This is a genomic window from Streptomyces sp. NPDC033165 (genome assembly GCF_055577965.1).
The window spans coordinates 1-41,814 of the sequence record NZ_JBVIPK010000025.1; the positions used below are offsets into that span (position 1 = coordinate 1).

Sequence of the window (41,814 nt, forward strand, 5' to 3'; positions counted from 1 at the left end):
AAGGAGGAGGGGCGTGCGACGAAAAAAAAGAGACCACAGCCACAACAAGGACACAACACACCCCCCCCCCCCCCCCCCCCCCCCCCCCCCCCCCCCCCCCCCCCCCCGCTGTTCTGTGTGCCGATCCGGCGTGACCGCGTGCTGACGCAGAGCTGTCCCGGGGGCCTCCACGGGTGAGGCACGCCACGAGACCCACGTCACCTACGACCTCCGTTAGTGGATGCCGTCGATCCCGTACGGCGTAACCAACCGCCCAAATGGCTCATAAATTGGTGTTCCACGACGAAGAGTAGTAATGGCGGTCATTGCATCCCGTATCGGGCACCGCTAACCATGGATTCCGGCAAGCACCGAGTACGAGCCAGCGACGAGCGCCCACCGGCGGCCGCGGCCGAACAGCTCGGACCCTGCCGACGCGGCGCGAAGGCCGCGAAGCCCGTCCCCCATCAGGAAGAGCTCACGCATGCCCCGCATCTCCACCCTGCGCATCACCCGTACGCACAAGCTCGCCACCGCCGCGCTCGTCGCGGCCGGTTCCGTCTCCGCCATAGCCGCCACGAGCGCCCAGGGCGACACGCCGCCCACCGCGGCCCGCTCCTCCGTCGCCGTCGAGCCGGTCGCCGCCGCGGGCATCCCCACGGCGAAGGATGCCGCGGAGAAGAAGGCCGCTCAGGAGACCGCCGCCAAGAAGGAAGCCGCCGCCAAGAAGGCCGTGGCCGACCGCAAGGCCTCCGCGGAGAAGGCCGCCGCGAAGGAGCGCTCCGAGAAGCAGGCCGCCAACCGCTCCACCGAGCGCAAGGCCGCCACGCCGAAGAAGTACGCGAACAACCTCGACGGCTGGATCCGCGAGTCGCTCGACATCATGAAGAAGAAGAACATCCCCGGCTCCTACGAGGGGCTGCACCGCAACATCATGCGCGAGTCCAGCGGCAACCCGAACGCCGTCAACGACTGGGACATCAACGCGCAGAACGGCATTCCCTCCAAGGGCCTGCTCCAGGTGATCCAGCCCACCTTCGACGCCTACCACGTCAAGGGCACCCCGAAGAAGCTCACCGACCCGGTCGCCAACATCACCGCCGCCGCGAACTACGCCGCGGACCGTTACGGCTCGATCGACAACGTCGACTCCGCCTACTGAGCGACCGACTTCCGAGCACGCACAGGCCACGCCGCGATTATGTGACTAATCGCCGTCGTGCGTGCTCCGTATGGCCGAAGGGTAGTGCTGCGCGGACACCACCGGTCCGCGCGTGTCCGCGCGCGGAGGCTTCTGGAAAGGCCTGACGCACATGGCACAGCCCTTCTCACTGCCGGACTTCTATGTTCCGTATCCGGCACGGCTCAACCCCCATGTGGAGGCGGCACGCGCGCACACCCGCGAGTGGGCCCGCTCCATGGGGATGCTGGAGGGGTCCGGCATCTGGGAGGAGAAGGACCTGGAGGCGCACGACTACGCCCTCCTGTGCGCCTACACCCACCCCGACTGCTCGGCCGAGGCCCTGTCCCTGGTCACCGACTGGTATGTGTGGGTCTTCTTCTTCGACGACCACTTCCTGGAGCTGTTCAAGCGCACGCCCGACCGGGAGGGCGGCAAGCGGCATCTGGACCGGCTGCCCGCCTTCATGCCGATGGAACGGGGCGCGGCGACGCCGGACCCGGAGAACCCCGTCGAGGCGGGGCTCGCGGATCTGTGGGCCCGGACGGTCCCGGCGATGTCGGACGCCTGGCGGGCCCGGTTCGCGGAGGCGACGGAGAACCTCCTCAACGAGTCCCTGTGGGAGCTCGCCAACATCCACGAGGGACGCATCGCGAACCCCGTCGAGTACATCGAGATGCGCCGCAAGGTGGGCGGTGCGCCCTGGTCCGCCGGTCTGGTGGAGTACGCGGCGAACGCCGAGGTGCCCGCGTCGGTCGCCGACGCCCGCCCGCTGCGGGTGCTGCGGGACGCCTTCTCCGACGGGGTGCACCTGCGCAACGACCTCTTCTCCTACCAGCGTGAGGTGGAGGACGAGGGGGAGAACAGCAACGGCGTGCTGGTGCTGGAGAAGTTCCTCGGCTGCTCGACGCAGGAGGCCGCCGAGGCCGTCAACGACCTGCTGACCTCACGGCTCCAGCAGTTCGAGAACACCGCGCTGACCGAGCTCGGCCCGCTCTGCGCCGAGAAGGGCCTGGACCCGGCGCAGGCCGCCGCCGTGCTGGCGTACGTCAAGGGGCTCCAGGACTGGCAGTCCGGCGGCCACGAATGGCACATGCGCTCCAGCCGCTACATGAACGGCGGCGGCGCGGGTGAGGCCGTGGCCGGCTTCGGCATGTCCGCCGCCTCCATCCGGTTCACGCTCCGCTCGGAGACCGCCCGGGCCCGCAGCCACAGCCATGTGCCGTACCAGCACGTGGGGCCCTCGCTGCTGCCGGACTTCGACCTGCCGTTCGGGACGACGCTGAGCCCGCATCTGGAGGGGGCCCGGGTCCGGGTCGTCGACTGGGCACGGCGGATGGGCATCCTGGAGGCCCAGCCGGGCGTGCCGGGTTCGCACATCTGGGACGAGCGGCGGATCATCGCGATCGACCTGCCGCTGTGCGCGGCGGGCCTGCATCCGGACGCGACCCCGGACGAGCTGGACCTGTCCTCGGCGTGGCTGGCCTGGGGGACGTACGGGGACGACTGGTTCCCGGTCGTGCACGGGCGGGCCCGGGACCTGGCGGGCGCCCGCCTGGCCAACGAACGGCTGTCGCTGTTCATGCCGCTGGACGGCGAGGGGACGCCGGAGCCGGTGAACGCCCTGGAGCGGAGTCTGGGCGACCTGTGGCGCAGGACGGCCGCTCCGATGGACGAGGGCGGACGGCGCACTTTCCGGACCGCGATCGAGTCGATGACCGAGAGCTGGCTGTGGGAGCTGGCGAACCAGGCGCAGAACCGTATCCCCGATCCGGTGGACTACGTGGAGATGCGGCGGGCGACGTTCGGTTCGGACCTCACGATGAGCCTGTGCCGGCTCGGGCACGGCAGGAAGGTCCCCGACGAGGTCTACCGCAGCGGTCCGATGCGTTCCCTGGAGAACGCGGCGGCGGACTACGCGTGTCTGATGAACGACCTGTTCTCGTACCAGAAGGAGATCGAGTATGAGGGAGAGGTGCACAACGGCGTCCTGGTCGTGCAGAACTTCTTCGGCGTCGACTATCCGACGGGCGTGGCGATCGTGCACGACCTGATGAACTCGCGGCTGCGGCAGTTCCTGCATGTCGCCGAGGTCGAACTCCCGGTGCTGTACGACGACTTCGGCCTGGACGCCGAGGCGCGGGAGATCCTGGCGGGCTATGTGCAGGAGCTCAAGCACTGGATCGCGGGAATCCTGATCTGGCACCGGGGCTGCCGCCGCTACCGCGAGGAGGACCTGCGGCAGGGCCACGCCGCCCCCTGGCATCTGAGCGGTCCCACGGGGCTCGGCACTTCGGCGGCGCAGGTGACCCGGATGATGACCCAACTGGCGGGCAGCCCGGCGTAGTTCAGGGTCCGTGGCCGGCCGCGCGAGGAGCGCGGCGGGCCACGGAGCGCGGGGCACGGAAAAGGCCGCCCGGCATATGCGGGCGGCCTATGGAGATACGTTTCAGCCTTGCTGGAACAGCTCTGCGGGCAGGGGCTTGAGCAGGGTGTAGAGGTCGTCGGTGATCGGCCGGTCCCAGCTGGCGATGGTCACGAGGACACCGTCGCTCCGGTCGAACTGGACGCAGGCGATCCGGCTCTCCGAGAGCTTGATGCGGCGGACGATCAGCAGGTTGTCCCCCTGCATCACCGGAACGTCCTCGGAGCTGACGACCTCGATCGGCTCGTCGTTCTCCAGGGCGAGCAGCAGCTGCGCCACCTCGAAGGGGACCTGCCCCTCCTCGGTCTCCCGGGCGGGCGAACCGGCCGGGAGGTTGCCGATGATCATGGCCGGGCCGCGGCCGCCGTACAGGTCGTACCGGAGGAAGACGCCCTGGCAGCTGCCGTCGGGGGCGGGGAGCAGACCGGCGCCGAGGTTGCCGGGCCAGTCCCCCGGGTCCATGGCCAGGACGTCGAAGTCCGGGCCCGCGGGTGTTGCGGCGCTACGGCGGCGGAGGAAGGACATGCTGCCATGTTACGTGGACCGGCTCACGTCGCGGAGCCGGGCCCGGGCGGATCGCGCCCGGCTCGGCGGTGCCGGCAGCCGGCGGGGTGCCGGTGCCCTCCGGTGCGGCGCGCGCCCTGGGCGCCGCCCCTTGTTCAGCCTGCGGGCGGCTCGGCTCCCACCAGCCACATGGCGAAGAACTGGGCCCCTCCGCCGTAGGCGTGGCCGAGCGCCCTGGCGGCCCCTTCGACCTGGTGGTCCCCGGCCGCGCCCCGGACCTGGAGGGCCGCCTCGGCGAAGCGGATCATGCCGGACGCGCCGATGGGGTTGGTGGAGAGCACCCCGCCCGAGGGGTTCACCGGGAGGTCGCCGTCGATCTCGGTGACGCCCGCCTCGGTGAGCTTCCAGCCCTCGCCCTCGTCGGCGAAGCCGAGGTTCTCCAGCCACATCGGCTCGTACCAGGAGAACGGCACGTACATCTCGACGGCGTCGATCTCCCGGCGCGGGTCAGTGATCCCGGCCTGCCGGTAGACGTCGGCGGCGCAGTCCTTGCCCGCCTGCGGGGAGACGAAGTCCTTCCCCGCGAACAGGGTGGGTTCGCTGCGCATCGCTCCGCCGTGCACCCAGGCGGGCGGATGCGGGGAGCGGGCCGCGCCTGCGCGGTCGGTGAGGATCATCGCGCACGCCCCGTCGGAGGAGGGGCAGGTCTCGGAGTAGCGGACCGGGTCCCAGAGCATGGGCGAGGACTGGACCTTCTCCAGGGTGATGTCGTGGTCGTGGATGTGCGCGTAGGGGTTCTTGAGGGCGTTGCGGCGGTCCTTGTACGCGACGAGGGAGCCGACGGTGGCGGGGGCGCCGGTGCGGCGCATGTACGCGCGCACGTGCGGGGCGAAGAAGCCGCCCGCCCCGGCCAGCAGCGGCTGCTGGAAGGGCACGGGCAGGGAGAGGCCCCACATGGCGTTGGACTCGGACTGCTTCTCGAAGGCGAGGGTGAGGACGGTGCGGTGGACGCGGGCGGCGACGAGGCCCGCGGCGACCAGGGCGGTGGAGCCGCCGACCGAGCCCGCGGTGTGGACCCGGAGCATGGGTTTGCCGACCGCTCCGAGCGCGTCGGCGAGGTAGAGCTCCGGCATCATGACGCCCTCGAAGAAGTCGGGGGCCTTGCCGATCACGACGGCGTCGATGTCGCTCCAGGCCAGCCCGGCGTCCTCCAGGGCCCGGACGGCGGCCTCGCGGACGAGTCCGGCGATGGAGACGTCCTGCCGGGCGGCGACGTGTTTGGTCTGGCCGATGCCGACGACGGCCACGGGCTCCTTAGGCATCAGCGCTCTCCCCTTCCAGGACGGCGACCAGGTTCTGTTGCAGGCAGGGGCCTGAGGTGGCGTGGGCGAGCGCCCGGTCGGACTGGCCCCGGTGGATGCGGGCGGCGGCCTCTCCGAGCCGGATGAGGCCCGCGGCCATGATCGGGTTGGCGGCGAGCGCACCGCCGGACGGGTTGACGGCGACGTCGTCGCCGAGCCCGAGGACGCCTCGCAGGACGACCTCCTGCGAGGTGAACGGGGCGTGCAGCTCGGCCGTGTCGACGGGCCGCTCGAAGGCTCCGGCGTGCTGGGCTGCGAGCCGCGTGGAGGGGCTGTCGGTCAGGTCGCGGACGCCCAGGCTGTGGGCCTCGATGCGGTGGTCGATGCCCCGGATCCAGGCGGGCCGTCCGCACAGGGCGCGGGCGGTGTCGCCGGCGGCGAGGATCACGGCGGCGGCGCCGTCGCCGATGGGCGGGCAGTCGCCGGTGCGCAGGGGCCGCACCAGGTGGTCGCCCGCGGGGACGTCGCCGGTGAGCTGGGCGTACGGGTTGTCGGCGGCGGCGGAGCGGTTGCGGGCGGCGACCTCGGCGAGGGCGGGTTCGTCGGTGGCTCCGGCGTCGATGAGGGCCTGCGCCTGGAGGGCGGCGAGCGCGACGGAGTCCGGCCAGAGCGGGGCCACGTAGTACGGGTCGAGCTGGCGGGTGAGGACGTCGCGGACCTGGCCGGGCGAGGACTTGCCGTAGGCGTAGACGAGGGCCGTGTCCGCCTCGCCGGTCATGATCTTCACCCAGGCCTCGTACAGCGCCCAGGCCCCGTCCATCTCGACATGGGACTCGGAGATGGGCGGGTGGGCGCCGACGCCGTCGAGCGCCATGGTGAAGGAGAAGGCCCGCCCCGCGAGGTAGTCGGCCGAGCCGGAGCAGGTGAATCCGATCTCGTTGGCCTTGAGGTTGGTCGCGCCCAGCACCTCGTGGAGGACGGGCATCAGCAGGTCGACCTCGGAGAGCTCGTCGGTGCGCCGCCGGTGCGCGCTCTGGGCGAAGGCGACGATCGCCACGTCTCGCATCTACACCAGCTCCTTGTACGTCTCGTAGTCGGCGTCGGGCTCGCCGGTGGGCCGGTAGTGGTCGGGGTGGTGGGGCCCCCCACCAGCACCGCTCCAGACGGGCTCGACACGCAGCCCCATGCGCACCTGGTCGTAGGGGATTCCGGCGATGCGTCCGTGCAGGGCGAGGTCGGCGCCGTCGAGGGCGATGTGGGCGTAGACGTAGGGGACTTCGATGTCCAGGTTCTTCGCTTTGATGTTGACGATGCAGAAGGTGGTGACGGTCCCGCGCGGGCCGACCTCGACCTGCTCGGCGGTGGCGACCCCGCAGGTGGGGCAGGCGCCGCGCGGCGGGACGTAGACCTTGCGGCAGGCGGGGCAGCGTTCGCCGACGGTGCGGTGTCCTTCGAGGGCCTTCAGGTAAGCGCTCTGGGCGCGGCCGGGGGTGTGGACGTAGTCGAGGCGGGCAGGGGCGACGATACGGGTGACGGGGTCGGTGAACTCCCCGGTGTGCGGAGCGGGTTCGGCCGGGCCGGGCTCGCCCTCGTACGGTTCGAAGCAGGCGATGTCGGTGATGGCGCCGGTGCGCGTCGCGGCCCAGCGGATACGGACGCGCATGCCGGTGTGCACGGCGTCCGGACCGGGCGCGTCGAGGGCGTGCAGGAGCGCGGTTCCGGCCCCGTCGAGGCGGACGAGCACCCAGGCGAACGGGGTGTCCAGCGGCTGGCCGCGGCGCGGGGACGGGTTCCAGGCCCAGGTGGTGACGGTGCCGGTGGGGGCGACCTCCACGAGCTCGCGCAGTTCGCCCGCGGTGGCGGGGTCGTATTCGACGGGCGGCACGAGGACCGTGCCGCCCTCCGTGCGGACGCCGAGGACGGTACGTTCGCGCAGTCCGGTCAGGAAGGCGCTCTGGACGGGGCCGAGGGAGCGGGTGAAGGGGAATTCGACCACCAGCGGGGCGCTGAGGACATCGGTCATGACTCTCTCCGTAGGCTGGGGGGGGTCAGGCGCGCCGGTAGACGGGCGGGCGCTTCTCCGCGAAGGCCCGGGCGCCCTCCTTGGCGTCCTCGGTGGCGAACACGGGCCATCCGCGCTTGAGTTCGGCGGCCAAGGCCTCGCTCTCGGACAGCTCGGCGCCCTCGTGGACGGAGGCCTTGACGGCCTCGACGGCGAGCGGCCCGCAGGCGTTGACCCGCTCGGCGACGGCGAGGGCCTCGTCCAGGGCGGTGCCCTCGGGGACGACCCTGCCTATGAGCCCGATGGCGGCGGCCTCCTCGGCGGTGTACGAGCGGCCGGTGAGGAGCATTTCGAGGGCGTGGGTGCGGGGGATCTGGCGGGGCAGCCGGACGGTGGAGCCCCCGATGGGGAAGAGGCCGCGGCGGACCTCGAAGAGCCCGAAGGCGGCACCCGCCCCGGCGATGCGGATGTCGGTGCCCTGGAGGATCTCCGTGCCGCCCGCGACACAGGGCCCCTCGACGGCGGCGATCACCGGCTTGCGGGGGCGGTGGTGGCGCAGCATCGCCTTCCAGTGGAGGTCCGGGTCGGCGGTCATCCGCTCCCGGTACTCCCCGCCCTCCATCCCGCCGTCCGCGAGTGCCTTGAGGTCCATGCCCGCGCAGAACGCGCCGCCCGCGCCGGTGAGGACGACGGAGCGGACGCTGTCGTCCTCGTCGGCCTCGATCCAGCCGTCGTACAGGCCGACGAGCATCGGCAGCGAGAGAGCGTTCCTGGCCTGTGGTCTGTTCAAGGTGAGCACCAGCGTGGCGCCTTCGCGCCGCACGGTGAGGTGTTCCGTACCGCCCATGACCGACTCCTGTTCTCCAGACCTGGAACAGGTTGCAGTAGCCGGGGACGCAGTTCAATAGTTTTCTGACAGACAGTCAGATTCTTTCGACGCCACCCCTTCCCACTTGTGCCGTCCGGCGCTCTAATGACGGCCGAGTCGCCAGCCATCCGGGGTCAGGAGGAACGGTGGAGTTCAACCTTGCCGACCTGTTCGAGTCGGTCGTCGACGCGGTCCCCGACCGCGAGGCGCTCCTGTACGTCGACCATCCCGGTACGGGCGCCGAGCGGCGGCTGACCTACGCGGAGCTGGACGCCGGCGCCAACCGGATGGCCCACTACCTCATCGACGCGGGAATCCGCCCGGGCGAGCACCTGGGGCTGCACCTCTACAACGGGGTGGAGTACCTCCAGACGGTCCTGGGCGCGTTGAAGGCCCGGATCGTGCCGGTGAACGTCAACTACCGCTATGTGGAGGAGGAACTGGTCTACCTCTACCGGGACGCGGATCTCACGGCGCTCGTCTTCGACGGCGAATTCGACGAGCGGGTCGCGACGGCCGCCCCGCAGGCCCCGGCGCTGCGCCGGCTGGTCCGGGTGGGGCCCGCCGCCGCACCCGAAGGCCTCGCGACCGTCCCCTTCACCGAGGCCGAGGCCTCCGGATCGCCCCTGCGGGGCTTCGCACCGCGCTCCGCGGACGACCAGTTCATCATCTACACCGGCGGCACGACGGGCATGCCCAAGGGTGTGATGTGGCGTCAGGAGGACCTCTTCTTCTCGGGACTCGGCGGCGGAGCGCCGACCGGTGACCCGGTGAAGAGTCCGCAGGAGCTGGCCGAGCGGGTCGCGGCGGGCGGCGACGGCATCACCTTCTTCCCCACCCCGCCGCTGATGCACGGCACCTCCACCCTGACCGCGTTCATCGGCTTCAACTTCGGCCAACGGGTCGTCATCCACCGCAAGTTCGTCCCCGAAGAGGTACTGCGGACGATCGAGAAGGAGAAGGTCACCAGTGTGTCGCTGGTCGGCGACGCGATGCTGCGTCCGCTGATCGACTGCCTGAACGGGCCGCTCGCCGGGACGGACTGCTCCTCGCTGTTCTCCGTCTCCAGCTCCGGGGCGATCATGTCGGACTCGGTGCGGGCGGAGTTCCAGGCGCTCGTGCCGACGGTGATGCTGCTGAACAACTTCGGCTCCTCCGAGTCCGGCTTCAACGGCACGGCGACCGCCGACTCGGGCCCCGAGAAGGGCTTCCGGGTCCAGGTCAACGCCCGTACGGCCGTGGTCGATCCGGTGACGTACGAGCCGGTGGCGCCCGGCGAGCCGGGCCGCATCGCCCAGCGGGGCCACGTCCCGCTCGGCTACTACAACGACGCGGCCAAGACCGCCGACACCTTCTTCCGCAGAGGTGAGGAGCGGTGGGTGCTGCTGGGCGACATGGCGACCGTGGACGCGGACGGCATCGTCACCGTGCTCGGCCGGGGCTCGCAGTGCATCAACACCGGCGGGGAGAAGGTCTATCCGGAGGAGGTCGAGCAGGCGCTCAAGTCACATCCGGACGTGTACGACGCGCTGGTCGCGGGCGTCCCCGACGAGCGCTGGGGCAGCCGGGTCGCCGCCGTCGTCCAACTGTGCGATGGGGCACAGGCGTTGGACCTCGACGCGCTCCAGTCACACTGCCGGTCCCGGCTCGCCGGATACAAGATCCCGCGCGTGCTGGTCCTCACCGACGAGATCCGGCGCTCCCCCAGCGGCAAGGCGGACTACCGGTGGGCGAAGGCGGTGGCGGCGGCCGGGGGCTGAACCGGGTGCGCCGCCGTTGCCCGCCAGTTGGTCGGGCCGGCGCCCGTCGAGGGCGTTCACCACGAACTCGCACGCCGAGGCGGCCGGCCCGCCGGGGCGGAACAGGACGGTCGGCGTCGGGGCCGGTCTCCGGACGCAGCGGTTCGACCGCGACATCGGGACCCGCTTCCGGCCGCCGGGCATGTGCGACGTGCGGGCGACGCGTACCGCCTGGTGCCGGTGGCACCGGAGCGCTGACGGTCACGCCAGGCCGAACGACCTGATCGCCGCGAGGAAGGCGTCCGGCCGGGTCGTGTGGATCAGGTGGCCCGCATCGATGGTGACGAACGCGGCGCCGGGGATGGCGTCGGCCGTCCGGGCGAGCTGGTCCTGGTCGATGTGGCTGGTGGGGCCTCCGCCGATGACGAGGGTGCGCGCGGTGATCTTCCCGAGCCGTTCGCGGGCCTCGGGGTCGGGGGCGTTCAGCTGGGCGTCGGTGTCCGGGACGACGGGCCAGTCGAAGTCGAGCTCGCCCGCCGGGCGGACGGACGGCGGCCGGGGCGGGTCGAGCGGGAGGAGGGGCGGGGCGTCCTCGATGACCAGCCGCCCGACCAGGGCCGGTTCCCGCTGGGCCAGGAGGCAGGCGGCCACCCCGCCCATGGAGTGCCCGACGACGGTCGCGCCCGCCAGGTTGCGTGCCTCCAGGAACGCGTGGAGGTCGTCGCGGAACAGCTCGAACGCATAGCGGCCGGGCCAGTCGCTGAGCCCGTGGCCCCGGAAGTCGGGGGCGTACACCCGGTGGTCGGCGGCCAGGTCCTCCGCGATCCGGGTCCAGGTCCCGCTGTTCCCGCCCCGGCCGTGGAGCAGGACGACCGGCGGGGCCCCGGGGTCACCCCACACCCGGTACGCGAGCCGGGTCCCGCCCGCCTGGACGCTGTGGACGTCCGGGTCGAGGAAGGCCGCGACCGCACGGGCGAAGCCACCCGGGTCGTCCAGCCAAGGGAAGTGGCCCGCGCCGCGCTGGACGACGAACTCGGCGTGCGGGAAGAGCGCGGCGAGCTCCGTCGCCCGGTCCGGGCTGGGGTGGCCGTCCAGCTCTCCGGCCAGGACCAGCACCGGCACCGCCAGTTCGCGCAGTGCGGCCGCCGTGCGGGCCGGGTCGAAGGTGCCCGTACCCGCGTAACGGTCACGCGCCTCGGGGTTGGTCTGCCCGGCGGAGGCGGCGGCGTGCGCTCGGGCCGCCTCGTCCCAGCGGCCATAGGTGAGCGGCCGGACCGCGGGCCACAGCTCGGCGAACGGCCCTCCGGCGAGCAGCGCCTCCTGGGCGGCCCGCGCCTGCGGGTACCAGGGCTCGTCGCGGCGCAGTTCCGCGGCCTCGCGCAGGTCCTGGTCGCTCACCTCGATGCCCACGGCCCGGGTGCTGGGCGCGACGAGGGTCAGGGAGCGCAGGCGGTCCGGGTGACGAGCGGCGTACAGCAGGGCCAGGTCGGCGCCCGCGGAGTGCGTCAGCACGTCGATCCGGTCGAGGCCCAGGTGCTCGCGCAGCGCCTCCACATCGTCGACGAGACGGTCGCAGCGGTACGTCGAGGGGTCCCCGGGTACGGCGGAATCACCGGTGCCGCGCAGATCCAGCAGGACGAGCTGTCGCCGGTCCGCGAGCCCGCCGAGGTCCCCGAGATAGGCGCTCGCCCGCATCGGCCCGCCGGGCAGGCAGATCAGCGGCTCCCCCTCCCCCACCAGGTGATAGGCGAGCCGGGTCGTGTCGTGCGCGGTGAAGATCGGCATACCCCCCATCCAAACAGGAACCCGTGCACCGCCGCACCGGACTTCGCGGCGGGCTGATTCGCGGGAGCTCCACGCGCCTCTTGCCAGCGCGCCCGGCCTCCTGAATTACTGCTCCCAGGAAGATCGACCGAATGATCGGTCACCCGCTTCGGGAGAGGAAGGGCCCTGATGACGGCCATGCTGGACGCGGCGGAACGGCTCGGCCGGGACGAGCTGGAGGCCCTGCAACTGGAGCGGCTGAGGACCACGCTGCACCACGCGTACACCAACGTCCCCTTCTACCGTGAGGCGTTCGACCGTGCCGGACTGCGGCCCGAGGACTGCCGTACGCTCGCCGACCTGGCGCGCTTCCCGTTCACCGCGAAGGCCGACCTGCGGGACAACTACCCCTTCGGGATGTTCGCCGTGCCGCAGCGCGATGTCCGCCGCATCCACGCCTCCAGCGGCACGACCGGACGCCCGACCGTCGTCGGGTACACCGAACGGGACCTGGACACCTGGGCCGACGTGGTGGCCCGCTCGATCCGGGCGGCGGGCGGACGCCCCGGCCACAAGGTCCATGTGGCGTACGGATACGGACTGTTCACCGGCGGGCTCGGCGCGCACTACGGGGCGGAGCGGCTCGGCTGCACGGTGATCCCGGCATCCGGCGGCATGACCTCGCGTCAGGTGCGGCTGATCCAGGACTTCCGGCCCGAGATCGTCATGATCACGCCGTCCTACATGCTGACGCTGCTGGACGAGTTCGAGCGGCAGGGCGTCGACCCGCGGACGACCTCCCTCAAGGTCGGGATCTTCGGTGCGGAACCGTGGACGGAGGCGATGCGCCGGGAGATCGAGGAGCGGTTCGCCATCGACGCGGTCGACATATACGGGCTCTCGGAGGTGATCGGCCCGGGTGTGGCTCAGGAGTGCGTGGAGACGAAGGACGGCCTGCACATCTGGGAGGACCACTTCTTCCCGGAGGTCGTGGACCCGTTGACCGGGGATGTGCTGCCGGACGGCGAGGAGGGCGAGTTGGTGTTCACCTCCCTGACCAAGGAGGCGATGCCGGTGGTCCGCTACCGCACCCGGGACCTGACGCGGCTGCTGCCGGGGACGGCCCGGACCTTCCGCCGGATGGAGAAGGTGACCGGCCGCAGCGACGACATGGTGATCCTGCGCGGGGTGAACCTGTTCCCCACCCAGATCGAGGAGATCGTGCTGCGTACACCTGCCGTCGCCCCGCACTTCCAGCTCCGGCTGACCCGGCAGGGGCGGCTCGACGCGCTGACCGTGCGGGCCGAGGCGCGGGGCGACGCGACGGCGGCCGAGCGGGAGACGGCGGCCCTGGCGATCGCGGCGGCGGTGAAGGACGGGATCGGGGTGTCGGTCGGCGTCGAGATCGTGGACCCGGAGTCGCTGGAGCGCTCGGTGGGCAAGATCCGGCGGATCGTGGACCTGCGGGAGCCCGGCACCCGGTGAGCACGGCCCCGGGCAGGCGGGGGCCGTGCTCCGGTTCCGCTCGTCGTGACGGGGCTGGTGGCGGGCAGCCTGGGGGTGCCGCTCGGCGTGGTCCTGCACGGCTGGGTCATGCCCGCGGTGGGCGACAGCGTGGGGCTCCGCCTCCCCGGTTCCGTCATCGATGTCTACCGGGCCGCCGCATTGCTCCCGCTGGCACTGGGCGGCCTGCTCGTCGCCGTCGTCGGTGCGCTCCTGCCCGCAGGCTGGGCCGCCGGGGCCCGGACGGCCACGGCGCTGCGTACCGAATCGGCGGCCGGAGAGGCGGCCGGTTCAGGCCAGCTCGTCCCGCAGTCGCCGCTTGAGGATCTTTCCGCTGGCGTTGCGCGGCAGTGCGTCCACGAACACGACCCGCTTGGGCGCCTTGAAGGCGGTGAGTTTCTCGCGGGCGTGGGCGATGAGTTCGGCCTCGTCCGCCTCGCGTCGCAGGACGACGACGGCGGTGACGGCCTCGATCCAGCGGTCGTCCGGCAGGCCGATGACGGCGGTCTCGGCGACGGCCGGGTGGGTGTAGAGGGCGTCCTCGACCTGGCGGGAGGCGACGAGGACGCCGCCGGAGTTGATGACGTCCTTGACCCGGTCGACGACGGTGAGGAAGCCCTCGGCGTCGCGGACGGCGAGGTCGCCGGAGTGGAACCAGCCGTCGCGGAAGGCTGCCGCCGTCTCCTCGGGCTTGTCCCAGTAGCCGGAGCACAGTTGGGGCGAGCGGTAGACGACCTCGCCAGGGGTGCCGTCCGGGACGTCCTCGCCCTTGTCGTCGACGACCCGGGCCTCGACGAAGAGGACGGGCCTGCCGCAGGACTCCATCCGCCCCTCGTGCTCGTCCGGGCCGAGGACCGTGGCCAGCGGCCCGATCTCGCTCTGGCCGAAGCAGTTGTGGAAGGCCAGGCCCGGCAGTCGTTCGCGCAGCCGCTCCAGGACGGGTACGGGCATGATCGAGGCCCCGTAGAACGCCTTGCGGAGGCCGGTGAGGTCGCGGGCGGTGAACTCCGGGTGGTTGGCGAGGCCGATCCAGACGGTGGGCGGGGCGAACAGGCTGTCGGCCAGGCCCGCTTCGACGAGGTCGAAGATCCGGGTGGCGTCCGGCGCGTCGAGGATGGTGTTCTCCGCGCCCACCGCCAGATACGGCAGCAGGAACACGTGCATCTGAGCGGAGTGGTAGAGCGGCAGGGAGTGCAGGGGCCGGTCGGCGGCGGCGAGGCCGAGGGCGGTGATGGCACTGACGTACGCGTGGACCAGGGCTCCGTGCGTCATCATCGCGCCCTTGGGCAGGGCGGTGGTGCCGGAGGTGTAGAGCAGCTGCACCAGGTCGTCGGAGGCGGGGGCGTGCTCCGGGGTGAAGGGCCGCTCGGTGGCCAGGGCCTCCAGCAGCGAGCCGGGCGCGTCGCGCAGGGTACGTACGGGGCGGCCCGCGGGAACGCGTTCCGCGAGATCCGGGTCGGTGAGGACGAGCGCGGATCCTGACTGGTCCAGAAGGTAGGCCAGGTCGTCGCCGGTGAGGTTCTGGTTGACCGGGACGTGCACGAGCCCGGCCCGGGAGCAGGCGAGGAAGGCGATCAGATAGGCGTCGGAGTTGTGGGCGTAGGCGGCCACCCGGTCGCCGGGGGCGAGTGCGTGCTCCTCGGTGAGGACGGCGGCGGCCGTGGAGACTGCGGCGTCCAGGGAGCGGTAGGTCCAGGCCCGGTCGGCGTACCGCACGGCGCTGCGTGCGGGGGTGCGCCGGGCGCTGCGGGTGAGGACGCCGTCGACTGTGCTGCTGCGTACACCGGTCATGGCGCGATCCTGGGCGGCCGGGGACCCGGGGTCAAGAGGCTGGATACCGACCAGACGGTCGCCGGTCGCCGGACCCCCGGGCTGAGTGGCGCGGGGCTGTCCGGACGGCTGCCCGTCAACCACCTTCGCCACGAGCACCGTTAGGAGGAGGACCCTGACTTCGCCCAACCGTCTGAGACTGCTCGGGGTTGCCGGTCTCGCCCTGTTCACCGTGTCGGCGACGCCGCCTCGGGCCGCCGCTTCCGGGACCGCCGAGACGCGGCGTGCGTCCGGCGGCGCTCTCTCCGCCGTCATCCAGTACACGGAGTACGGCATTCCGCAGTTCGTGGCGAGGGACTGCGCTCGGCTCGGAATCGGCAACCTGCCGGGTCGGCACCACCACGTCACCCTCGTCCCGGCCGCTTACGCCTTCCGCGCCCCGCACGCAGAGATTGAGCCGATCACCAAGAGGGACGGCGTCCGCCTGAGCCTCTGCCGCTCGTCCACGAACTGCGGCGCTCCTCGCGATCCGGACCGGCGCCTGCCCGCCTGTCACAGCGGCATTCCAGCCCGTACCGACATGACGAAGCCCTCGGCGAGACCGGGCGCGCGCATATGTTCCGGACATGTTTCACGTGTGAGGACGCGCACAACTCTCGGCCCTTCACCGGAAATTATTCACGCGATGGGCACATCAGGTGCAAGATTTACGCCGAACGCCCCGCACGCCGCACTGCGCCGCAAGATCAACTTTGTTCAACTCTCCACTACGTGTGCCGACATGTCCGCATCGCGGCCAACCACTTCTTACCAACGCGCCGCTCCCTGTAGGCATGGCCGCAGCGGCCCGCCCGACCTGCGGACCGATCATCGAGCACCGTCACACCTGGGGGAACACCCATGTCCAGAATCACCCGCCGACGCGCACTGGGCGCCTCCGCCGGTGCCCTCGCCGGACTCGCCGTCGCCGGCGTGGCCAGCGCCGCCGCTCCTTCCGACACCCCCAAGCCTCGGGCTACGGCCGCGGAACGAGCCGCCTTCGACGAGGTCTTCCAGGGCCGCCGCATACAGGGAGCCCCCTCCCACCACGGCGGACACCACGGCCACGGCAGCGGCTACCAGGTGCACATCGACGGCGAGGAGCTGCATGTGATGCGCAACGCCGATGGCACCTGGATCAGCGTCGTCAACCACTACGAGACCTTCGCGACCCCGCTCGCCGTGGCCCGCGCCGCTGTCGCCGAGCTTCAGGGCGCCGCACTCGTCCCTCTCGCCCTCGCCTGAACCCGGAGCGCCAGCCATGACCGTACGCAAGAACCAGGCGAACCTCACCGCCACCGAGAAGAAGCGTTTCGTCGACGCCCTGCTGGAGCTCAAGCGCAGCGGCCGCTACGACACGTTCGTCACCACGCACAACGCCTTCATCATGAGCGACACGGACAACGGCGAGCGGGTCGGCCACCGTTCGCCGTCGTTCCTGCCGTGGCACCGCAGATTCCTCATACAGTTCGAGCAGGCACTCCAGTCCGTGGACGCGTCCGTGGCGCTGCCGTACTGGGACTGGGCCGCCGACCGCACCGCCGCGTCCTCGCTCTGGGCGGCCGACTTCCTCGGCGGTACCGGGCGGAGCAGAGACGGCCGGGTGATGACCGGACCCTTCGCGTCGGAAGCGGGTAGATGGCCCATCACCGTACGCGTGGACGGCCGCAGCTATCTCCGCCGGGACCTCGGAGCCGGCGGCCGGCAGCTGCCGACCCGGGCCGAGGTCGACTCGGTGCTCGCCATGAGCACCTACGACACCGCGCCGTGGAACAGCGCGTCGGACGGCTTCCGCAACCATCTTGAGGGCTGGCGCGGCGTCAACCTGCACAACCGGGTCCATGTGTGGGTCGGCGGCCAGATGGCCACCGGAGTCTCGCCCAACGACCCGGTGTTCTGGCTGCACCACGCGTACATCGACAAGCTGTGGACCGACTGGCAGGCGCGCCACCCGAACTCGCCCTATCTCCCTGCCGAGGGCACCGCCGACGTGGTGGATCTGCATGACACCATGCGCCCGTGGAACGACGTGACGCCGGCCGACATGCTCGACCACACCCCGCACTACGCCTACGACACGGCGGCCTGAGCACGCGGGCCGGCGCCGAACCGGGAGCACCGGTTGGACATCGAACGGCCATGACACAGAGGGCGGGACAGACCCTCTGAGCCGCCCCGAGGGCAACGGGCGGGGCGGAGAACGAAGCCCGGCGAGGTGAGCGCACGTCTCCTGGCCGGGTACGAGGAGCACATGGAGGCCCTCCGTACCGCAGGGCCGGGGCGCTGCGGGCCCTGCGGTCGGGGGAGCCGGAGGACGGAGATTCCGCCGCCCCGCGTTGGTCGCCGACACCGGCGCCCTGCTGTGGCAGCTCCTGCCCGTCGCAACCGGCTCTGCGGTCGCCGTGGTGGCGGACAACGCGGGCCCGGGAGGAGCGCGGCCTGCCCCTCCCGGGCCCGGTCGGCCCGGTCATGGGCTACAACGGGCGTTCGAACCCCTCCCAGTACGGTTCGCGCAGCCGCCGTTTGTAGAGCTTGCCGTTGGGGTCGCGGGGCATGGCGGCGATGAAGTCGACGCTCCGGGGGCGCTTGTACCCGGCGAGCCGCTCCTCGCAGTGGGCGAGGATCTCGGCGGCGAGCGCCTCGCCCGGCTCGTGCCCCTCGGCCGGTTCTATGACGGCCTTCACCTCCTCGCCCCGGTCGGCGTGCGGGATGCCGAAGGCGGCGGCGTCCGCGACGGCGGGGTGGGTGAGCAGGGCGGACTCGATCTCGGCGGGGTAGATGTTGACGCCACCGGCGATGATCATGTCGATCTTCCGGTCGCGGAGGAAGAGATAGCCCTCCGCGTCCAGCACACCGAGGTCGCCGACGGTGAAGAAGTCGCCGATGCGGTTCCTGCGGGTCTTGGTCTCGTCCTTGTGGTAGCTGAAGCCGCCGGTGCTCATCTTCATGTAGACGGTGCCCAGTTCGCCCGGCGGCAGGCGGTTGCCGTCGTCGTCGAAGACGGCCAGCTCGCTGATCGGCCAGGCCCTGCCGACGGTGCCGGGCTTCTTCAGCCAGTCCTCGGCGGTGGCGAACGCCCCGCCGCCCTCGCTCGCCGCGTAGTACTCCTCGACGCAGCTCCCCCACCACTCGATCATGGCCCGCTTCACATGGTCGGGGCACGGGGCCGCCCCGTGGATCGCGTGCCGCATGGAGGAGACGTCGTAGCGGGCCTTCACCTCCTCGGGCAGTGCGAGCAGCCGGTGGAACTGGGTCGGGACCATATGGGTGTGGGTGCAGCGGTGCGCGTCGATGAGGCGGAGCATCTCCTCGGGCGCCCAGCCGTCCATCAGGACGAGCGGGTGGCCGATGTGGAGTGCGGCGCCCGCGAACTGGAGTACGGCGGTGTGGTAGAGCGGCGAGCAGACCAGGTGGACGTTGTCGTCGAAGGGCCGGATGCCGAAGATGCCGAGGAACCCGCCGAGATGGCTCTCCTCGGGCCGCGTGCCCGGCAGCGGTCGACGGATGCCGCGCGGACGGCCGGTGGTGCCGGAGGTGTAGTTCATGACCCAGCCGAGGGTGCGTCCCTCGGGCGGGGTCGCGGGGTGTCCTTCGAGGAGCTCGGCGTACGGGCGGCTGCCGGGTACCGCGCCGACGCCGTAGCGGTGACCGACCGGCAGCTCCGCCTCGTCGGCGGCGGCGGTCGCGGCGGCTGCGAAGCGTTCGTGGGCGATCAGGGCCCGGGCACCCGAGTCGGCGACGATCCAGGCGATCTCGGGGCCGACGAGGTGGTGGTTGACGGGGACGAGGTAGAAGCCCGCCTGGGATGCGGCGAGGTAGGCGGTGAGGAGTTCGACGCCGTTGGGCAGCACGACGGCGAACGCGTCGCCCTCGCGCAGTCCCGCCGCGCGCAGTCCGTGGACCATGCGGTTGGCGTCGGCGTGCAGCCGGCCCGCGCTCCACTCCTCGCCGCCGGGGGCGATCAGGACCGTGCGGTCGGGGTCGGCGGCGGCCTGGGCCCAGAAGCCGCCTGGCGGCTGGTTCACGTGGCGCTCCTTCCGGCGATGCGGTTGATGCGGGTGACAGCCCGTTCGAAGCCGCGGGTCAGGTCGTCGACGACGGCCCGCACGCTGCGTTCGCTGGTCATCCGGCCGACGATCTGCCCGACGGGGGTGCCGAGCAGCTCCCCCACCTCGTACTTCTGGATCCGGGACACGGCCTCGGCGACCAGCAGGCCCTGGAGCGGCATGGGCAGGGTGCCGGGCCCGGCCGCGTCGTCCCAGGCGTCGGTCCATGCGGTACGGAGCTGGCGTGCGGGCTTGCCGGTGAGGGCGCGGGAGCGGACGGTGTCGCCGGAGCCCGCGGCCAGCAGCTTGGCGGTGAGGGCCTCCGAGTGCAGGTCGGCCTCCTCGGTGGTGAGCCAGAGGGAGCCGAGCCAGACGCCCTGGGCGCCGAGGGCGAGCCCGGCGGCGACCTGTTCGCCGCTGCCGATTCCTCCGGCGGCGAGCACGGGCAACGGGGCGACGGCCTCGACGACTTCGGGGACCAGCACCATGGAGCCGATCTCCCCGGTGTGGCCGCCCGCCTCGTACCCCTGGGCGACGACGACGTCGATGCCCGCCTCCGCGTGCCGCCGGGCGTGCCGGGCGCTTCCGGCCAGGGCGGCGACGAGGACCCCGTGGTCGTGGGCCCGTTCGATGACGTCGGCGGGCGGGGAGCCGAGGGCGTTGGCGAGGAGCTTGATCGGGTAGTCGAAGGCCACGTCGAGCTGGCCCCGGGCGACCTCCTCCATCCAGCCGGTGATGCGCCAGCCGGACGCCTCTCCCTCGGCGAGTTCGGGCACGCCGTGGCGGGTGAGGAGCTCCCGCACGAAGCCCCGGTGCTCCTCGGGGATCATCGCCTCGACGTCGGCCTCGGTGACGCCTTCGACCTTCTTGGCGGGCATGACGACATCGAGGCCGTAGGGCTTGCCGTCGGCGTGCTGGTGCAGCCGGTCGAGGTCGCGCGCGAGCTCGTCGGGCGCGGTGTAGCGGACGGCCCCGAGCACGCCGAAGCCACCCGCTCTGGTGATGGCCGCGGCCACCTCGGGGAACGGCGTGAAGCCGAAGATCGCGTGCTCGATTCCCAGTTGCTGGCTCAGCTCCGTCTCCATGGGCGGCAGGATGCCGCAGCGGCGCGGCCGAGGGAAGAGATTTTCTGATGAAACGTCAGATTCTTTGCGGGCCGGGAGACGTACGGGAGGGCCGGGGGTGACAGTAACCTCTGCGACGGCAGGAACTTTCACTGCTCGTCGGAACTGCGGAAGTTACTTTCGCGCGGGTGGGGCACGCGGGCGCGAGCGCGGCCCGGTGGCCGGGCACCCGGCGCGGGAAGGGATCGCGGATGACCGGGGAAGCGAAGGGCGACGGGCGGGCGGCGGCCGAGAGGCGCGTGCCCGGTGGCGGCATCGGACGGCGCAGGCTGGGCGGCGGGATACTGGCCCTGGGCGGGGCGCTCGCGCTGACGCCGGCTCCGCTCGCGGGAGCGGCCGTCCGGAGCGGGCCGGATGGGCCCCGGTGGCAGGCGGCACCACCGACGGAGCAGTGGGAGCGGACATGGACGCAGGGGCACACCGGCCCACGCTGCGCCGGGGCGGCGCCGCACGCGCCGGGCTGCTCCAGGAGCCGCTGGACCAGCTCGTACGGGATGCCGAGGCGTACCTCGCCGACTCCCCCGAGCGGGGACGGCGAGCGCGTCCACCGCCACGCCGCCCCTGCCCGCCCTGCGTCTGGGCTCCGCCCGGGCCCGGCTGGACTGCGCGCTGTGGCGGGACACCGAACCGGCCGCCGACCGCCTGGTCCTGGAGGCGTCGGAGGCGTCAGCGGGGCAGGACTGGCAGCCCGTTCCGTTCACCACCGTGCGCCCGGGCCCCGGCCGCCGGCCGGACCCGCGGCCGCACCCGGCGGGCTCGGTGTCCGGCTGGTCGGGTCGCGTCTGGCACCGGCTGGAGGCGGACCTGTCGGCGTGGCGCGGGAAGCGTGTCCGGCTGCGGTGGCGCTGCACGACGGACCGGCTGTACGTGGGGCGCGGCGCGTACGTGGACGGCCTGCGGGTCCGCGACGGAGCCCGTACGGTCTTCGACTCCGACCGGCCCCGGGACGCGGGGCGGATCGGGGCGGCGGGCTGGGTGCCGTCGGCGGACTGAGCGGCCCGGACCACGCGGCGGGCCGGGTCGCCCCCCGCTCACCGCCCCAGCGCGGCCATCGCCGCGTTGTGGCCGGGGACCCCGCTGACCCCGCCGCCGCGCACCGCGCCCGCCCCGCAGAGCAGGACGTTGGCGTGGGCGGTCTCCACGCCCCACCGGCCGGTGCCCTCCTCCGCGTACGGGAACGCGAGGTCGCGGTGGAAGATGTGGCCACCGGGCAGCCTCAGGTCGCGCTCCAGGTCGAGCGGGGTCTTGGCCTCGATGCAGGGTTCGCCGTTCTCGTCGAGGGCCAGGCAGTCGGTGACCGGCTCCTCCAGGTGGGCGTCCAGTTCGGCGAGGGTCGCCTTCAGCAGGGCGGCGCGGGCGGCCTCGTTGTCGGCGGCGAACAGCCGGGCCGGGGTGTGCAGGCCGAACAGGGTCAGGGTCTGGTAGCCGCGCGCGGCGAGCTCGGGGCCCAGGATCGAGGGGTCGGTCAGCGAGTGGCAGTAGATCTCGGACGGCGGGGCGGCGGGCAGCCGTCCGGCCGACGCCTCCCGGTAGGCGTCGGCCAACTGCCCGTACCCCTCGGCGATGTGGAACGTCCCGGCGAAGGCCTGCCGCGGGTCGACCGCGCGGTCGCGGAGCCTCGGCAGCCGGGTGAGCAGCATGTTCACCTTGAGCTGGGCGCCCTCGGAGGGCGGCGGCGGGGTGTCCCCGAGGAGCGCGGCCAGTGCCTGCGGGGAGGCGTTGACCAGCACCCGGCGGGCGGCGACGGTGTGTTCGCCGTCCGGGGTGCGGACGGCGACCTCGGCGGCGTGGCCGTCGGTCTCGATCCGGGTCGCCTCGTGCCGTACGCGGATCTCGGCGCCCGCCGCGCGGGCCGCCCCGGCCAGCGCGTCGGTGAGTGCGCCCATGCCGCCGACGGGGACGTCCCAGTCGCCGGTGCCGCCGCCGATGATGTGGTAGAGGAAGCACCGGTTCTGGAGGAGCGATGCGTCGTGGGCATCGGCGAAGGTGCCGATCAGGGCGTCGGTGAGGACGACGCCGCGCACGAGGTCGTCGGTGAAGTTCCCCTCCACGGCCACGCCGAGGGGTTCCTCGAACAGCATCCGCCAGGCGTCGGGGTCGTCGATCCGCTCGCGCAGCGCGTCCCGGCCGGGCAGTGGTTCGGTGAGCGTCGGGAAGACCCGCTCGGCCACGCGCCGCGTTATCCCGTAGAACCGCTGCCAGGCCGCGTACTCGCGCTCGCCGCCGGTGAGCGCTGCGAAGGACTCCCGGGTGCCCTCGCCCGCGACGAGCAGTCCGGTGGGGCGCCCGTCGCGCACGGCGGGGGTGTAGGAGGAGACGGTCCGCTTGCGTACGGCGAAGTCGAGGCCGAGGTCACGGACGATCTTGTCCGGCAGCAGGGACACCAGATACGAGTAGCGCGAGAGCCGGGCGTCCACCCCGGCGAAGGGGCGGGTCGAGATGGCCGCTCCCCCGGTGGTGCCGAGGCGTTCCAGGACCAGGACGGACTGTCCGGCGCGGGCGAGGTAGGCGGCGGCGACCAGACCGTTGTGGCCGCCGCCGACGATCACGGCGTCGTACCGGTCCCGGACGGGCGGCTGACCTGCGGCGGACCGGGGAGAGGGATACTGGGGTGCGGGCATGCACCTTCGTAACACGCGGCGTCCGTCCGGGACCAGAGGCGGCGGGTGACCGGGCCACGCCGCGGCGCCGGGCGTCAGCTGGGCGGTGCCGCGTTCTGTGCGCGGTGGGAGGCGAGGGCGCGGTGGATACCGGCGGCCTCCTGCGACCGTCCGAGCCGCTCCAGGCAGTGCGCCTCGTCGTTGCGGGCGGCCAGCGTCCGCGGGTGCGCGGCGCCCAGCGCCCGGCTGTGCGCTTCGGAGACCTGCCGGTACGCCACGAGTGCGTCGTTCCAGCGGCCGAGCCAGCCGAGGCCCACCGCGACCTCGCGGCGGCTGGTCACGGTGTCGGGGTGATCGGGACCCAGGGTGCGTTCCCGCAGGGCGCAGACGTCGCGTGCCTGGGACAGGGCCTCCTCCCAGCGGCCCATCCGCCCCAGGTTGACCCCGAGGCCGTGGCGGGCGCGCAGGGTCTCGGGGTCGGCCGCCCCCGCCGTCCGCGTACGGTCGGCGACCAGCGACCGGTACAGCTCCAGGGCCTCGGCGTTGCGGCCGAGGCGGCCGAGGCTGATGCCGGTCTCGTAGCGGGCGGCGAAGGTGTCGGGGTGGTCGGCCCCGAGGGCGGTCGCGCGGGCCCGTGCCACGTCCTGGTAGGTCTCCAGCGCCTCCGCGTGACGGCCCAGCCGGCCCAGGACGTACGCCACTTCGTAGCGGGTCGCGAGAGTGTCGGGGTGCAGCGGGCCGAGCAGCCGGGCGCGGGCGTCGGCGACCTCACGGGCCACCTGCCAGGCCTCCTCGGGCCGCCCGAGCCGGCCGAGGTTGAACGCCAGATTGTGGCGGCAGCGCAGGGTGTCGGGGTGGTCGGGGCCCATGGCGCGTTCGCGGGCGGCGAGGACGGTCTCGTACACCTGGTGGGCCTCGGCGTGGCGGCCGAGCTGTCCGAGGACGTACGCGGTCTCCTGGCGGGCGGCGAGCGTCTGCGGGTGGTCGGCGCCCAGGGTGCGTTCGCGGCCCTCGGCGACCCGGCCGAACTCGCGCAGGGCGTCCTCGGCCCGCCCCGTACGGCTGAGGGTGAAGCCGACCTCGTAGCGGCTGGCGAGGGTGTCGGGGTGGTCCGGGCCGAGGACGCGTGCGCGCTGGGCGGCGACCGCGCGGTGCACCTCGCCCGCCTCCTCCCAGCGGCCCAGGCGGCCGAGGTCGATGCCCGCGCTGTGGCGGCCCGAGAGGGCGGCGAGGAGGTCCGGGGCGGGCGGCCCGCTCGGCACGGAGACGAAGGAGTGGGAGTGCGGGGCGGGCGCGGTGGCGGTCGCCGCGGTCCACCGCCCCGTCAGCCCGGCGGCCGGGTGTGACGGTTCGGGTGCGCCGTACAGGGTGCCGACCGCCCTGCGCCCGACGGTCATGCAGCGGGTCCAGGCAGGCAGGGCTGCTTCACGCGGGGCGTCCCCGCTGTACGGGAGGGGGCCGGGGAGGGGTTGTTCGCCGCTGCGGCCGAGGACGATGCGGCGGCGCAGGTCGGCCGCGTCGGCGGGGCGTTCGTCGGGGGCCTTGGCGAGCAGGTCGAGGACGACGCGGTCGAAGAAGCCGGGGAGCTCGGCACGGTGGGTGCGCGGCGGTTCCGGCCGGGTGTCGCGGTGTCCGACCAGGACGGCCCAGGCGTCGTCCTGGTCGAACGGCGGGACGCCGGTGGCGATCTCGTACAGCACACACCCCAGCGAGTAGAGGTCGCTGCGGTGGTCGACCTCCTTGCCGCTGATCTGCTCCGGCGACATGTAGTGCGGGGTGCCCATGGCGATGCCGGTGGTGGTGAGGCGGGAGGTCATACCGATGTCGCGGCCGAGGCGCGCGATGCCGAAGTCGCAGATCTTCACCGTGCCGTCGGTCAGCCGCATGATGTTGGCGGGCTTGAGGTCGCGGTGGACGATGCCCTGGCGATGGGTGTAGCCGAGAGCGTCGGCGACCTGTTCCGCGATGTCGACGACATGGTCGACGGGCAGCGGGTGCTGCTCGTTCTCCTCCAGGAGCTGGCTGAGGTTGTGCCCGTCGAGCAGCTCCATGACGAGATACAGCACGCCCTCGTGCTCGCCGAAGTCGTGGACGACGGTGACGCCCCGGTGCTGGAGGGAGGCGGCCACCCGGGCCTCACGGCGGAAGCGTTCGCGCAGGATGCGGGTGAACGCCTGGTCGTGCTGGGGGCCCATGGGTTTGAGGCATTTGACGGCGACCTGCCGGCCCAGCGACTCGTCGCGGGCGCGCCACACCTCGCCCATGCCACCGCGCCCGATCAGTTCGAGCAGCCGGTACCGGCTCTGGATCAGCCTGGTGTCCGCCATCTGCCGCTTCCCGCCCCCGTAGTCCCGCCGCTCCCCGCCGCTGCGCCCTCCCCGGCCGGTCCAGTATGGCCGCTCGGCGGCGGAGTGTGTACGCGGAGGTGCGGGTACCGGGTCCGTCGGCCGTTGCCTGCCCGCTCCCCAGGCACCGCTCCTCAGGCACCGCCCAACCACGAGCCTCCGGCCGCCGACGCGACGAGCTCCCCGAGGCCGAGGGCGACCGGAACGGGCACCAGCAGGAGGATTCCCGCGCGGACCAGGGACGGGGCGAGGATCGCGATCACCTCATCGGGAGCACGTGTCGTGAGGAGGTCCCGCCAGCGCAGGACCTCCCCTCCGCTGCACGCCCAGAAGAACAGCCCGGTCACGAGGAGGACCGAGCCCGTCAGGAGTCCCAGAAAGGCGGTCGCGTCCAGCAGGTCGACGCGGTCCTCGTGCTCCCTGAGGGCGAACGTCGCGACGGTCACGCAGACGGCCGCCCCCGCGCCGTACGCCGCACCGCGCGCCGCGACCCCGCCGAGCCGCAGACGCGGTTCGAGCACCCCGCTGCCGCCTCTGGCCACCTTGCCCATGCCTGCCCCTCCCCCGCCGTCACCGCCGAACCGTAACAGCGGCCGCGGGCCGCGGGCTTACCGTCTCACCGTTGTGAGCCCCCGTGCTCCCGGCTTCCGCGGTGACCGGCCCGCACCGCCGAGGCGCGGCGGCGGACGGTCACCGCGGATGCGTCAGATGCCCGAGAGGTCCCGGCGGAGGTACTCGGCGGTATGGGAGCCGGTGGCCTTCAGGAGTTCGGCCGGGGTTCCCTCGAACAGGATCCTGCCGCCGCCGCTGCCGCCCTCGGGGCCGAGGTCGATGATCCAGTCCGCGCTCTTGACGATGTCGAGGTTGTGCTCGATGACGATCACGGTGTTGCCCTGGTCGACGAGGCGCTCGACGATCCCGAGGAGGCGGTGCGTGTCGGACATGTGCAGGCCGGTGGTGGGCTCGTCCATCACGTAGACGCTGCCGACCCGGTGCAGGTCGGCGGCGAGCTTGAGGCGCTGGCACTCGCCGCCGGACAGCGTACTGAGCGGCTGGCCGAGACCGACGTAGTCCAGGCCCACCTCGGTCAGTGCGCTCAGCACCTGGCGGAGCTTGGGCTCGGTGAAGAAGTCCGCGGCCTCGGATGCCGTCATTGCCAGTACGTCGCTGATCGACCGGCCGCGCAGTCGGTGGCCGAGGACGTCGTCGGAGAAGCGGCGGCCCTGGCAGACCTCGCAGACGGACTTCAGCGTCTCCAGGAACGCGAGGTCGGTGTAGAGCACGCCGAGCCCTTGGCAGTTGGAGCAGGCGCCCTTGGAGTTCGCGCTGAACAGCGAGGCGCTGACGTTGTTGGCCTTGGCGAACAGCTTGCGGATCGGGTCCAGCAGCCCGGTGTAGGTGGCGGTGCTGGACCGACGGCTGCCCGTCACCGCGGACTGATCGATCACGATCGCGTCCGGATGCCGGCTCAGGAAGTCGTCATGGACCAAGGAGCTCTTCCCCGACCCGGCCACTCCGGTCACCACGGTCAGGACGCCGGTGGGAAAGTCGACCGTGACATCCCTGAGGTTGTGGCTGTTCGCCCCGGTGACGGTGAGCGCGCCGGTCGGGCGGCGGGGCTCGGCCTTCACCGGCAGGCGGTGCCGGAGGTGACGGCCGGTAAGGGTGTCGGCCTCGGCGAGGCCGGTGAAACTTCCCTCGTAGACCACCTCGCCACCCAGCGTCCCGGCCTTCGGGCCCATGTCGACCACATGGTCCGCGATGGCCATGACGTCCGGGTCGTGCTCGACCACGAGAACGGTGTTGCTCTTGTCCCGCAGTTCGAGCAGGAGTTCCTTGAGCCGGTGCACGTCCCGGGCGTGCAGGCCGACGCTCGGTTCGTCGAAGACGTACAGCATCTCGTTCAGGCCGCTGGACAGATGGCGGACCATTTTGATCCGCTGCGACTCGCCGCCCGAGAGCGTGCGGGTCTCCCGGTCCAGACTCAGGTAGCCGAGACCGATCTCGGCCAGATGCCCGAGACGGGAGACCAGGTCGTCCAGGACCGGTTTCACCGCGGGCAGGTCCAGTCCCGCCAGGACCTCGCCCAGCCGTTCGGCCTCCATCGAGGTGAGGTCCGCGATGCGGTGGCCGGCGATCCGGCAGGCACGGGCGGCGGGCGCGAGGCGGGTGCCCGCGCAGTCCGCGCAGGGAGCCGAACGGACGAACCGCTGGAAGACCTGGCGGCTGCGCTCGGACATGTCCTCCTTCTTGATGTAGAGCCTGGTGAACTTGGCGGCCAGCCCCTCGTACTTGACGTTCAGGGTGTTGCCCTGCCAGTCCAGGCGGAGCTTTTGCGGCAGCTCTCCGTGCAGCAGCGACCACCACTCCTGCTCGGTGAAGTCGGCCAACGGCTTGTCGTTGTCGAAGAGGCCGGACTTCACGTAACTCAGCCAGTACCAGCTGTCCGTGGAGAAGTCCGGGTGCAGCAGAGCGCCCTGATTGAGGGATCTGGTGCGGTCGACAAATGCGTCCAGGTCGAGTTCCACGACCCTGCCCAGGCCCTCGCAGGCCGGGCACATGCCTTGGGGGTCGTTGAACGAGAAGGCGCCGGGCGGCAGGCCGACGGGGTCGCCCGCGCGTGAGAACAGCAGCCGCAGCAGCGGGTTGATGTCCGTGATGGTGCCCACGGTGGAGCGCGGGTTGCCGCCCAGGCGTTTCTGGTCGATGACGACGGCGGCGGAGATGTTCTCGATGGCGTCCATGTCCGGACGGCCGTGGTCGGGCAGGAATTTGCGGACGAAGGCGGTGAAGGTCTCGTTGAGCTGGCGCTGGGCCTCGGCGGCGATGGTGTCGAACACCAGGGAGGACTTCCCCGAGCCGGAGACCCCCGTGAAGACCGTCAGGCTCCGCTTCGGGATCTCCACCGAGACGTTCTTGAGGTTGTTCTCCCGCGCACCGGTCACCTTGATGGCGTCGGTACTCACATGTGCTCCTCGGATGGTACGGGTGGGGCTTCCCGGCGAGCCCCGGTCGTGGTCGGGCAGGAAGAGACGGCTCTCAGGCGTTCTCCTTCTGGAACGTCCGCGTGCCCCACAGGAGGGCCAGCGCGGCCATGGCCAACAGGACGAGGGAACCCGTCAGCAGTCCTGTCGAACCCAAGTCCCCACGGAACGCCGCACGTCCGGCGTCGACCACATGGGTCAGAGGGTTGATCCGGGCCAGGTTGTAGAGCCAGCCGGGGGCCAGTTGCTCGGTTACCGGCAGCAGCACGCCGGACAGCAGCAGCAGCGGCAGGAGCACGGCGTTCATCAGTGAGGGGAACGCGGCCTCGCTCTTGAGGATCAGCGCCAGTGCGTAGGACCCCGAGGACAGCGTGATGGCCAGCACCGCGGCGATCGCGAGGCTCAGCAGCATGCCGGACACCGGCGCGTCCAGGTCGAAGACGACCAGCGTCACGAGCACGATCAGCACCGACTGCGCGGTCGCTTGGACGGCCTGGGCCAGGACCTTGCCGAACAGCAGGGCCGACCGGCTGGCCGGGGTGCCGCGGAAACGGTCGACCACGCCCACCCGGTACTCGGTGAGCAGCCCGACCCCGGCGAACGAACCGCTGAACAGTGCCGTCTGCACGATGAGCGCCGGCGTGAGCACGACCCAGGCGTTTCCGGACGGGAAGCCGGGGGTGTGGTCGACGACCGTCACCATGAGCGGCCCGAAGAGGAACAGGTACAACAGCGGCTGCATGATCCCGATGATCAGCCAGGTGGGACTGCGCAGGCACAGTTTCATGTCCCTGAGGAAGATCAGCAAGGTGTCACGCGGCATGGGTGGCCTCCAGAGCCGGGGTCGGCGCCTCGCCGTCGCGCAGGGAGCGCCCCGTCAGGCTGAGGAAGACGTCGTCGAGGGTGGGCCGGTTCACCTTGACCGAGGTCATGGTGATCCCTTGGCTGTCCAGGGCACGCAGCAGCTCCGCCAGCACGGCGTCACCACGGGGAACCCTGAACCGTACGGTGTCGGCGACGACCGTGACCTCATGCGCGTCGGGCAGACGGCGTGCCAATTCGGCGGCCTCGTCAGCCTGGTCGGCGACGTCGACCGTGATCGAGTCACCGGCTACGCGGGCCTTGAGTTCGTCCGGGGTGCCCTCGGCGACGATCGCGCCGTGGTCCGTCACCAGGATCCGGTCGCAGAGGGCATCGGCCTCGTCGAGGTAGTGGGTGGTGAGGAAGACGGTCATGCCCTGCTCGGCGTGCATCCGGCGGACGTGGTCCCACAGGTTGGCCCGGCTCTGCGGGTCCAGGCCGGAGGTGGGCTCGTCCAGGAACACCAGCTCGGGTTCGTGCACCAGTCCCAGCGCGACGTCGAGACGGCGTCGCTGGCCGCCGGAGAGCGTCTTGGCGGGACGCTGGTCCAGGCCGGAGAGGTCGAGCCGCTCCGCCAGCAGCGCCCCGCGCCGCCGGGCCTCGGCCTTCGACAGGCCGTAGAGCCGGGCTTGGAGTTCGATCTCCTCCGCGACTCTGGACTCCGGCCAGGTGGAGCCGCCCTGCGCCACGTAGCCGATCCTGCGGCGCACCCCCTGCGGGTCCGTCAGCAGATCGCAGCCGGCCACCGTGCCCGAGCCGCGGGTGGGCCGCAGCAAGGTCGTCAGCATCCGCAGGGTCGTGGTCTTGCCGGCGCCGTTGGGGCCGAGGAACCCGACCAGTTCCCCTGCCTCGACATCGAGGTCGATGCCCTTCACCGCGTCGACGGTCCGCCCGCGGAGGGTGAACTGCCGGGCGAGGCCTCGCACTGTGATCATAAGAGCCTTCCTTCGCGCGTACCGCTTCTGGGTCGGATCACGGAGGGGCCCGGCCGTGTGCCGGGCCCCTCCGCACGGTTCACTCCGGACGGCCGTCGGCAGCAGCGGCCTGGAACTGCGCGAGCCGCTCCTGCGCTTCGGCCATGTCCTCCGCGGTCGGCGCGTCGTCCTGGGTCAGCTTGAACCGCCAGTACCCGCTGAAGTCGATCGACGCCTTGTCCAGTCCCCGGTCGTTGACCAGGTGGCGGCGGAGCGCCCGGACGGCACCCGACTCGCCCGCCAGCCAGGCGAACGGGCTGCCGGGGAGGAACTCGGCCTTGCGTACGGCGTCGATCAGCACGTCGCTCCGGCCGGGCGGGGTTCCCTGGCGGTACAGCCAGTTGACCGTGGCGTCGCCCGCGGTCTCGAAGTCCTGGCGCTCGGCGGCGTCGGCGACTTCGATGAAGGCCAGGGCAGGAGCTCCCTCGGGCAGGGCCTCCAGCAGGGTGCCGATGGCCGGCAACGCGGTCTCGTCTCCGGCGAGCAGGAGCCAGTCGGAGTTCGCGATCGAGTCCGTCAGGGAGACGGGCGCGGAGTAGACCTCCGACGGGCCGACCATGCCGAGCCGGTCACCGGGACGGGCGGAACCGGCCCAGCTGGTGGCGGGGCCGGTGTCGCCGTGCAGGACGAAGTCGATCTCGACGGTGTTGGCCGGTCCGCGTCGGCGGATGGTGAAACTGCGCATCCACGGCCGCTCGCTCTCCGGAATGGCCAGAAATGCCTGGTACCAGCTCGTCGCGTCGTCGCCCTGCTCCGGCAGAACGGGCAGCTGCTGGCCGGACCGCGGGAAGCAGAGCTTGACCTGCTGGTCCGGCGTCCGGCCCACGGAGTCGTCGAGTCGCTCGGCGTCGAACGTCACTCGGGCCATGCGCGGTGTGACGTGCGTGATGTCGGTGACCTGGATGAATGAAACAGGGAGCTCTGCCATCGAAAACCTTCCAAGAGTGCTGGGCATCCCGGGGCGGGAACGCATCCGCCTGATATCCTTACGCCGTAAGGAGATGCTTGAGCGAGAGTACTTTATGCAGTAAGGAGTTGCAAGGTGGTTATTTTTGCCGGGCAGGGCGACGCCCGCCGCTCGATGGCCCTCCTCTGGCGCTCGGCCGATTCCGGTGCCACCAGAGCCGCCCCCGGGCCGAAGCCGGGACTCGACGTCGACACGATCGCGGCCGCAGGCATCGCGGTCGCCGAGGCGCAGGGGATGGCGGCTCTGTCGATGCGGGCCGTGGGGGCGTGGCTGGGACGGACCGCCATGGCGCTCTACACCTATGTGCCGAGCAAGAGCGAGCTGGTCGACCTCATGCACGACCGGGTACTGGCCGAGCTGCCCACCGAGTACGACACCAGCTCGGGGTGGCGTCCGGCGATCACCGCCTGGGCCGACGACACGTGGGCCTTCTATCTGCGACACCCGTGGGTGCTACAGGTCTCCCAGGCCAGGCCGGTGCTCGGGCCGGGTGAATACGCGCAGCTGGAGACGGTTGTGCGGATCCTGGACGGAACCGGCCTGGAACCGCTGAAGATCCGGCGGGTCATCGCCGTACTGTTCCAGTTCGTCCGGGGCATGGCCCGGGTCGCCGCGGAGCACCGGCAGGCGGCACCGGAGACCGGAGTGTCCGACGAGGAATGGTGGACGGTGCGGACCACCCTGCTCACCGAGGTGGCGCCGGACTTCGCCGAGCGTTTCCCGGCGCTGGCGGCACTGGAGTCGCACGCGGCCGCTGCCGCCGCCGCTGCCGCCCGGGAGGAGTCGGGTGACATCGCACCGCCGGTGGAGCGGGAGGCCGGGGAAGCCTTCCGGGTCGGCCTGGAATTGATCCTTGACGGCATCGACTCGGAAGGCGGACCTGACAGCTCCGAGCCCCGTCGGCCGGGGCACGTACGGGTCGAGGGTTCACCTGACCACCGAGCACCACATCACTTCGCCGAATGAGGTACCTCTAACATCCCCACCGGATCACGACTCGTCCAAAAGTGATCATTGACGATACACCGATCGATAATCTACGGTCTTTTTGGTCTGGTGATCTTTCATGATTCTCAGCCGCCGACGACTGGTGCGAGAAGTGACCATGGCTCAATTCCAGGGGGGAAAGCTCGTGCAGCAGACCGCCAAGTACCACCAGCGTGACAGTCGATTACCAGTTGGCCGCAGACCGGGCGAAGCGGCCGCTCACCCCGGAAGCAACGGCCAGGAGCGCATCCTGACCACGCGGGTCGGCCTGAGGATCCCGGCCGCCCTGCCGTACGACCGGTGGGAGAAGGCCGGACTGCACATCTTCCAGATCGCCGACTCCTCGGCCTGGTGTCTGGGCGACTGGCTCGTGTACGGCCAGGAGCGATACGCCGACCGCTACCGGACCGGAGTCCAGGCTGCCGGGCTCGACTACCAGACGCTGCGCAACTACGCCTGGGTGGCACGGCACTTCGAGATCGGGCGGCGGCGCGAGAACCTGAGCTTCGGCCACCACGCCGAGGTCGTCTCCCTCCCTCCCACGCAGGCGGACACCTGGCTCGACCGCGCGGAGCAGCACAGCTGGTCCAGGAACCTGCTCAGACTCCGGCTGCGGGAGAGCCGTCAGGGCAATCGGTCGGCCCCGCTCGCCCGGGTCAGTCTGCCCAGGATCAGCGTGCCCGTCGATCGTGTGGAGCGCTGGCGCGAGGCCGCTTCGAAGGCCGAAGGGGACTTCGAGGAATGGATACTCGTGACACTCGACCGCGCCGCCGCGCACGAACTCGGTGACTGACGGACCCGGCCCGCCCGACCACCGGAGACGGCCTTTCATGCAGATCCGCATCGACCATCACACATGCATAGGGTCCGGCCAGTGCGTTCTCACGGCGCCCGGCGTGTTCACCCAGGACGACGACGGGTACTCGCAGCTGGTGCCCGGAGGTACTGCGACGGCGGCGCGGCAGCAGGTGCAGGAGGCGGCCCTGTCCTGTCCGGTGCAGGCCATCGCCCTGGGTGACGCGCCGCCCGAGGACTGAGCGTCCTTCCGGTCCGCCGCAGGACGCTCGCGGAAAGGGGCCGCCCGATGCCGGGCGGCCCCTTTCCGCGAGCACGATCAGGGCCGAAGCCGAAGCCGAAGCGAGTTCAGTCGCCAGCTGCCCGGCAGCAGGGCTCGGTCCAGTTCGGCGCCGTCGTCCGCGAGCGCCATGCCCGGGTAGTGCTCCAGCAACCTGGCGAAGGCCGCCTCCCCCTCCTGCCGGGCCAGCGTGGCACCCAGGCAGTAGTGGATGCCGTGACCGAAGCCGACATGGTTCTCGGCCTGGCCGTCCTGCTGCCGCGTGATGTCCAGGCGGTCCGGGTCGGTGTAGTGGCGCGGGTCGAAGTTGGCTGACACCAGCACGAGTTGGACCGCGTCGCCACGGGCGATGGGGGTGCCGGCGAGTTCCAGGTCCTCGGTGGCGTAGCGCAGCCGCGCCACGTGCACCGACCCGCACCAGCGCATCAGCTCGTGCACCGCGCGCGGCACCAGCGCCGGGTCCTCGCGCAGCAACGCCAGCTGGTCGGGGTGGGTGAGCAGCGCGGCGGTGCCGTTGCCGATCAGATGTGCGCTCGTCTCGTGACCGGCCAGCACCAGCGTGAGGATCATGGTGACCATCTCGACGTCGCTGAGCCGTCCCCCGTCGTCGTCCTGGGCCCGGATCAGCTCGCTCAGCAGATCGTCCCTCAGGGCTGCCCGGCGCCGCTCGATCAGTTCGTGGCAGTAATCGATCATCACGGGGAAGGAGTGCTGGAGTCGTTCCGGCCGCATCGAGACCAGGTCGCCGCCCCACTCCCGCCACCGGTCGAGGTCGGCCGCCGGAATCCCGACGAGCTCGCAGATCACCGTGATCGACAGCGGATACGCGAAGTGCTCCAGGAGATCGACCGCCCCCTCCTCCTCCCGGTGCGGCAGCTCGGTCAACAGCCGGTCGGCGATCCGCTCGATGTCCGGCCGCAGATCGAGGATCCGGCGGGCCGCGAACGCCCGGGTCACCAGGCGGCGCAGCCTGGGGTGGTCCGGCGGGTCGCTGTCCAGGATGGAGCCGAGCAGATAGCGCCGCAGATGCTCGGGGATCTTGAGGAGCTCCATCATCCCCTCGCGCGGGTCCGCGCCCCCCTCCCCCGGCACGTTGGAGGGGGTGTTGACGAGCCGAGGGTCGCGCAGCGCCGCGCGGACATCGTCGTAGCGGGTCACGAACCACACCGGGGTGCCGTCGACGAATCTGCCGTTGACCACCGGGCCCTGTTCGCGCAGTCGGCCGTAGCCGCCGAAGGGGTCCCGGAGCAGATCCGGATCGGTCATGTGCGGACCGGCGGGGCACTGAGCTGCTTCCCCGGTCGGCGAGGCGTCATGGGAAGTGAGGGACATGATTGGTTCCGGCTCTCCCTGGGGCGTCACTTGACCGCGCTGATCACGCCGTGCGGCGTCCATTGACCGCCTGGAAGCCGCTCGGGCTTCACGAAGCCGGCCGCGGCGAACCACTCCTCGTACTGGCCCCACGGGTAGATGGTGCTGCTCGCGGCGGGCAGGGTCGCGAAGTACACGTTGTCGAGGGCGGCGTACAGCGGACCGTCGCCGTCGTCGTCGGACATGGCGTTGAACACCAGCACGCGCCCACCGTCCGGCAGGGCCGTGTGGGCCTTGCGCAGCAGGCGCACGTTCTCCTGCGGCGACCAGATCACCAACTGGTTGGCGAACAGTACGCAGTCGTGTCCCGGCGGATAGTCGTCGGCGAAGATGTCGGCCGCCCGGACGGAGATCCGTTCGGCCAGACCCTGCTCGTCGATCTTGCGGCGAGCGATCTCCACTGTGCCGGGAAGGTCCAGGACGGTGAACTCGACGCCGGGGTTGGCCTGTGCGAGCGCGATGGCGTTGACGCCGTCACCGCCGCCGACGTCGAGCACCCGGCGCACCCCGGTCAAGTCGGCCTGCTCGACCAGTACGGGGTTCGACAGCCGGGACCAGGACCGCATGCAGCGGTAGAACAGCTGCTCAAGGTCGGGGTCCTCGGACAGCCTGTGGTACAGGTCCGGGCCGGTTCCCTTGATCCGCCGCAGGCCTACGTTGGTGTTCTTGCGCAGCGACTCCGTGAAGTCCACCTCGGCGGGGCGGACGATCCGCTCCTCGTACTCGATCAGGTCCTCGATGATCTCCCAGGTCCCGTCTTCGAACTTGCCGTTCAGTACGTCGGCGTTGAGGTATCCGGACCCTTGACGGACCGTCAACCCCAGTGCGGTGGTGCCCAGGAGCAGAATCTGCACCGGGCGTTCGGCCAGGCCGAGTTCGTGTCCGATCTCCTGCGGGGTCAGGCCGGGGCGCCGGTGGAGCAGCGGGAACAAGCCCAGATTGCGGCCCGCGTTGAGCATCTGGAAGGCGGAGGAGCCGAACAGGATCTGTACCAGGCCGTCGGTGGTGAGCGGGGTTGCGTCAGTCATGGGCACTCCGTATCGCGAGGGGTGGTGAGGGTTCGGGCAGGCCATGGGCCGCGCCGGGCCGGCGGTCATGTCACCCGGGCCAGATCCGCGGGACGGGACGCATAGGTCCGCCCGGCGGCGATCCGACGCAGACGGGCCAGCGCGTCCCAGACCTCGGTGAACCGGGTGTAGAGCGGTGACGGGCCGATCCTCAGCCGGTCCGGGACCCGGTAGTCGCAGACCACCTTCGCGTCGGAGGCGAGCGTCTGGCAGATCCGCCAGGCGTCGGGGTGGTGGAGCGACACATGCGAACCGCGCAGTTCGGGCGTCCGCGGTGAGGCCCGGCGGAAGCCCAGAGGGGTGAGCCAGGCGTCGGACAGGTCATCGACGAGCCGTCCCAGCAGCAGCCCCTTGGCCCGGATACGCGCCACTCCGGCCTCTTCGACGAGGGCGAGCGCCGGGTCGATCGCCGCCAGGGACAGCAGCGGCGGGGTGCTCACGAGGAACCGCTCGATTCCCGGCACCGGATCGTAGTCGGGCCCCATCCGGAACTGCTCCCGCTGCCCGAACCAGCCCCACACCGGCTGGCGCAGCTCGGCGTGCAGCTCGGTGCGCACGTAGAGGAAGGCAGGCGAACCCGGGCCGCCGTTGAGGTACTTGTACGTGCACCCCACGGCCAGCTCCGCGCCGGTCGCAGCGAGGTCGACGGGCACGGCTCCGGCCGCGTGCGACAGGTCCCACAGGACCCGGGCGCCGGCCGCGCGGGCCAGTTCGTTCACCTGGGCCATGTCCAGGAGCGCGCCGCTGCGGTACGACACCAACGAGAGAACCACCAGTGCGACGTCCTGGTCCAGGGCGGAGCGCAGCACGTCGAGATCGAGGCCGCCGTCGAGATCGGAAGCGAGTCGCCGCAGGCGCAGCCCGCGCTGCTCGGCGAGGCCCTGGAGCACGTACCGGTTGGTCGGGAAGTCCTCGGCGTCCATGAGGACGGTGCCCCTCCCCGGCGCGGCGTCCAGTGCGGCACCGGCCAGCTTGTACAGATTGACCGAGGTGGAGTCCGAGATCACCACCTCGCCGGGCCGCGCGCCGAGGACGTGCCCGGCAAGACGGTCACCGAGCCGGGCGCCCCAGTCGATCCACCCCTGCCAGGAACGCACCAGCCCGCCGCCCCAGCCCTCCTCGACCACCTCGCGCAGGAGGTCCGAGGTGGCCGCGGGCAGCCGGCCCAGCGAGTTGCCGTCGAGGTAGACCAGCTCCGGATCGGTGATGACGAACCGTTCCCGGAACCCGGCCAGCGGATCGGCCGCGTCCAACTCCTCGGCCGCCGTGCGCGGGATACCGCCCTCCATCGGCGCTCCTCCTCTTTCGTGTCGTCGGCGTCTGCCGTGTCCTGGCGTTCTCCGTCATGCCCTGCGGCCGGTCAGAGCGTCGAGCGCACCGACCAGAGCTCCGGGAAGAAGCGGTGCTGACTGATCCGGGCGAGCCAGGCCACGCCCTCCGTGCCGCCGGTGCCGGGCTTGGCGCCCAGCATCCGCTGCACGGTGACGAGGTGCGTGTAGCGCCAGCGGGCGAACTGCTCCGCGGTGTCCATGAGTGCCTCGGCGAGCAGATGGAGGTCGTGGTGGCGGGCCGGGTCCTGGTAGACCGCCCGCCAGGCCTCCTCGACCTCGGTGCCGGTCCGGTAGGGCAGTGTGGTGTCCGGGGTCGGGGATTCGTCCGGTGTGAGCAGCCCGCGACGGGCCAGCAGGGCGAGCGCCGCGTCGTACAGGCTCGGCTCCCGCAGTTGGTTCACCACCGCGTCATGGCCGACCGTGTCCCGGTGCGGCTCCACCATCGCCGGGTTCTTGTTGCCGAGCAGGAACTCCAGTCGCCGGTAGCCGGCCGACTGGAAGCCGGAGGCCGACCCGAGGACGTCCCGGAACTCGGCGAACTCCGCGGGTGACAGCACGGAGAACGTCTCCCAGGACACCAGCAGCACCTGCTGCACTCGTGCCGACCTGCGCAGTGTCCACAGCGCGTCGCGGAGCCCGTCCTTGTCCAACTGGTTGCGGGCGGTGGTCAGTTCCGTGTGCAGCAGCTTGAAGAGGAGCTCCTTGACCTGGCTCATGATGATGAAGCCCGGCTCGGTGTCCGCCGCGCTGAGCGGATGCTGGAGCGCCAGCAGTTCGTCCATGCGCGCGTAGTGCGCGTACGGGGTGGTGCCCGGCGGGGCGGGGGCGGACAGCGGACATCCGAGGCCCTGTCCTGAGCCCTGGGCGGTCTCCTCGGTGGTCATGTGGTCGTTCCTCCCGGTTCCATCTGTGCGAGGACCGCGTCGCCCAGTCCGGTGCCCCTCGCCCCCAGGTCGTAGGGGAGATCGAAGTGGTCGCGCAGCTCGGCGACGACCTCCGTCACCTTCGCCCGGGGGCGCAGTGCCCTCACCATCCGCTCGTGCTGGCGGACGTACTCCTCGGTCTCGTTGCCGCCGCGGGCGACCACCACCGGGGGCAGCCGCGACGGCAGCCGGCCCAGGGGGCTGTTGCGGCGCGCCCCGGCCTCGTCCAGCCGCAGCGCCTCGTTGACGTACGACAGCCGGACCGGCTCCAGGTCGTACATGCCGCTCAGCAACACCGCCCCGGCGATCCGGCCGGACACGTCCGGGCCGTCCGACGGGCCGGGCAGCAGGGCCATCGCCGCCAGGTGCGCGCCGGCCGAGGTGCCGCACAGATGCAGCCGGTCCGGGGCGAACCCGAGCCGGTCCGCGTGCCGCAGCAGCCAGTCGACGGCCCGCCGCACCATCCCCGCCATGGTGTCCAGCCCGACGTCCGGTGCCAGCCCGTACTCGACCACCGCGACCGACGCTCCGGCGGCCAGCAACGGCGGTGCCGGGAAGGCCGATTCGGCGCGGCCGAGCGCCTGCCAGTTCCCGCCGTGCACGAACACCAGCAGTGGCGTACGGCCCCGGCCCGGGCCGGGAAAGTAGTCGAGCGACTCGGCCGGATGCGGGCCGTAGGCGAGACCGGTCCGCACCGGATGGTCCCGGCGGGCGGCCGTGCTCAGCCGCTCGTACTCACTGAGGTAGGCCCCGAGGCTCGGCACCCGGGAACTCGGCGAGTACTGCAGGTCCAACGTGGCCTGGTCCATTCCCCGGTACACGGCGGCGCCTGTCATCGCGTGCCCCCGGGCTTCGTGCCGCCGCACATCACTCGGCCCCCAGCCGGTGTGCGGCACAGGCCTTTTCGTACATCTCCGTCAGCAGCGGATCGATGCCGTGCGCCGAGTTGCGGTAGCGGGCCCCGAAGCGCCTCGCGTACTCCTCGAACCACTCCCGCCGGTCCGCCAGGAACAGCACGTCGTGGATCGCCATCGAACGCACCGCCATCATCGGCACGGGGGCGTGGCTCACCTCGAACTCCGGGTTGCGGGCGGCCTTCTCCCGGCACTTCTCGTGGAACTGGGCGATCATCAGCCCACGGCGCACGCTCTCGGGCTTGAGCGCGGTGTGCGCCGCGTCCAACAGGTGCAGATGCTCCGGCGGAATGTCCGGCAGTACGAGCAGCAGCGACCGCAGGTTCGGGTTGCCGGCCTTCCAGTCGACCTCGCTGAACTCGTCCAGGCCGCAGCGGACGATCTCGTCGATGAGGGCCTGGCTCGGGGTGGGGCCCACCAGTCTGACCCGGATCTCCAGCGCACCGGCGCGCTGGGCCGGTTCGACGAACGGGCACACCGGGCCGGTGCGTCCGAGTTCGCTGTGCGGTTGGCGGATGTAGTCGCTCAGCCAGCTTTCGGCGGCCTCCAGGGCCTTGGCCAAGTCGACGGAGAGCACGTCGGTCAGCATCGTTGTCAATCCTCAGGTCTCGGTCCTCGCAGAATGCGGACGGGGGGCTGGAAGTCGGCCTGCGAACGTCACTCGTCGCCGGTGAGTTCCTGGAGCTTGGCCGACAGGATCCGGCCGACCCCGGCCAGCGTCTCGGGCCGGGTCAGCATGGTCCCGTGCTCGCCGGGCACCACATGCGCTTCGACCGTGCCACGGACGTAGGGCTCCCAGGCCGCGGCGTCGACCGGCGGGTCCTGCTGCTCCGAGCAGGCGATCAGCAGCAGGTCGCCTTCGATCGCGCCGGGCCGGTAGTCGATGGTCAAGTGGGTGTTGTTCGCCGAGATCTCGGTGATCGCCGCGAGCCTGTCCTCGTCCAGGTTGGCCAGCGCGCTTCCCTGGCGACGCAGGATCTCCCGCGCCCTGGCGAAGGTCATCTCCTCGTCCTCCTGCCGGTGGGTGCCGTCATCGACGAGACCCACGTGGTACAGGAGCATCACCCGGTCGTCGGGCGCGGGTACGTCCGCGTGGGTCAGCCCCTGCCAGTTGGGGATCACGTCGAGCACCGCGACCAGCGCCACCGGTTCGCCGCGCCGCCGGAACTCCGTGGCCAGGGCGTGCGCGCACAGTCCGCCGAAGGACCAGCCGGCCAGGTGGTAGGGCCCGTGCGGCTGCACGCTCTGGATCTGGTCGGCGTAGTCCACCGCCATCTCCTCGATGCTGCCCGGCCGGGGCTCCGGACGGGCCAGGCTGCGGGCCTGGATCCCGTAGAGCGGGTACTGCGGATCGATCTGCTTGATCAGCGCGCTGTACGACCAGCTGATGCCACCGCCCGGGTGGATGAAGAACAGCGGCGGCCGACTGCCTCGGGGGCGCAGCGGCAGCACCACCTCGTAGGAGCCGTCCGAGTCGTCGACTTCGAGCCTGGCCGCGATTCCGCCCGGGGTCGGCGCCTCGAACAGGCTCCGCAGACCCAGCTCGACACCGAATGCGGCCCGCAGCCGGGCCATCAGCCGGGTGGCCAGCAGGGAGTGCCCGCCCAGGTCGAAGAAGTCCTCGTCCACACCCACGACGGGCCGCCCCAGCACCTCCGCGAACAGCTCGCACACGACCTGCTCCTGCGGAGTGGCCGGCGCCCGGCCGATGTCGGCGCGCTCCGGCGCGAACGTGGGGAGCGCGGCGCGGTCGAGCTTGCCGTTGGCGGTGAGCGGCAGTCGGTCGAGGGGGATGATGGCGTCGGGGCGCATGTAGTCGGGCAGCAGGCGGCGGGTGTGCTCGCGCAGGGCGATGAGCAGGGCGCCGGTGTCCCTGCCCGCGGCCGGACTGGTGGTCCAGGAGGACAGCGGCGTTTCGGGACCGGCGGCGCCCGCGGGGGCGTACGCACCGACGGCGACGCGCCCTTCCAGGGTTCCGTGCTGGACATAGGTGACGTCGACGACGGCCGGATCGTGCGTGCTCCAGCTGATCGCGGTCCGGTAGCCGTGCTCCTCCCCCAGCCTGTGCAGATCCTCCGGATCGACACCGGGCACGAGTGGTTCTGTCGGTGCCGTCCCGGCTTCGAGGGCGTGCTGTACGGCCAGGTCGCGGGCGATACGTGCGTTCGGGACGCCGGTCACCCGCAGCTGCTCGGGCCGTCCGGTGCGCAACTGCTCGGCGAGGGCGTCCAGGTCCCGGGGCCAGGGGCGGGTGGGGATGTCGGTGAGCGGGTGGGGGGTGATGCCGGTTTTGTAGAGGGTGGCGTCGTAGCGGTAGCGGGTGAGTTCGTTGTGGGCGGTGCCGCGTTTGAGCTGGATGTCGGTGCCCGCGAGGTCGGGGATGTGGTGGGCGAGCGCGGTGAAGTACTCCGGGTCCACCAGGAGTTCCTTCTCCAGGACGAGGCTCTGCTCGACCGCGCGGCGAACGGCGGTGGTGTCCCCCGGGTCGTCGGCACAGGCCGTCTGGACAGCTGCGGCGAGGGTGCGCAGCAGCCGCGGGTTGCGCACATCGCCGATGAAGAGGGCTCCGCCGGGGGCGAGCAGCCGGAATGCCTGCTCGATGACCTGTTCCAGGTAGCCGGCGTTCGGGAAGTACTGGACGACGGAGTTGAGGATGATCGTGTCGAAGTGGCCCTGCGGCAGCTCGCCGTGCTCATGCGCGGCCTGCACTCGCAGGGTGACACGCCGGGCGAGTCCGGGGTCGGCGTCGACGTGGCGCCGCAGCGCTTCTACGACGGTGGGTGAGAAATCGGTCCCCCAGTACTCCTCGCACTCGGGTGCCAGCCCGGCGAGGAGCAACCCGGTACCGACGCCGATCTCCAGAACGCGTTCGGGCTTGAGCGCCTTGACCCGTTCGATCGTGGCCGCTCGCCACTCGCGCATCTCGGGCAGCGGGATGGGCTGACCGTCGTAACTGCTGTTCCACCCGGAGAAGTCCTCTCCGAGCTCCGACCCCGGCTCCGCGTACAGCGAGTTGTAGAGGTCTTGCCACTCCCCGATCTGGCTCCGCTCCTCCTCTTCGCTGGGGCTGGTGGATTCGGTGTCGGCGACGATGTAGGCGGTGAGGCGGGTGTTGCCGGGGTGGTCCTCGTGGACGAGGACGGCGGCCTGGGCGATGCCGGGATGGCCGGT

The 41,814-nt window shown here is 71.6% G+C and carries 32 protein-coding genes and 1 pseudogene; 10 read left to right on the forward strand and 23 right to left on the reverse strand.

Features of this window, described 5'->3' with window-relative positions:
* Window positions 1–463 precede the first annotated feature (463 nt).
* The gene (locus ACZ5WC_RS32240) at window positions 464–1,141 is read left to right on the forward strand and encodes a transglycosylase SLT domain-containing protein (protein WP_468544146.1); all 678 of its coding nucleotides are present in this window, start codon (window positions 464–466) and stop codon (window positions 1,139–1,141) included.
* 151 nt (window positions 1,142–1,292) lie between these two features.
* Window positions 1,293–3,506: a terpene synthase family protein gene (locus ACZ5WC_RS32245; RefSeq protein ID WP_468544147.1), complete on the forward strand. Its 2,214-nt coding sequence runs from the start codon at window positions 1,293–1,295 to the stop codon at window positions 3,504–3,506.
* A gap of 102 nt (window positions 3,507–3,608) precedes the next feature.
* Here ACZ5WC_RS32245 and ACZ5WC_RS32250 read toward each other — a convergent pair whose 3' ends face one another.
* The 5 genes from ACZ5WC_RS32250 to ACZ5WC_RS32270 all read right to left on the reverse strand — a co-directional run bounded on the left by ACZ5WC_RS32250 (window position 3,609) and on the right by ACZ5WC_RS32270 (window position 8,238).
* Complete coding sequence (locus tag ACZ5WC_RS32250) at window positions 3,609–4,109, reverse strand: hypothetical protein (RefSeq protein ID WP_096630517.1); 501 nt, start codon at window positions 4,107–4,109, stop codon at window positions 3,609–3,611.
* 134 nt (window positions 4,110–4,243) lie between these two features.
* Complete coding sequence (locus tag ACZ5WC_RS32255; RefSeq protein ID WP_468544148.1) at window positions 4,244–5,410, reverse strand: thiolase domain-containing protein; 1,167 nt, start codon at window positions 5,408–5,410, stop codon at window positions 4,244–4,246.
* A complete protein-coding gene (locus ACZ5WC_RS32260; RefSeq protein WP_468544149.1) occupies window positions 5,403–6,455 on the reverse strand; it encodes a thiolase domain-containing protein in 1,053 nt (350 codons plus the stop codon). The genes ACZ5WC_RS32255 and ACZ5WC_RS32260 overlap by 8 nt, the downstream gene beginning before the upstream one ends.
* Window positions 6,456–7,412 (reverse strand): Zn-ribbon domain-containing OB-fold protein, encoded by a 957-nt coding sequence (locus ACZ5WC_RS32265; protein ID WP_468544150.1) that lies wholly within the window; start codon window positions 7,410–7,412, stop codon window positions 6,456–6,458.
* A 25-nt stretch (window positions 7,413–7,437) separates the two neighbouring features.
* Window positions 7,438–8,238, reverse strand: a complete 801-nt coding sequence (locus ACZ5WC_RS32270) for a crotonase/enoyl-CoA hydratase family protein (RefSeq protein ID WP_468544151.1) — start codon at window positions 8,236–8,238, stop codon at window positions 7,438–7,440.
* Window positions 8,239–8,405: 167 nt separating this feature from the next.
* On the opposite strand from ACZ5WC_RS32270, the gene ACZ5WC_RS32275 reads away from it, so the two are divergent.
* Window positions 8,406–10,019 (forward strand): acyl-CoA synthetase, encoded by a 1,614-nt coding sequence (locus ACZ5WC_RS32275; protein WP_468544152.1) that lies wholly within the window; start codon window positions 8,406–8,408, stop codon window positions 10,017–10,019.
* Window positions 10,020–10,259: 240 nt separating this feature from the next.
* On the opposite strand, the gene ACZ5WC_RS32280 is transcribed toward ACZ5WC_RS32275, so the two are convergent.
* Window positions 10,260–11,783 carry an alpha/beta fold hydrolase gene (locus ACZ5WC_RS32280; protein WP_468544153.1) on the reverse strand — a complete coding sequence of 508 codons (1,524 nt, stop codon included), beginning with the start codon at window positions 11,781–11,783 and terminating at the stop codon, window positions 10,260–10,262.
* 168 nt (window positions 11,784–11,951) lie between these two features.
* Here ACZ5WC_RS32280 and paaK point away from each other — a divergent pair, with 168 nt between their 5' ends.
* Window positions 11,952–13,247: a phenylacetate--CoA ligase PaaK gene (gene paaK / locus ACZ5WC_RS32285; protein ID WP_468544154.1), complete on the forward strand. Its 1,296-nt coding sequence runs from the start codon at window positions 11,952–11,954 to the stop codon at window positions 13,245–13,247.
* A 309-nt stretch (window positions 13,248–13,556) separates the two neighbouring features.
* Here paaK and ACZ5WC_RS32290 read toward each other — a convergent pair whose 3' ends face one another.
* A complete protein-coding gene (locus tag ACZ5WC_RS32290; protein ID WP_468544155.1) occupies window positions 13,557–15,056 on the reverse strand; it encodes an acyl-CoA synthetase in 1,500 nt (499 codons plus the stop codon).
* Between the two features lie 879 nt (window positions 15,057–15,935).
* On the opposite strand from ACZ5WC_RS32290, the gene melC1 reads away from it, so the two are divergent.
* Both melC1 and melC2 read left to right on the forward strand, forming a co-directional pair.
* The gene (melC1, locus tag ACZ5WC_RS32295) at window positions 15,936–16,319 is read left to right on the forward strand and encodes an apotyrosinase chaperone MelC1 (RefSeq protein ID WP_468544156.1); all 384 of its coding nucleotides are present in this window, start codon (window positions 15,936–15,938) and stop codon (window positions 16,317–16,319) included.
* A 16-nt stretch (window positions 16,320–16,335) separates the two neighbouring features.
* On the forward strand, window positions 16,336–17,163 hold the full coding sequence (gene melC2, locus ACZ5WC_RS32300; protein WP_468544157.1) for a tyrosinase MelC2: 828 nt from the start codon (window positions 16,336–16,338) through the stop codon (window positions 17,161–17,163).
* Window positions 17,164–17,548: 385 nt separating this feature from the next.
* On the opposite strand, the gene ACZ5WC_RS32305 is transcribed toward melC2, so the two are convergent.
* Together ACZ5WC_RS32305 and ACZ5WC_RS32310 are read right to left on the reverse strand one after the other, a co-directional pair.
* Entirely contained in the window at window positions 17,549–19,099 is a 1,551-nt protein-coding gene (locus tag ACZ5WC_RS32305) for an acyl-CoA synthetase (RefSeq protein WP_468544158.1), read from the reverse strand.
* The gene (locus ACZ5WC_RS32310) at window positions 19,096–20,205 is read right to left on the reverse strand and encodes an NAD(P)H-dependent flavin oxidoreductase (RefSeq protein ID WP_468544159.1); all 1,110 of its coding nucleotides are present in this window, start codon (window positions 20,203–20,205) and stop codon (window positions 19,096–19,098) included. Before ACZ5WC_RS32310 ends, ACZ5WC_RS32305 begins: the two co-directional genes overlap by 4 nt.
* 537 nt (window positions 20,206–20,742) lie before the next feature.
* On the opposite strand from ACZ5WC_RS32310, the pseudogene ACZ5WC_RS32315 reads away from it, so the two are divergent.
* Window positions 20,743–21,237: pseudogene (locus ACZ5WC_RS32315) on the forward strand (serine hydrolase); the annotation flags it as partial.
* Between the two features lie 38 nt (window positions 21,238–21,275).
* Here the strand turns inward: ACZ5WC_RS32315 and ACZ5WC_RS32320 are convergent.
* The 7 genes from ACZ5WC_RS32320 to ACZ5WC_RS32350 all read right to left on the reverse strand — a co-directional run bounded on the left by ACZ5WC_RS32320 (window position 21,276) and on the right by ACZ5WC_RS32350 (window position 30,936).
* Complete coding sequence (locus ACZ5WC_RS32320; RefSeq protein WP_468544160.1) at window positions 21,276–22,865, reverse strand: phytoene desaturase family protein; 1,590 nt, start codon at window positions 22,863–22,865, stop codon at window positions 21,276–21,278.
* 74 nt (window positions 22,866–22,939) lie between these two features.
* Window positions 22,940–25,171 (reverse strand): serine/threonine-protein kinase, encoded by a 2,232-nt coding sequence (locus tag ACZ5WC_RS32325; protein ID WP_468544161.1) that lies wholly within the window; start codon window positions 25,169–25,171, stop codon window positions 22,940–22,942.
* 152 nt (window positions 25,172–25,323) lie between these two features.
* Window positions 25,324–25,740: a DUF6336 family protein gene (locus tag ACZ5WC_RS32330; protein WP_468544162.1), complete on the reverse strand. Its 417-nt coding sequence runs from the start codon at window positions 25,738–25,740 to the stop codon at window positions 25,324–25,326.
* A gap of 153 nt (window positions 25,741–25,893) precedes the next feature.
* Complete coding sequence (locus ACZ5WC_RS32335) at window positions 25,894–28,155, reverse strand: ATP-binding cassette domain-containing protein (RefSeq protein ID WP_468544163.1); 2,262 nt, start codon at window positions 28,153–28,155, stop codon at window positions 25,894–25,896.
* Between the two features lie 73 nt (window positions 28,156–28,228).
* On the reverse strand, window positions 28,229–28,996 hold the full coding sequence (locus tag ACZ5WC_RS32340) for an ABC transporter permease (protein ID WP_468544164.1): 768 nt from the start codon (window positions 28,994–28,996) through the stop codon (window positions 28,229–28,231).
* Complete coding sequence (locus tag ACZ5WC_RS32345) at window positions 28,986–29,969, reverse strand: ATP-binding cassette domain-containing protein (RefSeq protein ID WP_468544165.1); 984 nt, start codon at window positions 29,967–29,969, stop codon at window positions 28,986–28,988. The genes ACZ5WC_RS32340 and ACZ5WC_RS32345 overlap by 11 nt, the downstream gene beginning before the upstream one ends.
* Before the next feature lie 79 nt (window positions 29,970–30,048).
* Entirely contained in the window at window positions 30,049–30,936 is an 888-nt protein-coding gene (locus tag ACZ5WC_RS32350; RefSeq protein WP_468544166.1) for a siderophore-interacting protein, read from the reverse strand.
* A 114-nt stretch (window positions 30,937–31,050) separates the two neighbouring features.
* Between ACZ5WC_RS32350 and ACZ5WC_RS32355 the strand changes: the two genes are divergently transcribed.
* From ACZ5WC_RS32355 to ACZ5WC_RS32365, 3 genes are all read left to right on the forward strand, one after another.
* A complete protein-coding gene (locus ACZ5WC_RS32355) occupies window positions 31,051–31,941 on the forward strand; it encodes a TetR/AcrR family transcriptional regulator (RefSeq protein ID WP_468544167.1) in 891 nt (296 codons plus the stop codon).
* A 139-nt stretch (window positions 31,942–32,080) separates the two neighbouring features.
* Window positions 32,081–32,755, forward strand: coding sequence for an LmbU family transcriptional regulator (locus ACZ5WC_RS32360; RefSeq protein WP_468544168.1), 675 nt, complete (start codon window positions 32,081–32,083; stop codon window positions 32,753–32,755).
* A gap of 37 nt (window positions 32,756–32,792) precedes the next feature.
* Complete coding sequence (locus tag ACZ5WC_RS32365; protein ID WP_468544169.1) at window positions 32,793–32,999, forward strand: ferredoxin; 207 nt, start codon at window positions 32,793–32,795, stop codon at window positions 32,997–32,999.
* Between the two features lie 77 nt (window positions 33,000–33,076).
* On the opposite strand, the gene ACZ5WC_RS32370 is transcribed toward ACZ5WC_RS32365, so the two are convergent.
* The 7 genes from ACZ5WC_RS32370 to ACZ5WC_RS32400 form a co-directional block, all read right to left on the reverse strand.
* Complete coding sequence (locus ACZ5WC_RS32370) at window positions 33,077–34,303, reverse strand: cytochrome P450 family protein (RefSeq protein ID WP_468544170.1); 1,227 nt, start codon at window positions 34,301–34,303, stop codon at window positions 33,077–33,079.
* Window positions 34,304–34,395: 92 nt separating this feature from the next.
* Window positions 34,396–35,436, reverse strand: coding sequence for a methyltransferase (locus ACZ5WC_RS32375; RefSeq protein WP_468544171.1), 1,041 nt, complete (start codon window positions 35,434–35,436; stop codon window positions 34,396–34,398).
* Between the two features lie 65 nt (window positions 35,437–35,501).
* Window positions 35,502–36,764: a kynureninase gene (kynU, locus tag ACZ5WC_RS32380; RefSeq protein WP_468544172.1), complete on the reverse strand. Its 1,263-nt coding sequence runs from the start codon at window positions 36,762–36,764 to the stop codon at window positions 35,502–35,504.
* Between the two features lie 71 nt (window positions 36,765–36,835).
* Window positions 36,836–37,690 carry a tryptophan 2,3-dioxygenase gene (locus ACZ5WC_RS32385; protein WP_468544173.1) on the reverse strand — a complete coding sequence of 285 codons (855 nt, stop codon included), beginning with the start codon at window positions 37,688–37,690 and terminating at the stop codon, window positions 36,836–36,838.
* A complete protein-coding gene (locus tag ACZ5WC_RS32390; RefSeq protein ID WP_468544174.1) occupies window positions 37,687–38,565 on the reverse strand; it encodes an alpha/beta hydrolase in 879 nt (292 codons plus the stop codon). Before ACZ5WC_RS32390 ends, ACZ5WC_RS32385 begins: the two co-directional genes overlap by 4 nt.
* A 31-nt stretch (window positions 38,566–38,596) precedes the next feature.
* Window positions 38,597–39,232: a DUF6875 domain-containing protein gene (locus tag ACZ5WC_RS32395; RefSeq protein ID WP_096632684.1), complete on the reverse strand. Its 636-nt coding sequence runs from the start codon at window positions 39,230–39,232 to the stop codon at window positions 38,597–38,599.
* 68 nt (window positions 39,233–39,300) lie between these two features.
* Window positions 39,301–41,814, reverse strand: a 2,514-nt coding sequence (locus tag ACZ5WC_RS32400) for a class I SAM-dependent methyltransferase (RefSeq protein ID WP_468544175.1), incomplete at its 5' end; no start/stop codon positions are given.

What these genes read in the sequence shown, in the direction of transcription:
- ACZ5WC_RS32255 (WP_468544148.1), bottom strand. Translation starts at nt 5,410, where the DNA reads ATGCCTAAGGAGCCCGTGGCCGTCGTCGGCATCGGCCAGACCAAACAC.
- ACZ5WC_RS32375 (WP_468544171.1), bottom strand. Translation starts at nt 35,436, where the DNA reads ATGACTGACGCAACCCCGCTCACCACCGACGGCCTGGTACAGATCCTG.
- melC2 (WP_468544157.1), top strand. Translation starts at nt 16,336, where the DNA reads ATGACCGTACGCAAGAACCAGGCGAACCTCACCGCCACCGAGAAGAAG.
- kynU (WP_468544172.1), bottom strand. Translation starts at nt 36,764, where the DNA reads ATGGAGGGCGGTATCCCGCGCACGGCGGCCGAGGAGTTGGACGCGGCC.
- paaK (WP_468544154.1), top strand. Translation starts at nt 11,952, where the DNA reads ATGACGGCCATGCTGGACGCGGCGGAACGGCTCGGCCGGGACGAGCTG.
- ACZ5WC_RS32260 (WP_468544149.1), bottom strand. Translation starts at nt 6,455, where the DNA reads ATGCGAGACGTGGCGATCGTCGCCTTCGCCCAGAGCGCGCACCGGCGG.
- ACZ5WC_RS32310 (WP_468544159.1), bottom strand. Translation starts at nt 20,205, where the DNA reads ATGGAGACGGAGCTGAGCCAGCAACTGGGAATCGAGCACGCGATCTTC.
- ACZ5WC_RS32330 (WP_468544162.1), bottom strand. Translation starts at nt 25,740, where the DNA reads ATGGGCAAGGTGGCCAGAGGCGGCAGCGGGGTGCTCGAACCGCGTCTG.
- ACZ5WC_RS32365 (WP_468544169.1), top strand. Translation starts at nt 32,793, where the DNA reads ATGCAGATCCGCATCGACCATCACACATGCATAGGGTCCGGCCAGTGC.
- ACZ5WC_RS32385 (WP_468544173.1), bottom strand. Translation starts at nt 37,690, where the DNA reads ATGACCACCGAGGAGACCGCCCAGGGCTCAGGACAGGGCCTCGGATGT.
- ACZ5WC_RS32320 (WP_468544160.1), bottom strand. Translation starts at nt 22,865, where the DNA reads ATGCCCGCACCCCAGTATCCCTCTCCCCGGTCCGCCGCAGGTCAGCCG.
- ACZ5WC_RS32250 (WP_096630517.1), bottom strand. Translation starts at nt 4,109, where the DNA reads ATGTCCTTCCTCCGCCGCCGTAGCGCCGCAACACCCGCGGGCCCGGAC.
- ACZ5WC_RS32340 (WP_468544164.1), bottom strand. Translation starts at nt 28,996, where the DNA reads ATGCCGCGTGACACCTTGCTGATCTTCCTCAGGGACATGAAACTGTGC.
- ACZ5WC_RS32390 (WP_468544174.1), bottom strand. Translation starts at nt 38,565, where the DNA reads ATGACAGGCGCCGCCGTGTACCGGGGAATGGACCAGGCCACGTTGGAC.
- ACZ5WC_RS32290 (WP_468544155.1), bottom strand. Translation starts at nt 15,056, where the DNA reads ATGACCGGTGTACGCAGCAGCACAGTCGACGGCGTCCTCACCCGCAGC.
- ACZ5WC_RS32370 (WP_468544170.1), bottom strand. Translation starts at nt 34,303, where the DNA reads ATGACCGATCCGGATCTGCTCCGGGACCCCTTCGGCGGCTACGGCCGA.
- melC1 (WP_468544156.1), top strand. Translation starts at nt 15,936, where the DNA reads ATGTCCAGAATCACCCGCCGACGCGCACTGGGCGCCTCCGCCGGTGCC.
- ACZ5WC_RS32360 (WP_468544168.1), top strand. Translation starts at nt 32,081, where the DNA reads ATGGCTCAATTCCAGGGGGGAAAGCTCGTGCAGCAGACCGCCAAGTAC.
- ACZ5WC_RS32325 (WP_468544161.1), bottom strand. Translation starts at nt 25,171, where the DNA reads ATGGCGGACACCAGGCTGATCCAGAGCCGGTACCGGCTGCTCGAACTG.
- ACZ5WC_RS32345 (WP_468544165.1), bottom strand. Translation starts at nt 29,969, where the DNA reads ATGATCACAGTGCGAGGCCTCGCCCGGCAGTTCACCCTCCGCGGGCGG.
- ACZ5WC_RS32395 (WP_096632684.1), bottom strand. Translation starts at nt 39,232, where the DNA reads ATGCTGACCGACGTGCTCTCCGTCGACTTGGCCAAGGCCCTGGAGGCC.
- ACZ5WC_RS32245 (WP_468544147.1), top strand. Translation starts at nt 1,293, where the DNA reads ATGGCACAGCCCTTCTCACTGCCGGACTTCTATGTTCCGTATCCGGCA.
- ACZ5WC_RS32350 (WP_468544166.1), bottom strand. Translation starts at nt 30,936, where the DNA reads ATGGCAGAGCTCCCTGTTTCATTCATCCAGGTCACCGACATCACGCAC.
- ACZ5WC_RS32240 (WP_468544146.1), top strand. Translation starts at nt 464, where the DNA reads ATGCCCCGCATCTCCACCCTGCGCATCACCCGTACGCACAAGCTCGCC.
- ACZ5WC_RS32265 (WP_468544150.1), bottom strand. Translation starts at nt 7,412, where the DNA reads ATGACCGATGTCCTCAGCGCCCCGCTGGTGGTCGAATTCCCCTTCACC.
- ACZ5WC_RS32270 (WP_468544151.1), bottom strand. Translation starts at nt 8,238, where the DNA reads ATGGGCGGTACGGAACACCTCACCGTGCGGCGCGAAGGCGCCACGCTG.
- ACZ5WC_RS32280 (WP_468544153.1), bottom strand. Translation starts at nt 11,783, where the DNA reads ATGCCGATCTTCACCGCGCACGACACGACCCGGCTCGCCTATCACCTG.